A 57671-nucleotide genomic window follows, 5' to 3' on the forward strand; every position below is an offset into this window, starting at 1 on the left:
ATCACCCACCAACTCGTGCAACCACCACGCCCCGTCCACCTTCGGCCGCAACACCCGCGACACCTGATCAGGGGTGAGACCGGTGAGCGTGCCGTCGTCCACGACGCCCGCCGTGTGCACGACCGCGGTGGGCCGGTACGTGGCCACGACTTCCGCCAACGCGTCCCGGTCGGCGACGTCGCACGCGACCAGGTGGGCGGTGGCGCCGAGGGCGGCCAGCTCGTCCCGCAGCTCCGCCGCGCCCGGCGCGTCCGGGCCGCGCCTGCCGAGCAGCACCAGCTCGCGGACGCCGTGCCGGGTCGCGAGGTGCCGGGCCAGCACCGCGCCCAGCGCGCCGGTCGCACCGGTGACGAGCACCGGGCCGCTGCCCCACCGCACGGCCACGTCGGCGGACGGGGTGCGGGCCAGGCGCGGCACCAGGACCTCGCCGCCACGCACGGCCACCTCCGGCTCGCCGAGCCGCAGCGCGGCGTCCAGCAGGTCCTCGCCGTTCTCGTCGACCGCGGCGAGCACGAACCGGCCGGGCTGCTCCGCCTGCGCGGTCCGCACCAGACCGCGCACGGCGGCGTGCGCCACGCCGTCCCGGATGACGATCGCCACCCGGCCTTCGGCTCCGCGCAACACCTCGAGCACGTGGTGCACGGCCTGTCGCGGGTCGAGGTCGGGCACCCGGTGCACGGCCGGCCCGTGTGCCGGGCCAGGCCCCGTCCCGACCGGCACCGCGCGCCAGGTCAGGGCGTGCAGGCCGGAGCGCGGCCCGCCCCGGCCCAGCGGTCGCAGCGCCAGTTCCGCCACGGTCAGCACCGGGTTGCCGGCGGCGTCCGCGACGACCACCGACACCGCCGAGCCGTGCCGGGTGAGCCTGGCGCGGGCCGCCGGCGCGGTGGAGTGCACGGTGACGCCGCTCCACGCGAACGGCAGCACCGGTTCCGCGGCGTCGTCCGCGACACCGGGCAGCAGCACGTGCAGCGCCGCGTCCAGGACCGCCGGGTGCACCAGGAAACCACCGCCCGCCAGCGGTTCCAGCTCGGCGAAGAGGTCGTCTCCCGCGCGGTGCAACGCCGTGAGCCGCCGGAAGGCCGGGCCGTAGTGGTAGCCGTGGTCGGCCAGCCGGTCGTACGCGCCGGTCAGGTCGACCTCCTCGGCGTGCGCGGGCCGCTCCAGCGGCGTGGCGGCGGGGTGTTCGGCGGTCAGCACCCCGGACGCGTGCAGCTCCCACGGCGCGGAGTCGTCGGGCCGCGCGTGCACCGCCACCGGGCGGCGGCCGTCCTCCTCCGGGCCCACGGTGACCTGGAGCAGCGCCGTGCCCAGCACCAGCGGCGCGGCGAGCGTCAGCTCCGCCAGGTGCGGGTGGCCGGTCCGCGCGCCCGCCGCCAGCGCGAGTTCGGCGAACGCCGTGCCGGGCAGCAGCACCTCGTCACGCACCCGGTGGTCGGCGAGCCAGTCGCCGCCGGACACGCGTCCGGTGAGCACGACCGTGTCGCCGCCCGCCAGCTCCACCACCGCGCCGAGCAGGGGGTGCCGCGCGTCGCCCAGGCCGAGCGCGCCGGCGGACCGGGCGGCACGCGGGGCGTCCAGCCAGAACCGGCGGCCCTGGAAGCGGTAGGTCGGCAGCTCCACCGGTCGGGCGTCGCCGAAGTCCCACGTGACGGCCACGCCCCTGGTGTGCAGGACGCCCAGCGCGGTGAGCGCCGTCTCCAGCTCGGGTCGGCCGGAGCGCAGCACCGCGACGGCCGAGCCGGGTTCGGCGGTGAGGCACTGGCGGGCCAGGGCGGTCAGCACGCCGTCCGGGCCCAGTTCCACGAACTCGGTGGCGCCCAGCCGTTCCAGGGTGCGCACGCCGTCCAGGAACCGCACCGCCTCGCGGATGTGCCGGACCCAGTAGTCCGGCGACCGCAGCTGCTCCGCGGTGGCGGGTTCACCGGTCACGTCGGAGATCACCGTGATGGCGGGTTCCCGGAACGCCACACCCGCCAGGTCGGCGCGGAACCGGTCGAGCACCTCGTCCATGTGCGGCGAGTGGAACGCGTGGCTCACCGGCAGCCGCCGGGTGCGCCGACCACGCGCGGACCACTCGGCGATCGCCCGCGCCACCGCCGGTTCGTCACCGGAGACGACGGTGGAGCGCGGCGCGTTGACGGCCGCGACGGCGAGCACGCCGCGCAGGCTCTCCCGCACCTCCTCCTCGGTCGCCTCGATGGCGGCCATCGCGCCGTCGTCACGCGCCGACTGCATGGCCCGACCGCGGGCGGCGACCAGCGTGCAGGCGTCGGCCAGGTCGAACACGCCCGCGACGTGCGCGGCGGCCACCTCGCCCACGGAGTGCCCGAGCAGGAGGTCCGGCCGCACGCCGTGGTGTTCCACGAACCGGTACAGCGCCACCTCGACGGCGAACAACGCGGCCTGCGTGAAGGCGGTCTGGTCCAGCAGCGCCGAGTCCGCGGTGTCCGCCTCGGCGAACAGGACCGCCTTGAGCGGGCGGTCCAGCACCGGGTCCAGGTGCTCGCACACCTCGTCCAGCGCGGCCCGGAACACCGGCGACCGCCGGTAGAGGTCGCGGCCCGTGCCGACGCGCTGGCTGCCCTGGCCGGTGAACAGGAACGCGGTGCGGCCCCGACCGGAGCCGTCGCCGATCACCGGGTCCAGCAGCCCGTCCCGGCCCAGCACCACCGCGCGGCGCTCCAGGCGGGCGCGGCGGGCCAGCGTCCAGCCCACGTCGGCCGGGTCCGGGTCGTGCTCGCCCAGGTGGGCGTGCAGGGCGGCGGCCTGGGCACGCAGGGCGTCGTCGTCACGCGCGGAGAGCACCCACGGCACGACGTCCGGTGTCACGCGGTCGGCCTGCTCCGGTTCGGGGCCCTGCTCCAGGATCACGTGCGCGTTGGTGCCGCTGATGCCGAACGACGAGACCGCGGCACGACGGGGCCGGTCGGCGGTCCACTCGCGGGGTTCGGTGAGCAGTTCCACCGCGCCCGACGACCAGTCCACGTGGCTGGTGGGTTCCTCGGCGTGCAGGGTGCGCGGCATCACGCCGTGCCGCATCGCCTGCACCACCTTGATGATCCCGCCCACACCCGCCGCCGCCTGCGCGTGCCCGATGTTCGACTTGAGCGAGCCCAGCCACAGCGGTCGCACGCGGTCCTGCCCGTAGGTGGCGAGCAGGGCCTGCGCCTCGATCGGGTCGCCGAGCCGGGTCCCCGTGCCGTGCGCCTCCACCAGGTCGACGTCCGCCGTGGTGAGACGGGCCGAGGCCAGCGCGGCGCGGATCACCCGTTCCTGCGACGGGCCGTTCGGCGCGGTGAGCCCGTTGGACGCGCCATCGGAGTTCACCGCCGAACCACGCAGCACCGCCAGCACCCGGTGGCCGCGCTCGCGCGCGTCGGACAGCCGTTCCACCAGCAGCAGGCCCACGCCCTCGGACCAACCCGTGCCGTCCGCGCCGTCGGCGAACGACTTGCAGCGCCCGTCGGCGGACAGGCCGCGCTGCCGCGAGAACTCCACGAACGTGCCGGGACCCGCCATGACCGTGACCCCGCCCGCCAGCGCCAGGTCGCACTCGCCCTGCCGCAACGCGTTCGCGGCCAGGTGCAACGCCACCAACGACGACGAGCACGCCGTGTCGACGGTGATCGCCGGGCCCTCCAGCCCGTAGGTGTAGGCCAGGCGACCGGAGACGACGCTGGAGGTGTTGCCCGCCAGCAGGAAGCCCTCCACCTCGTCCGGCGTGGCGGGCAGCCGCGAGGCGTAGTCGTCGTACATCACGCCGGTGAACACACCGGTCCGGCTGCCACGCAGCGCGGCGGGGTCGATGCCCGCGTCCTCGAACGTCTCCCACGCGGTTTCCAGCAGCAGCCGCTGCTGCGGGTCGGTGGCCAGCGCCTCGCGTGGCGACATGCCGAAGAAGTCCGCGTCGAACAGGTCCGCGTCGTGTAGGAACCCACCGGACTTCGCGTACGTCGTGCCCAGCCGCTCCGGGTCCGGGTCGTACAGGGCGTCGACGTCCCAGCCGCGGTTGGTCGGGAAACCGGTGATGGCGTCCCGACCTTCGGCCACCAGCCGCCACAGGTCCTCCGGCGACCGCACACCGCCCGGGTACCGGCACGCCATGCCGACGATCGCGATCGGCTCGTCGGCACGCGTGGTGGCCCGCACCTCCGCCTTCCGGGCGCCCGCCGCCAGGAACGCGGCCAGCGCGACCGGCGTCGGGTGGTCGAACACCAGCGTGGTGGGCAGCTTCCGGCCGGTCGCGGCGATCAGCCGGTTGCGCAGGTCCACGCCCGCCAGCGAGTCGAAGCCCTGGTCGCGGAACGCCTTCTCCGGGTCGACGGCGGTGGCGTCGACGTGCCCGAGCGCCGCCGCGGCCAGCGACCGCACCAGGTCCAGCGCGGTGTCGCCGGTGAGCCCGGCGACGGGTTTGGCGGTCCGCCGCCGCACCAGGCCGCGCAACGGGGCGGGCACCACGTCACCGTCCACCTTGGACGGTTCCAGCGCGGCGGGCACGAGCAACGCCGCGTCACCCGCCAGCGCCCGGTCGAGCAGGGCCAGCCCGCGTGCCGGGTCCAGCGGCGCCACCCCGGCCCGCGCCCAGCGGGCCAGGTCGGTGGCCCCGAGCCCGTCGCCCATGCCCGCGCCCCACAGGCCCCACGCCAGCGAGGTCGCCGGGAGGCCACGCGCGTGGCGGTGGGCGGCCAACGCGTCCAGGTAGGCGTTGGCGGCGGCGTAGTTGGCCTGGCCCGCCGTGCCGAGGATGCCGGAGATCGAGGAGAACAACACGAACGCCCGCACGTCGCCGACCAGCTCGTGCAGGTGGCGTGCCGCGAGCGCCTTGGGCGCGAGCACCCGGTCCACCTGCTCGCCGGTCAACGCCGTCGTGGTGGCGTCGTCCAGCACGCCCGCGGCGTGGATCACGGCGGACAGCCGCTCGCCCGCGAGGAGTTCCGCCAGGGCCGCGCGGTCGGCCACGTCGACGGCGACGACCCGCGCGCCGAGTTCGTCGGCCAGCTCGCGGGCGCCCGGCGCGTCCAGGCCGCGCCTGCCGACCAGCAGCAGGTCCCGCACGCCGTGGTGCTCGTGCAGGTGCCGCGCGACCAGCGCGCCGAGGCCGCCCGTGCCGCCGGTGATCAGCACCGTGCCGTCGAGCCGGGTGGGCTCCCCGAGGTCCACGCGGACCAGCCGGGGCACGACGAAACCGCCGTCCCGCACCGCGACCTGCGGTTCGCCGGTCGCGACCGCGGCGGGCACGGCCGACTCGTCGGCGGCGTCCACCACGACCACGCGGTCCGGGTGCTCCGACTGCACGGTCCGCACCAGGCCCCACACGGCGGCGTTCGCCAGGTCGTCCACCGGCTCACCGGGCCGGGCCGCGACCGCGTGGCGGGTGTGGAACACCAGCCGGTCACCGTCGTCGTGCTCCTCGGCCAGCCAGTCCTTGATCAGCCCGAGCGCGCGGCGCACGGCCACGCCCGGGTCGTCGGTGTCGGCGGGCGGCACCACGACCAGGTCGCCGAGCGGCTCGCCGCCGGGCACACCGGTCCACTCGACGGTGAACGTGGAACTGCCCGCGACGCCGTCCTTGGCGACCGACCGCAGCGTGATGCCGTCGATCCGGCCCAGCGGCGCACCCGCGCCGTCCGCCACGTCCACCGCGAACGTGTCCGCGCCGGCCGGTGTGACGCGGACGCGCAACGCCGTGACGCCGGGCGCGGCCAGTTCCACGCCGCTCCACGCGAACGGCAGCCGGATGTGACCGGGTGCGGCGGGGACCATCACCAGCGGGTGCAGCACCGCGTCCAGCAACGCCGGGTGCACCACGAACTCCTCGGCGGGCGCGGGCACCGACACCTCGGCGTAGGTGGTGTCGCCGTCCCGCCACAGGCGGCGCAGGCCCCGGAACGGCTCGCCGTAGTCGTAGCCCAGCGCGGCGAGCCGGTCGTAGGCGTCGTCCAGCGGCTCCTCCGGCACGTCCGGCGGCCACGGGAACGCTTCGGCGGGTGTGGCTGCCGCGGCGAGCGTGCCGGACGCGTGCCGCTGCCACGCGTCCCGCCGCGAGTGCACGGTGAACCGGCCGTCCCGCACGGCGACCTGCACCTGCACGACGCCGTCCGCGGGCACCACCAGCGGCGCCTCCAGCGCCAGGTCCTCCACGCGCGGCAGGCCGACCCGCTCCCCCGCCGCGAGCGCCAGCTCCAGGAACGCCGTGCCGGGCACCAGGACCGCGCCGTTGACGACGTGCCCGGCCAGCCACGGCTGCGCGGTCAGCGACACCTCGCCGGACAGCACGACCTCGTCCCGGTCGGCCAGCTCCACCGCCGTGGTCACCAGGCCGGCGGTGCCGGTGGCCCGCGACGTGAGCCAGTACCGGTCCCGGCGGAACGGGTAGGTGGGCACGTCGGCCCGCTCCGCGCCCGGCACGAACGACGCCACGTCCAGCGGCGCGCCGTGGGCGTGCGCGTGGGCCATGCCCCGCACCGCCGTGGTCGCCTCCGGCTTGCCCGCCCGGCCGAGGGCGACCGCCACGGCGCCGGCGGCCTGCGCGAGCGGCGCGAGGACGGCGTCCGGGCCGATCTCCACGAACACCTTCGCGCCCGCCTGCTCCAAGCCGCGCACGGCGTCCAGGAACCGCACGGTGGCGCGGATCTGGCGCACCCAGTGCTCGGCGTCGGCTTCGAGGACTTCGCCGGTCACCGTGGAGATGACGGGGACGCGGGCGGCGTGGTGGGTGACGGTCGCCGCGACCGCGCGGAACTCGTCGAGCACGTCGTCCATGTGCGGCGAGTGGAACGCATGGCTCACCCGGAGCCGACGCGTGCGGTCGAACCGGGCGGCGAACGCCGTGACGGCGTCCTCGTCACCCGCCAGCACCACCGAGTCGGGGCTGTTCACGGCCGCCAGCGCGACACCCGCCGGCAGGTCGCCGAGGTCCTCCTCGGCCGCCTGGACGGCGATCATCACGCCACCGGACCGCGCCCGGTGCATCAGCCGGCCGCGGGCGGCGACCAGCTTCGCCGCGTCGTCCAGGGTGAGCACGCCCGCCACGTGCGCGGCGACCAGCTCGCCGACGGAGTGTCCCGCCAGCAGGTCCGGCACCAGGCCGTGGTGCTCGGCGAGCCGGTGCAGGGCGGTCTCGTACGCGAACAACGCGGGCTGCGTGTAGCGGGTCTCGTGCAACCGGGTGTCGTCGCCGAACACCAGGTCCTCCAGCGGCACGTCCAGGTGGGGCGCGAACGCGGCCACCGCGGCGTCGAACGCCTCGGCGAACACGGGGTACGCCGCGTGCAGCTCGCGCCCCATGCCGGCGTGCTGCGCGCCCTGGCCGGTGAACAGGAACGCCGTGCGACCGCCGGGTGCGGCGCGACCGGTCAGCGGCGCGGCCAGGAAGTCGTCGGGTTCGACGCCGACGACCACGGCCCGGTGGTCGAACCGGGTGCGCTCGGCGAGCGCGCGGGCGACCTCCGCGACGTCGGCGCGACCACGCACGCCCTCCCAGTGGGCGATCGCGGAGCCGGGGTCGTGGCCGCTGAACACCCACGGGACCGGCGTGGTCACCGGGGTCTCCGCCGGCTCGTGCGCGTCGCCCTGCTCCAGCACCAGGTGCGCGTTGGTGCCGCTGATGCCGAACGACGAGATGCCCGCCCGGCGCGGGCGGCCGTGCTCGGGCCACGCGCGGGCCTCGGTGAGGAGTTCCACCCGGCCCGCGGACCAGTCGACCCGCGGGGTGGGCTCGGCGACGTGCAGCGTGCGCGGCAGCACGCCGTGCCGCATCGCCTCCACCAGCTTGATCACACCGCCCACGCCCGCCGCCGCCTGCGCGTGGCCGATGTTCGACTTGAGCGAGCCCAGCCACAGCGGCCGGTCGCGGTCCCGGCCGTAGGCGGCGATGATCGCCTCGGCCTCGATCGGGTCGCCCAGCGACGTGCCGGTGCCGTGCGCCTCGACCGCGTCCACGTCCGCGGGCGCCAGGCCGGCGTCCGCGAGCGCCTGCCGGATGACCCGCTGCTGGGACCCGCCGTTCGGCGCGGTGAGCCCGTTGGACGCGCCGTCGGAGTTGATCGCGCTGCCCCGGATCGTCGCGAGCACGCGGTGGCCGTTGCGCCGCGCGTCGGAGAGCCGTTCCAGGACCAGGAGGCCGACGCCCTCCGCCCACACCGTGCCGTCCGCGTCGGCGGAGAACGACTTGCAGCGCGCGTCGGCAGCCAGGCCGTGCTGGCGGGAGAACTCCAGGAACATGCCCGGCGTGGCCATCACCGCGACACCGCCCGCGATGGCCGTGCTCGACTCGCCGCTGCGCAGCGACCGCACCGCCAGGTGCAGCGCGACCAGCGACGAGGAGCACGCCGTGTCGACGGTGAGCGCCGGACCGACCAGCCCGAGCTGGTAGGCGATGCGGCCGGACATGACGCTCGGCGTCGCACCCGTCAGCACGTGGCCCTCGGCCTGCTCGGACGCCTCGTGCATCCGCGGCCCGTAGTCACCCGCCGTGCCGCCGACGAACACGCCGGTCCGGCTGCCGCGCAACGACTCCGGGTCGATGCCCGCCCGTTCCACCGCCTCCCAGGCGGTGTGCAGCAGGAGGCGTTGCTGGGGGTCCATGGCGAGCGCTTCGCGGGGCGAGACGCCGAAGAAGGCCGGGTCGAACTCGGCCGCGCCGGCCAGGAAACCCCCCTCACGCACGTAGCTCGCGCCCGAGCGGTCCGGGTCGGGGTGGTACAGGTCGGCGGGCCAGCCCCGGTCCGCGGGGAACGGCCCGACGGCGTCCCGCTCGTCGACCACGAGCCGCCACAGGTCGTCCGGCGACGCCACGCCGCCCGGGAACCGGCACGCCATGCCCACGATCGCGATCGGCTCGTCCCCACCGGTGTCCACCACGGGCTCCTCGGTGGTGTCGGCGGCCTTGAGGAAGTCGACGACCGCGTTCGGCGTGGGGTGCTCGAACAGCAGGCCGGTCGGCAGCACGCGCCCGGTGGCGGTGGCCAGGTTCTCCCGCAGCTCGACGCCCATCAGGGAGTCGAAGCCGAGGTCGCGGAACGGGCGACGCGGGTCCACCGCACCCGGTTCCGCGCCCAGCACGGCGGCCACGTGGGCGGTGACCAGCTCCGCGACGTCCCGGGCGGGCTGACCGGCCGCCGCGGCCGGCCGCTCGTCCAGCCAGTGCCGTTCGCGCTGGAACGCGTAGGTGGGCAGCTTCACGCGACGTCCCCGGAACGCCGTCCAGTCCACCGCGACGCCACGCGCGTGCACGGCGGCGAACGCGGTGACGGCGGTGGTCGGCTCGTCGTGGTCCTTGCGCATCAACGGGAACGCGCGGACACCGGCGTCGGCGGCGAGCGCGGAGAGCACCCCGTCCGGTCCGGCCTCGACCAGCGTGGTGACGTCGAGGCGACGCAGCGCGTCGTGGAAGCGCACGGGTTCGCGGACCTGCCGGACCCAGTATTCGGGGTCGGTCAGGTCGGCGTCGGGCGTGACCGAGGAGACCACGGGTACGCGTGGCGCGTGGAACTCCAGCCCGCGCACGACGGCGCGGAACTCGTCCAGCATCGGGTCCATCAGGGGCGAGTGGAAGGCATGGCTCACCGCGAGCCGCTTCGTCCGGTACCCGTTGGCGCGCAACGCTCCGGCGTACTCGACCACGGCTTCTTCCAACCCGGACAACACGACGGCACGCGGCCCGTTGACGGCGGCGAGCGCGACACCGGCGGGGAGTTCGAGTTCGGCCTCCGCCGCCTCGACCGCGACCATCGCGCCACCGGCGGGCAACGCCCGCATCAGCCTGCCGCGCGCGGCGACCAGGGTGCACGCGTCGGGCAGCGACAGGACGCCCGCGACGTGCGCGGCGGCGATCTCGCCGATCGAGTGGCCGACCAGCACCGAGGGCGTGAGGCCCCACGACTCGGCGAGCCGGTGCGCGGCCACCTCGACGGCGAACAGGGCGGGCTGGGTCCACCCGGTGTCGTCCAGCCCCCGGCCGGTGGCGACGACGTCCCGGAGTCGGGGGTCGAACCGGGCGATCACCTCGTCGAACGCCCGCGCGTAGGCGGGGAACGCCTGGTGGAGGGCGAGACCCATGCCGGGGCGCTGCGCGCCTTGGCCGGTGAAGAGCACTCCCAGCGAGCCGTCGGCGACCGTGCCGCGGACGACGTCGGCGGCCGGCTCACCGGCGGCGAGCGCGGCCAGACCCGCGTCGAGGGAGGCCCGGTCGTGCGCGACGACGACGGCCCGGTGCTCGAAGGCGGTGCGCGTGGTGGCCGAGGACCAGGCCAGGTCCCGCAGTGCGCCGGGCACACCGCGCAACCGCTCCGCCTGCCCCCGCAAAGCCTCCGCACTGCGGCCCGACAGCGGAACCGGCACCACCTCGGCACCACGCACCGGCTCGGGACCCCGCACCGCCGCCGCACCACGCACCGGCCCCACTTCGGGGCTCGGCACCGCTCCGCCGCTCGACACCGCCCTGTGGTTCAGCACCCCTCCGCCGCTCGGCACCGCCCCGGCGTCCCGCACGACCCCGGCACCGCTCTCACCCGAGTCCGCCGACGCCTTCTCCGCCGGCTCGCCGTGGGCGCTCGCGGCCCGACCGGCGGGCACCGCGCCCGCGACCACCGACGGCTCGGCCACGACCAGGTGGCAGTTGGTCCCACCCATGCCGAACGAGCTGACCCCCGCCACCAGCGGCCGGTCGTCGTGCGGCCACCCCGACAGTCCCGTGTGGACGGACAGGTTGTGCTCGTCCAGCCGCACCGCCGGGTTGGGCGTGGCGAAGTTCAGGCTCGCCGGGAGTTCCCGGTGCCGGATCGCGAGCAACGCCTTCAGCAACCCCGTGACACCCGCCGCGCCCTCCAGGTGCCCGACGTTCGTCTTCACCGAACCCACCGCCAACGGCTCGGCACGCCCGCCGAACACGGCGCCCAGGCCCGCCGCCTCGACCGGGTCGCCGACCGGCGTGCCGGTGCCGTGCAGCTCCACGTACTGCACCGCCTCCGGCCCGATCCCGGCCCGCCGCTGCGCCGCGCGCACCACGGCGGCCTGGGATTCCGGACCGGGGACGGTGAGGCCGGGTGTCGCGCCGTCGTTGTTGACCGCGCTGCCCAGCAGCACCCCGTACACGTCGTCGCCGTCCGCCAACGCCACGCGCAACGGCTTCAGCACCAACACCACCGCGCCCTCGCCACGCACGTAGCCGTTGGCCCGCGCGTCGAACGTGTAGCACCGGCCGTCCGGCGACAACCCGCCGAACTTGTCCGCGCCCAACGCCCCTTCGGCGAGGATGTTCAGGTTCACGCCCGCCGCGAGAGCCAACGGCGACTCGCCGGAGCGCACGCTCTCCGCCGCGAGGTGCACGGCGACCAACGACGAGGACTGCGCGGTGTCCACGACGACGCTCGGCCCGCGCAGGTCCAACGCGTACGACACCCGGTTGGCGATGATCCCCCGGTGCGTGCCGGTGTTGGTGTGCTGGGTGATCTTCCCCCGCCCCAGCACCAGACCCGCGTAGTCGTCGCGCAACGCGCCCACGAACACCGACGTCGCCGTGCCGGCGAGCGCGCCCGGCACGATGCCCGCGTCCTCCAGCGCCGCCCACGCGAGTTCCAGCACCAGGCGTTGCTGCGGGTCGGTCGCCGCGGCCTCGCGGGGCGAGATGCCGAAGAAGCCGGCGTCGAAATCGCCCACGGCGTCCAGGAACGCGCCGAACCGCGTGCCGCGCACCGCGCGCGTGGCCGGTGCCAACGCCTCCCAGCGATCGCCCGGCAGCTCCGTCACGGCGTCGCGGCCCTCGCGCAGCAGGCGCCAGAACGCCGCCGGGTCCGCCGCGCCCGGCAGCTCGCACGAGACGCCGACCACCGCGACCGCGTCGTCCAGGTTCCTCATCGACCAGCCCTCCGCAGGTGGGTGCCTTCGGATCCGTTCCTACCCAGTGATTCCGCGGGACCAGTCACGAACCGGTCGTCGCGCGTTCCACCGACAGCCGGATTACCGGTCCGTGACCGCGCTCTGGTTAGCGTCGGCCGCGTTACCCGCTCGACCCGGAGAAGAGGATCGCGGCCATGACGACGAACTTCGCGCTGCCCGAGGAAGCGACCGAGATGACCGCCCTGTACGTCCGCGCGATGAACTCGGGCGACGTCGAGGCGGTGCTGTCGCTCTACACCGAGGACGCGGTGTCCGTGTGGGACCCGGAGAAGCCGATCAGCGGCGAGGAGCACGAGCGCGCGGTGCGCGAGTTCATGGCGCAGAAGCCCGTGATGCGTGCCGAGGTCAAGGAGTCCTACGTGACCGGCGACACGACGCTGCTGGTGGTCGACTGGTCGTTCGACGTCCCCGGTTCGGAAACGCTCACCGGCACCGGCCTGGACGTGTTGCGGCGCGGCGAGGACGGCAAGTGGCGGTACGCGATCGACAACCCGTTCGGCGACAACTGACATGGCGCTCGAACTGGCCGAGGCCCACCTGCGGGGCCTGCTGTCCCAGCTCGGGCTGGACGCCGAGTACGTGCGCGGCTCGGGTGACGTGCTGTGGTGGCGCACCGCGTCCGGCGAGGAAGTCGAGGTGGTCGACTTCGTCGGCGGCTACGGTTCGCTGGTGCTCGGCCACCACCACCCCGGGATCGTGGCGCGGGCGCGGGAGCTGCTGGACCACGAGGTGCCGGTGCACGCGCAGTTCTCCTACCACCCGTACGCCAACGACCTGGCCGCCGCGCTGAACCGCGTGCTGTGGCGGGAGTTCGACGTCACCGAACCCTATTCGGCGATCTTCGCCAACACCGGCGCGGAAGCCGTCGAGGTGGCGTTGAAGCACGCCGAGATGGACCGCGGTGCCCGCGTGGCGGCGTTGCGCGAGGAGATCGAGGCGCACCTGGCGTCCGCGCCGGCCGACGTGGCGGCACGCGTGCGCGAGCACAACGAGGGCCGCTTCGACACGCCCCCGGTGTTCCTCACCCTGGAGGGCTCGTTCCACGGCAAGCTCGCGGGCAGCGTGCAGCTCACCCACAACGCGGGCTACCGCGTGCCGTTCCGGGCGCTGGCCGCGCAGGCGCGGTTCGTGGCGGGCGGCGAGGTCGCGAAGGCCGTCGAGGCGGAGCGGGTGACCGTGCTGGACGTCGAGGCGGGTCGGGTCGTCGAGCGCGACCTGCCCGTGGTGGCGGCGTTCTTCGTGGAACCGGTGCAGGGCGAGGGCGGCATCCGCGTGCTGGACGAGGCCGTGGCGCGGGACATCCGGGCGGCGGCCGACGCACACGGCTTCCCGGTCGTGGTGGACGAGGTGCAGAGCGGTTTCGGGCGGACGGGCGCGTTCTACGCGGCGTCGCACATCGGGCTGCTGGGTGACTACGTCGTGCTGGCCAAGGCGCTGGGCGGCGGTCTGGCGAAGGCGTCGGTGCTGCTGGTCCGGCAGTCCCGGTACCTGCCGGACTTCGAGCTGCTGCACAGCTCCACGTTCGCGAAGGACGCGTTCTCCTGCCACATCGGCACTCGCGTCGTGGAGCTGCTGGAGGCGGACGGGGGCGCGGCGTACCAGCGGGCCGCCGAGCGCGGCGCGGCCCTGGAGGCGGCGTTGAGGTCTCTCCGGGAGGAGTTCCCGGAGGTCGTCGCGGACGTCCGCGGGCGCGGCCTGATGCTGGGCCTGGAGTTCGCCGACCAGACCGAAGGCACGGGGCAGTTGGCCGAGTTCGCCCGCCAGGGCCTGCTCGGCTACGTGCTGTCCGGCTACCTGCTCAACGCCCACCGCGTGCGCGTGTTCCCGACCGCCAGCGCGTCGCACACGCTGCGGTTCGAACCGTCCATCGGCATCTCGGACGACCAGATCGCCCAGCTCGTCACCGGCCTGCGTGCCGTGTGCACGGCGCTGCGCGACAAGGACGATTCCCCCTTCCTGCCAGGCTGACCCCCGCTGACAGGACACGAGCCCCGCCGACCACCCCCCGTCGGCGGGGCTCTCGTGGTTCGAATCCCTTGCCCCGGAATCAGCGGAGAACCGCGTCGCCCGGGATTCGGGACGACGCGGTTCTCCTGGTCCGGCGGTTGTTCTCGTCACCTGTCACAGGGGCACGTTGCCGTGCTTCCGGGCCGGTGGGCGGCGGCGTTTGTCGCGGAGCATCGCGAGGCCCCTGGCGATTGCCGAGCGGGTTTCCGCCGGGTCGATCACGTCGTCCACCAGGCCGCGCTCGGCGGCGTAGTACGGGTGCATCAGCTCGTCGGCGTACTGCGCGACCAGCACGGCCCGCAGCTCGGCCGGGTCGGGCGCGGCGGCGAGCTGCTTGCGGTGCACGACGTTCACGGCGGCTTCCGCGCCCATCACCGCGATTTCGTTCGTCGGCCACGCAAGCGACAGGTCGCAGCCGATGGACCGGGAGTCCATCACGATGTACGCCCCGCCGTACGCCTTGCGCAGGATCACCTGCACGCGCGGCACGGACGCCTCGCAGTACGCGTACAGCAGCTTGGCCCCGTGGCGGATCGCACCGCCGTGCTCCTGCTCCGTGCCGGGCAGGAAGCCGGGCACGTCGACCAGCGTCACCAGCGGGATGCCGAACGCGTCGCAGAACCGGACGAACCGGGCCGCCTTCTGGGACGCGGACGTGTCCAGCACGCCCGCCAGCACCAGCGGCTGGTTGCCGACGACGCCCACCACCTCGCCCGCGATCCGGGCCAGCGCGCACACCACGTTGCCCGCCCAGCCCTCGTGCACCTCCAGGAACTCGCCGTCGTCCACCAGCTCGCCGATCACGGCCCGCATGTCGTACGGCTGGTTCGGCTCCACCGGCACGAGGTCGGCCAACGCGGGCCGCAGGTCGTCGCCCGGACCGCGATCCGCCGCCGCCGGCGGCGGCTCCAGGTTGTTGCCGGGCAACAGGGACAGCAGGTAGCGCACGTCGGCGAAGCAGCTCTCCTCGTCGTCGTGCACGAACGACGCCACGCCCGACCGGCCACCGTGCACGTCGGCGCCGCCCAGTTGGTCGTGGGTGACGCGTTCGCCGGACACGGCCCGCACCACGTCCGGCCCCGTCAGGTACATCTGCGCGGTGTCGCGGACCATGAACGTGAAGTCGGCCAACGCCGGCGAGTAGGCCGCGCCACCCGCGCACGGGCCGAGCACCACCGCTATCTGCGGGATGACGCCGGACGCCTCGACCTGGCGGCGGAAGATGCCGCCGTAGCCGTCGAGCGCCAGGACGCCCTCCTGGATGCGCGCGCCGCCGCTGTCGTTGAGGGCGACGACCGGCGATCCGGTGTCCAGCGCGAGGTCCAGCACCTTGTGGATCTTGGCGGCGTGTGCCGCGCCGAGCGAGCCGCCCGCGATGGTGAAGTCCTGGGCGTAGACGAACACGCGCCTGCCCTCGACGGTTCCCGAGCCCGCGACGACACCGTCCGTGGCCGCGCCCGTGGAACCCTTGCGGTGCAGGTCGATCTCGACGAACGACCCCTCGTCCAGCAGCAGGTCCAGGCGTTCCCGCGCGGTGCGCTTGCCCAGCCGGTGCTGCCGCTCCACGGCCGCTTGGTCGCCCAGCGCGACCCGGCTGGTCAGCTCGTCGCGGCGGTCGCGCAACGCGCGCATGGTGCGCCGCGGCGGCGCCGCGGGCCGCACGCCCATCTCGGAGATGCTCATCGTCGCCCTTCGCTCGTGTCGACCTGCCCGTACGCGCCGTCGAAGAACAGCAACCCCGCCGCGTCCGCGCCACGCCCGGAACCCAGCACCCGGCCGATGAACACGGAGTGGTCGCCCGCCTCGTGCGCGGCCGTGAGCGCGCATTCCAGCCACGCCAGCGCACCGCTCAGCACGGGTGCGCCGGTGCGTGGTCCGGGCGTCCAGTCGACGGCGTCGAACTGGGCGCGCCCGACCGGTCTGGAGCGGCTCGCGAAGTGCCGGGCGTGCTCCTCCTGGTCGGCGCGCAGCACGGAGGTGGCGAAGTGCCCGGCGTCGGTGATCGCCCGGTGCATGGTGGCGGTGCGGGACACGCAGCACAGCACCAGCGGCGGGTCCAGGGAGACGGAGCTGAAGGCGTTCGCGGTCATGCCGTGCATGTGCTCGCCGCCGACGGTCAGCACGACCACCCCGGTGGCGAAGCGGGCGAGGGTGGAGCGCATCTCGGTCGGGGTCACCCCGGTCAGCTCGGGGGCCAGGTCCATCGCACACGTCCTTCCCGCGGCGGGCGCGGACCGCGCGTCCACGCGGCCCGCGCGGGCCGGCTCAGCCCTGGATGTCCTCGACGGAGTCGGCGACCGGGCGGTCGACGGCCATGACCCAGCGGCCGTCCTCGCCACGCACCAGCACGTCGGTGCACTTGCCGAGGATGCGCTGCTCGCGGCCGTCCTCCAGCGTCACCTGGAGGTCGTACTCGACGATGATCAGCGAGGTGTCGCCGGTGGTGTAGTAGGACTTGACCCTCGACTTGAGCCGCGGGCGGGTCGCGAGCAACGCCGTGATGGCCTCGGTGCGCGACCGGCCGGACAACGGCTTGCCGGTCAGGTTGGAGATCGAGTCGTCCCGGTACAGGCTGTCGAAGATGGCGCCCTGCCCCGAGTTGAACGCCGCCAGGAACACGTCGTTCTGCACTTCCGGGTCGTCCGTGAGTTCCAGGTTCTGCAAGTCGATCTGCGCGGTCATGGAGCGGGTCCTCGCTTTCCTGCGATTCGGCAGTGCCCGCGTTTCACGCTATAGGCCGGTGATCGCGCTCTTCTCATCGTGGAATAACCGGGCGCTCATCGCCGACTCAGCCCGGTTTTTCCGCTGCCGCAAGGCATCGCGGGCAGCACGCCCCGGCCACGAGGCGCACCGGCACACCTCTGAGCGCACCGGGACCGACCCGACCCGCACCCGCCACAGCCTCCGACAACCAGCCCACGGGCACGCCCGCCACACCCGCCAAGCACACCGACCCCGCCCGCACAGCCGACCCGCACCCGCCGCAGCCTCCGACAACCAGCCGCGAGCACATCGCCCCACACCGCCGCGCCCGACCACCCCCGAACACGCCGCGGCCCGGACCACCGATCGGTGGTCCGGGCCGCGGTGCGGTTCCGGTTACCCGGAGACGACGACCAGGCCGCCGTCCACGACCAGCTCCTGCCCGGTGGTGAAGGTGGCGTCGAAGCCGAGGTACAGCACGGCCGCCGCGACCTCCTCCGGCGTGCCGTGCCGCTTCATCGGCGTGATCTGGTCGCCCACCTCGGAGAACTCCTGGCGCTCCTGCGCCGAGGCGTCCACACCCATGCTCGGGGTGTCGATGAAGCCGGGGCTGACCGCGTTCACCCGGATGTTGCGGCCGACCAGCTCGGCGGCGAACACCTGCGCGAACGACCGCACGGCGGACTTCGCGCCCGCGTACACGCTCATGCCGGCCGAGCCGCCGACGTTCGCGATGGACGTCGTGAACACGATCGCGCCACCGTCGCGCACCAGCGGCGCGAGCACCTGGGTGGTGAAGAACGCGCCCTTGGTGTTGACCGCGAACGTCCGGTCGTAGGTCTCCTCGGTGACCACGTCGAACGGCTCCAGCTTGGCGTAGCCCGCGTTGACGTGGACCAGGTCCACCTCGCCCAGCTTGTCCTTGACCTGCTCGCCCAGCGCACGCACGTCGGCGAGGTCGGCCACGTCGCACGCGACGACGTGGGCCCGCTCGCCCAGCTCCTGCCGGGCGGCCTCCAGGTTCTTCCCGTCCCGTCCGGTGAGCAGGACCTCGGCCCCGCCAGCCAGCAGCGCCTTCGCCACGGCGAGGCCCATGCCGTGCGTACCCCCGGAGATGACTGCCTTCTTACCGGCAAACCGGCTCACGAGACTCCCTCTCTTCGTCCTTGCCACACCCTCGGTCCGCACCGGAGTCGGACCGTCGCCGACGGTAGTGCCGACGCCTCTCCATCGGCTCTCGACGCGCTCTCACCTCAGCGGAGGAGCTGCCACGCCTGCTCGGCGGCCCGCAGGCCGGATTCGATGGCGCCGTCCACGAAGGCGCCGTTCCAGCCGGTCGCGATGTCGCCGGTGGCGAACGCCAGCCTGCCGTGCGGCTGCTGGATGGCGGGCAGCTGGGCGATGAGCTGGTCGGGTCCGCGCATACCCCAGGCGCCCTGCGCGTACGGGTCGCGCCCCCAGGCGCCGACCACGTGGTCCACCAGCCTGACGTCCGGCGCGATGCCCCGCAACGCGGCCTCCACCTGCGCGCGGTCGCCGATGTCGAGCGCCGGGTCCTCGCTGAACCCGACCGACAGCACGTCCCCGTTCGCGAGCCGGCGCTGCGGCAGCACCAGCGAGACCGGGTCGCCGGGCTTGCCGGTGGCGTACACGCGCCCGCTGTCGCCGCTGGTGCGGAACCAGAACTTGACCACGTTGGGCACGCCGAGGCCGAACCGCGCGGCGGCGGTGTGCACGGCGGGCAGGCCCGCGGTGAAGCGGATCGAGCGCCAGACGTTGGCCGGCACGGCCACCACGACCGCCCTGGCGGTGAACCGGCGGCCGTCCTTGGCGGTGACCTCGACCAGGCGGCCGTTGTCGGTGATGGTCGCGACGGGCGTACGAAGCCGCAGGTCCGGCGCGGCGTCCCCGAGGATGCGGTTCAGCAGCGCGATCATGCCGCCCTCGGGCCGCAACGCGGTCTGGGCGTCCCACCCGGCCTGCGTGTGGCCGCCCAGCGCCCACCACTGGGCCATGCTGGTCAGGCCGCGGGTGCCGCCGTCACCACCGGAGTAGGAGTCGGTGACGCCCTCCAGCCACAGCCGGTCCTGGGTGGACAGCCCGAGCTGGTCAACGCGGTCGCGCAGCGACAGCCGGTCGACGCGGGCGATCAGGTCGCGGGCGTGCAGCGGCTCGAACGGGCGCGGGAAGTAGTCCCGCGTGCCCTCGAACAGCCTGTTCATGAGCACGCCCATGTGCTCGTTGGCGGCCATGAACTCGAACCGCCGGGGTCCGCTGGTGGTCGGGTAGTAGGACACGTCCGGGAACGCGTCGGGGTCGCCGATCAGCGGGATGCCGTAGCGGCGCAGCTCGGCCATCACCAGCGGCTGCGTGTCGGCGAACCACTGGCCGCCCAGTTCCACCAGCTCGCCCGCGAACGTGGTGGTCCACGTGCGACCCCCGATCCGGTCACGGGCCTCCAGCACCACGGAGCGCACCCCCTTGGCACGCAGCGCGCGGGCCGCGGTGAGCCCCGCGAACCCGGCGCCGACGACGACCACGTCGACCGGGTTGGGCCGGGCGGCGGCCGAGCCGGCGACGGCGGTGGTCGCGATACCGGCAGCGCCGAGCGCCTTGAGCAGGGTGCGTCGTCCGATCGCACCGGGTCGGGGCATGTCCTGTCTGTTCATCTCATCTCGTTCGTCCAGTCCGCGGCGGGCGGAATTTCGGTTGGGGCTGGGCAGAACGCGGTAGGGGGAGTGCGCGTTCGGGCGAGCGCGCCCCGGTCGGGGCGCGCTCGTGTGTGTCCTTCGTCGTCGCGCGGGGGTGCGCGGTGGGGGGATCAGAGGAAGGGCGTCTCCGGGTCGAGCCCGAGCAGCACGCGGCCCTGCACCTCCAGGTTGGTGCTCGCGAGCAGCAGCGCGTGCTGCGAGAAGCCCTCGATGTCGCGGAAGAACCGCTGCATCGGCACGGACTTCTGGAGCACGGACGCGCCGGACGCGCCGTACAGGATCTCCACGGCCTCCTTGGCGAGCTGGATCGCGAACGCGGTCTCACCCCGGAGCACGGCCCGCTCCTCCGGCGTCAGCTCGCCGCCCTCGTCGGCGCGGCCCTGGAGCAGCCGCCACCAGCCCTCGGCGAGGCCCTCCGCCGCGGCGATCTTGTTGGCGGCGGTGGCGACCTGGACCTGGGTCAGCGGGTGCTGCCGCTGGTCGGTCCAGGACGTGTAGGTGATGGGGCGGCCCGGGATGCGCTTGAGGAACAGGTCCAGCGCGCCCCGCGCGATGCCGACGCACGCCATGGCGCACTCGGTGAACACCACCGGGAACAGGCCGTAGCGGCGGCTCGGGTCCAGGTGCGCGCGGCCCGGCGTGGTGTCGGTCAACGCGTGCTCGAACGTGACCACGCGGTGCGCGGGCACGAACACGTCGTCCAAAGTGGACGAAGCGCTGCCGGTTCCCGCGGCGGCGAAGGTGTCCCAGTCGTCCGCGATGGTGAACTCGCTCATCGGGACGAGGGCCATGACCTCCTCCTCGGTGCCGTCGGCGTGGTGCAGGACGGACGCCGCCATGTTCCAGTCCGCGCCCCGGCAGCCGGAGTTGAACCGCCACGTGCCGCTGAGCCGGTAGCCGCCGTCGACGGGGGTCAGCACACCGGACGGCGTGAAGCCGCCGGAGATGCGCGCCGACGGGCCGGCGCCGAACACCTCGTCCTGCGCCTGGTCGGGGAACAACGTCACCAGCCACGTGTTGGACACCCACACCATCGTGACCCAGCCCGTCGAGCCGCAGCCCGACGCGACCTCGGCGACCAGCTTCGCGGCCTCGCCCAGCGGCAGGTCCAGACCGCCGTACCGCTTCGGCGCGGCGGCACGCAGCACACCGGACTTCTCCAGCAGCCGCACGTTCTCGTCGACGATCCACCGCTGGTCCTCGGACGCCCGCCCGTTCTCCCGCAGGGTCGGCACGATGTCGCGCGCGGCCTCCAGCACGGCGGTGAACTCGCTCGTGGTCATTGCTCCTCCTGGATCAGTTCTGCTCCGCGCTCGCCGATGGCCACGGCGTGCGCGTGCGTGTGACCGCGGGGGACGTGGGGGATCACCGAGGCGTCGACCACCCGCAGTCCTTCGACGCCCCGGACTTTCAACCGCGGGTCGACCGCGGCGTCCGGCCCGCGGCCCACCCGGCAGGTGCCGACGGGGTGGAACACGGTCTCCGCGTGGGACCGGACGAACCCGCCCAGCCCCTCGTCGTCCGCCGGCCACGGTTCGAGCGGGCCGGACACCGCCGACCGCAGCGCCGGCGCGGCCACGACCTCCTCCGCGAACCGCACACCGCGCACCAGCGCGGCGACGTCCGCCGGGTCGGCCAGGTAGCCGGGGTCGAGCCGCGGCGGCGTCGCCGGGTCGGCGTCCACCAGGTCGACCCGGCCCCGGCTGCGTGGTTGCAGCAGCACCACGCCGAGCGTGCGGCCCGGCAGCGGCGCGCCGTCCGCGCCGAACAACGCGGGCACCCAGATCAGCTCCAGGTCCGGCGGCCCGGCGCCGCCGTCGGCGCGGAAGAACGCCACCGCCTCCGCGAGGTTCGAGCTGAACGGCCCGGTGCGGTCCCGCTCGTACGCGTGCCGCGCGGCGGGACCGAGGTCGGTGAACCGGGTGGCGGGTTCGGCGGCACGCAGCGGCAGGTCCACCACGAGGTGGTCGTGCAGCCCCGCGCCGACCGCGGGCAGCGCGACGCGTGGTTCGACGCCCGCGGCGGCCAGCCGGTCCGGGTCGCCGATCCCGGACAGCATCAGCAGGTGCGGCGACCCGACCGCGCCCGCGCACAGCACGACCTCGCGGCGCGCGGTGAGCACGCCGTCGGCGAGCCGCACACCCGTGGCGCGGTTGCCGGACAGGACGACCCGGTGCACCCGCGTGCCGGTGATCACGGTCAGGTTCGGCCGGTCCAGCGCCGGGCGCAGGTAGCCGTCCGCCGCGCTCCACCGCCGCCCGTCGAGCTGGGTGAGCGGCGTCAGGGTCGCGCCCGCGTCCGGCGAGCCGCCCAGGCCGCCCGCCACCGGCTTGAGCCCGACCTCCGCGCACGCCTCGACGAACGCGTGGGAACTCGGGTCCGGGTCGCGTGGCGGCGAGATCCACAGCGGGCCCGCGTCGCCGTGCGTCCACCCGTCCGCCGGGTCGCCCGCCCAGCGCTCGACCCGCCGGAAGTACGGGCCGAACCGCTCGGACGTCCACAGCGGACCCGCGTCCCAGGTGTCGACGTCGCCGACCGGGCCGGGCACCCACATCTGGAAGTTGATCGTGGAGGAGCCGCCCAGCGCCCGGCCGCGCGGCCACGTCACCGACCGGCCCGCGAGCCCGTCCTGCGGCGTGGTCGCCAGGTCCCAGTCCAGTTCGCCGCCGAACAGCTCGGCGGTGGCGAGCGGTACCGCGACGTCCGGGTGGTCGTCCGCGCCGCCCGCCTCGACCAGGGCGACGCGCACCGACGGGTCCTCCGACAGGCGGGCGGCGACCACGCAGCCCGCCGAGCCGGCGCCGACCACGACGTAGTCGAATTCCATCAGCCCAACCTCACCGGCAGGCGCGCGTGGCCGTTGGAGATGAACGAGCCCAGCGGGCGCAGCTCCTCCGGCGGCACGGCCGCGGTCATGCGCGGGAACCGCGTGAACAACGCGGGCAGGCCGATCGCGGCCTCCAGCCGGGCCAGCGGAGCACCGAGGCAGTGGTGCGCGCCGTGCCCGAAGGCCACGTGCTCGCGCCGCGTCACGCGGTCCGGGTCGAACCGGTCGGCGTCCGCGCCGTGCACCGCCGGGTCCCGCCCGGCCGCGCCGAACGCGATGACGATCGGCTCGCCACGCGCGATGACCACGTCGCCGAGGTCGATGTCCTCCACCGCGTACCGCATGGGCAGGTTGGCGAACGGCGCCTCCAGCCGCAGCGACTCCTCGACCACGTCCTCCCACGGCAGCTCGCCGGAGACGACCCGCGCGCGGTGCCCGGGGTGGGCGAGCAGCAGCGTGATCGTCTGGTCGAGCAGGTTCACCGTGGTCTCGTGGCCCGCGGTGAACATCAGCAGCACGGTGTCGACCAGCTCGATCTCGGACAACGCGTCGCCGTCGTCCGCGCGGGCCTGGATGAGGCCGGTGGTGACGTCGTCGCCGGGCCGCGTGCGCTTGATCGCGACCAGCTCGTGCAGCAGCCGGTACAGCTCCTCGCCGTTGCGCCGCGCCTGTTCCGCCGACACGGCGGTGTCCATGATCGCGTGCACGCCGTGCAGCAGGTCGTCGCGGATCTCGCCGGGTATGCCCAGCAGCTCCGAGATGACCTCCACCGGCAGCGGGTAGGCGAACTCGGCCCGCAGGTCCACCACCGCGCCGGCCGGGTGCTCGGCGAGCCGGTCCAGCAGCTGCTCGGTGACGGCCACGACGCGGGGTCGCATGGCGGCCGTGCGGCGGGCCGTGAACGCCTTGGCCACCAGCTTGCGCAGCCGGGTGTGCTCCGCGCCGTAGGCGGTGATCATGTTCCGGTCGGCGACCCACACGGCCAGCGGCCACGTGCGCGCCAGCTCGCTGTCGCCGCCTCCCCACGCGGGCCAGTGCCGGTAGGTGTCGCGCGACACCCGCGGGTCGGTGAGCAACTGCTTCACCAGCCCCTGGTCGGTCACCCACCAGGCGAGCACGCCGTCCGGCAGCGCCACCTTCGCGGCCCGACCCAGCGCACGCAGGCGCGCGCCCTCGCCGTGGATGTCACGGCCCTCGATGTCGATGACGGGTGGACTGATCTGGTGCGTCACAGCGGAACTCCTCAGCCGGGTGCGCCGTCAGCGGGCGAGCTTCGCCGAGTCCTGGTCGCGCACGACCTGCGCCACGTCGCGCAGCGCCGCCGCGAACGCGTCGATCTGCTCGTCGGTGATGAAGATCGACGGCTCGAACCGCAGCGTGTTCGGGTTGGACGCGGTGGAGAAGATGCGGATGCGCTTCTCGTGCAACAGGTATCCGGCCAGCGCGAAGGCGAACACGTGGTGCTCGGACCACTCGCGGAACAGCTCGTCGGCCGAACCGCTCTGGTCGTGGAACTGCACGCCGAGCATCAGGCCCTGGCCACGCACCTCCAGCAGCACGTCCGGGAACTCCGCGACCACGGCCTCGATGGCGGACCTGGCCCGCGCGCCGCGCTCGGCCGCGCGGCGGTAGGCGGCGCCGTCGTCGGCCTCCAGCATCTCCAGCACCTTCAGCGCGACCCGGCTGGAGAAGCCGTCCTTGCCGAACGTGGAGGTGTGCAGCAGCTCGAACTCCTTGCGGTACCGGCTTTCCCGGACCAGCACGACACCGGTCTTCACGATGCCGCCGCCCAGGCTCTTGGCCAGCACGACGTAGTCGGGGCGCAGTCCGGAGTGCACCGAGGCGAGGAAGCTGCCCGACCGGCCCATGCCGCTCTGGATCTCGTCGGCGACCAGCGGCACGCCCACCGCGTCGCACACCTCGCGCAGCTTGCGCGCGGTGTCGGCGGTCAGCGGCTTGATGCCCGCCTCGCCCATGATCGGCTCGGCGAAGAACGCCGCGAACACCGGGAAGTCGCGCTCCACCAGCTCCACCGCGCCGGCCCGCACCTCGACGTCGAGCAGCGCGACCCGCTCCTCCTCCACGATCTTCGCCGCGAGGTCGACCCGGTCGGCGGGCACGAACCGCGCCTGCGCGGCCAGCGCCTTGAACGGCGTGCGGAAGTCGGCGTTGTAGGTGAGCTGGATGCTGCTGACGAGCTTGCCGTGGAAACCGCCCTCCAGGGCGAGGAACAGCGGCTGCCGCGCGGCGGTCACCGCGTTGCGGCGGCGCACCTCCTCGGCGAGCGCGTCGAACGTGTCGACGCCCAGCGCCGCCAGCGCGGCGGCGGACGGCGCGGCGCCGCCCGCGACCGCCTCGGCCGCCGTCGCGAGGTTCGCCTCGATGCCGTCGAGGAGTTCCGCGACCTTCATGCCGCGGTCCATCTCGGCGTGCTTGATCGCGATCTCCACGGCCTCCGCGCCGGAGTTGCCGAACAACCCGTAGAACTTCTCCTCGGTGCCCAGCTCCCGCCGCAGGATCCGGTTGAGGGCGGCGGCGACGTCGATGCCGAACGAGTAGCCGGAGAACTGCGCGTGCACCGGCACCTGCTCGTCCAGCAGCTGCTTGGCGTGCGCGACGATCTCCGGGTTGTGGTGCCCGAGGATCAGCGAGCCGAACCCGCTGGCGAGGTCGAGCACGCCGATCTCGCCGCCCGCGCCGTCGTCGTGGTAGAGCGTGTCGCCCTCGGCGCGGACGTACTTCACGGCCAGCCCGAACCCGTCCAGCAGCTCGATCAGGTGGGAGTCCGCGAATTCGGGCGCACCAGGAGAAAGACTCATGAGGTCCTCGACTTCCGTACGGCGGGAAATCGCGCTCCGGGGTTTCGGCGCGCTGGGTGCAGATATATCCCAGGGCACCCTCCGCCGTGGTCATCGGCGGTTCACGGGCACGCCGAAGAATGGCCGGTGAGCGACCGATTACCGATCAGTGGAAATGCGCGGGAAAAGCCTCGTCCGGTTGCGGCGGGTAACTCGCGGTCACCGTTCGGTGAGCGCGTGGGCGCGTACCGGGTCGAGCGCGCGGCCCCGCGTGAAGTGCGCCTCGTACGCGTCGCCGAGCGCGGACCGCAGCACCGCCCCGATCCGCTCCACGTCGCCGCGCTCGGCGGGCGGCAGCGGCGCGCCGACCGCCTCCCGCGCGGCGGTCGCCGCGCCCAGCAGCCGCGCCGCCTCGGTCGACCGGCCCGCGATGGCCAGCGCGCCCGCCAACCCCTCCAGCGCGAGCGCCACGGACCGCGGGTCGCCGGTGGCCTTCGCCGCCGCGTAACCCTCCTGGTGCAGGGCGAGCGCGGTCTCGGCGTCACCGCGCTGCTCGGCGACGAAACCCAGCTCGGCCAGGATCAACGCCTCGCCCGCGTCGCCGTCGAGCTGGCGGCACCAGTCGAGCCAGCGCCGCAGGTGCGCCTCCGCCGCGTCGAGCCTGCCCTGCCGCCGCGCGCCGAGCCCCAAGCCGACCTCGGCGAACTGCTCGCCGAACGTGAAGCTCTGCTCCGCGGCCAACCGCATGGCGCGCTCGTGCAGCTCGCGGGCCTGGCCGTGGTCGCCGTCCAGCAACGCGATGCGGGCCAGCCCGGACAGCTTCGTGGACACCTCCGACCACAGGCCGAGCGTCTCGGCGATGCGCAACCCGTCGCGGTGCAACCGCACCGCGTGCTCGTAGTCGCCACGCACCTCGGCGAGCTGCGCGAGCGCGTCGGTCGCGAGGAGCCGGCCCCAGCCGTCGCCGACGTCCTGGAACAGGGCCGCGCTCTCCTCGCCGCACTGCCGCGTGGTGGCCAGGTCGCCACGCAGCACGGCCTGCGTGGCGAGCGCCGCCAGCGCCGCCGCCGTGCCCCACCGGTCGCCCAGCGCGCGGAACTCCGCCAGCGCCCGGTCGATGCGCTTCTCGCTGCTGTCCTGGTCGCCGAACCCGATCCGGGCGAAACCCAGGAACCAGCGCGCGGTGGCCCGCCCGACCGGTTCGGCGATCTCGTCGGCCAGCGCGTCGTAGTGCTCCAGCGGGTACCCCGCCTCGCCCGCGCGCAACTGGAAACCGGCCCGCCAGGCGAGGGCCTTCGCCCGCTCCGAGGGGTCCGCCTGGCCGGACACGTGCAGCGCCAGCGCGAACGAGCGGTTGGCCTCGCCGAGCCGCCCGCGCAGGAACCAGTACCAGGCCAGGCGGTTCACGATGCGCAACGCGAGGTCCGCGCGGCCCTGGCCCGCCGCCGTGTCCAGCGCGACCCGCAGGTTCGCCGCCTCCAGGTCCGTCAGCTCCAGCCAGCGCCGCTGGTCGGGACCACGCAGGTGGGACAACGCGCGGGCGGCGAACTCCGCGTGGTGCGCGGCGTGCCGGGCCCGCACCGCGTCCGCCTCGCCCGCCTCGCGCAACCGCTCCGCGCAGTACGCGGCCACCGACTCGGGCAGCCGGTACCGCCGCACGCCGCCCACGTCGGCGACACCCACCAGGCTGCGGTCCACCAGCCGCGCCACCAGGTCCAGCACGTCGGCGTGCGCCACGCCGCCACCCGCGCACACCTCCTCGGCCGCGTGCAGCGGGCACCCGCCGCTGAACACCGACAGCCGCCGCAACACCACCCGCTCGGGCTCGCCGAGCAGGTCCCAGCTCCAGTCGATCGCCGCGCGCAGCGTCTGCTGCCGGGCGGGCGCGCCGCGCTTGCCCTGGGTGAGCAGCGCGAACCGGTTCTCCAGGCGTGCGGCGACCTCGTGCACGCCCAGGGCGCGCACCCGGGTCGCGGCCAGCTCCAGCGCGAACGGGATGCCGTCCAGCCGGCGGCAGATCGAGCGCACCGCGTCGGCGGTCGAACCGTCCAGCGCGAAGTCCGGCGCGGCGGCGGTGGCGCGGGCGACGAACAGCTCCACCGCCGTGGACGGCCCGTCGTCGTCGGGCAGGGTCAGCGGCGGCACCGTCCACAGCCGCTCACCCGTGATGCCCAGCGGTTCCTGGCTGGTGGCCAGCACCCGCACGCCGGGCGCGGCCATCAGCAGCAGCTCCGCCACGTCCGCGACCCTGGCCACCACGTGCTCGCAGTTGTCCAGCACCAGCAGCAGCTGCTTGGTGCGCAGCGCGTCCGCGAGCCGGGTCGCGAGCGACACCGGCTTCGCGCCGCTCACCTCGTCCCGCACGCCGAGCACGGTCGCCACCAGGTCCACCACGCCCGCCTCGGACTCCAGCGTCGCCAGCTCCGCGAGCCACACCCCGTCCGGGTGCTGGTCGGCGACCTCCGCCGCGGCGGCCAGCGCGAGCCGCGTCTTGCCGACGCCGCCGATGCCGTTCAACGTCACCAGCCTGCTCGCGTCCAGCAGCGCCCGCACCTGCCCGATCGCCGCGTCCCGCCCGATCAGCGGGGTCAGCGCGGCGGGCAGGTTGGTCAGCGGGCGGGCCGCCGTGGTGATCGGCGTCGGGGTCGGCGCGAGGTGCGGGTCGCGCTCCAAGATCGCCTGCCGCAACGCCACCAGCTCCGCGCTCGGCTCCAGCCCCAGCTGCTCGGCCAGCGCCACCCGCAGGCGGTCGAAATCGGCCAGCGCCTCGCTCTGCCTGCCCGCGCCGTACAACGCACGCATGTGCGCGGCACGCAGCCGCTCCCGCAACGGGTGCCGGGCGAGCAGGTCGCCCAGCTCGCCCACCAGCAGCCGGTGCTCGCCCAGCCCGAGCATCACCTCGGCCCGGTCCTCCAGCGCGGTGAGCCGCTGCTCCTCCAGCCGCGCCACGACCGGGCGGGCGAACTCGGCGTCGGCGAAATCGGCCAGCGCCGGGCCGCGCCACAACGCCAGCGCGTCACCGAGCAGCGCCGCCCGCGCCCGCAGGTCCGCCGTGCCGTGGGACGCGGCGAGCAGCGCGGCGAACCGGCGCGCGTCCACGTCGTCGTCCCGCACGGCCAGCAGGTAACCCGGCGGGCGCGACACCACCAGCTCACCCGCGCCCGGTTCGGCGTCCTCCAGCGCCCGCCGCAGCTGCCACACCTTCGTGTGCAGCGCGCCGGTCGGGTTGCCCGGCGGCGAGTCGCCCCACAGGTCGTCCCCCAACCGGTCCGCCGAGACCGCCTCGCCCTCGTGCGCCAGCAGGTCCGCCAGCAGGGCGCGGGCCTTCGCGCCCGGCACCGGGACGACGCGGTCGTCCGCGGTCCAGACCGTGAGCGGACCCAGGATCCCGAAGCGCACGACGCAACCATATCGCCTGGACAGGCACCCTGAGGGCGTTGGCGAGCCCTCCTCGGCGGTACACCGAGAGCGCGTCGAGAGCCGATCGGGAGCGTGCTCGGCGAGGGTGTGGTGCGCAGTGCAGAGGAGGATGCGGATGACGGCGCACCACCGCGCCCCCGTGACGGTCATCGGGCTGGGGGCGATGGGTTCCGCGCTGACGCGGGCGCTCGTGGCCGCGGGACACCCCACGACGGTGTGGCACCGGCTGCCCGGCCCGGTCGACGAGCCGGTCGCGACGGGCGCCGTGCACGCCGCCACCCTGGTCGAGGCGGTCTCGGCGAGCCCGCTGGTCGTGGTGTGCGTGATGGACCACCGGGCGATGCGGGAGATCGTGAACTCGCTCGGCGACGCGCCCGCGGACCGGGTCGTCGTGAACCTCACCCCGGGTTCCGCCGAGGAGGCCCGGCAGACCGCGGAGTGGGTGGCCGCGCGTGGCGTCGCCTACCTGGACGGCGCGTTGCTCACCCCGCCCGCCGAGGTCGGCGGTGAGCAGGCGCTCGCCTTCTACGCCGGCCCCAAGCAGGTCTACCGGGAGCACGAGGCGACGTTGGCCGCGCTCGGCGGTTCCGCCACCTACCTCGGCGAGGACGTGGGGCTGCCCGCGTTGTACGAGGTGGCGTTGTGCGGCGTGCTGTGGAGCGCGTGGGCCGGGCTGCTGCACGCGCTGGCGCTGGTGTCGGCCGAACGCGTCGCCACCGCCGACTTCCTGCCGCACGCGACCCGCTGGCTGGAGCAGGTGGTCGCGCCGTGCGTGCCCGGCCTGACCGCCGACGTCGAGCGGCGCGACTACCCGGGCACCACGCTCGGGCGGGAGGCCGTGGCGATCGAGCGGCTGGTGGCGGCGAGCCGCGCGCGCGGCGTGGACGAGGGCCTGCCCGGCTACTTGCTCGCGCGGACCGAGCAGGCGATCCGGCACGGCCACGCGGGCGACGGGTTCGCGAGCCTCATCGAGGTGCTGCGGTCGCCGGCCGCCGAGTGAACTTCGCAACTGGGGAAAGGGAAGAGCATGGAGCGCACAGACCGCGCGGGCGCCCGGGAGTGGCTCGGGCTGGCCGTCCTCGCGCTGCCGACGCTGCTGCTGTCGGTGGACGCGACCGTCCTGTACCTGGCGCTGCCGCACCTGGGCGCCGACCTGCGCCCCACCGGCGCCGAGACGCTGTGGATCATCGACATCTACGGCTTCATGATCGCGGGCTTCCTGATCACCATGGGCACGCTCGGTGACCGGATCGGTCGCCGGCGGCTGCTCGTGGTGGGCGCGCTCGCGTTCGGCGCGGCGTCCGTGGCCGCCGCCTACGCGAGCGACCCGGCGGTGTTGATCGCGGCGCGGGCGCTGCTCGGCGTGGCGGGCGCGACGCTGATGCCGTCCACGCTCGCGCTGATCACCAACATGTTCCACGACGCCACGCAGCGCGGCGTGGCGATCGGCGTGTGGGCGGCGTGCTTCTCGGCCGGGGTGGCGGCGGGTCCGCTGATCGGCGGCGCGTTGCTGGAGCTGTTCTGGTGGGGTTCGGTGTTCCTGCTCGCCGTGCCGGTGATGGTGGTGCTGCTGGTCGCCGCGCCGCTGCTGCTGCCCGAGTCGCGCGACCCCGCGCCGGGCAGGCTCGACCTGGCGAGCGTCGCCCTGTCGCTGGCGGCGATCCTGCCGGTGATCTACGGCCTGAAGGCGGTCGCGGCCGACGGCGTCGGTCTCGTCGCCGCGGCGGCGATCGCGGTCGGGCTCGGGTTCGGCGCGTGGTTCGTGCGGCGGCAGCGGTCGCTGCCCGACCCGCTGCTGGACGTCCGGCTGTTCACGCGGCCCGCGTTCGCCGGCGCGCTGCTGGCGCTGCTGGTCGGCCTCGCGGTGGTGGGCGCGGTGTATCTGTTCGTCACCCAGTACCTCCAAATGGTCGCGGGCCTCTCACCGCTGGCGGCGGGGTTGTGGCTGCTGCCCTCGGCGGTGGCGATGATCGTCTCGTCGATGGTCGCGCCCGTGGTGGCCCGCCGGGTCGCGCCGGGTGTGCTGGTGGCCGTCGCGCTCGGCATCTCGGCCGTCGGGTACCTGCTGCTCGCGTTCGTGTCGGGGCCCGACGGGTTGGCGCTGGTGGTGACCGGTCTGGTGGTGGTGTACGCCGGTATCGGGCCGATGATGGCGCTGGGCACCGACCTGGTGGTGGGCGCCGCGCCCGCGGAGCGCGCGGGTTCGGCGGCGGCCATGTCGGAGACCAGCATGGAGTTCGGGTTGGCGCTGGGGGTGGCGGTGCTGGGCAGCGTGGGCACGGCCGTGTACCGGTCGGAATTGCCGCCGGGCACGCCGGCGGACGCCGTGGAATCGCTCGCCGGCGCGTTGGCCGTCGGCGGCGCGGATGTGGTCGCCGCGGCGCGGTCGGCGTTCACCAGCGGGTTGACCGCGGTGGGGGTGGTGAGCGCCGTCGCCACGGTGCTGGTCGCTTTCGCGACGTTGTTCCTGGTGCGCGTTCCCGCAGCGGGCACCGAAGAAATCACGCCGGCGGAAGGGCGGACATCTCGGGCATAACCGGCCGCTCACCCGGTTGGGCGATGAACCGCACTTCGCGGGCCGGCAGCCTCGTCGGCGGGTGCGCCGATCGGCCGCCGAGGGCACGGCCGCCGAGGATTGGACACCGAGCGTTGGACGTCGGGGAACCACGCGCCGAGGGATCGGCCGCACACCGCCCCGACCCGATTCGCCACTGATTCCGGTGGATTCGCGGATGTGCCGCCGGCGAGCCCCGGCGGCGCTCCGCCAGAACTGGGGGAGAGAAGATGGAGTTCCGATTACTGGGCCCGTTGGAAGTGCTGCACGAGGGCCGTCCCGTGGCCCTGGGCGGCATCAAGCAGCGCGCCACGCTCGGGTTCCTGTTGCTCAAGGCGAACCAGGTGGTGCCGACCAGTCGGCTGCTGGGTGCGCTGTGGCCGGGTGAGGACCCGCCCGCGTCGGCGCGCAAGATGCTCCAGAACGCCGTGTGGAGCCTGCGGGCGGCGTTGTCGGTGACCGAGGGGCCGGGTGCGCCCAAGCTGTCCACGCAGGCGCCCGGCTACGTGCTCCAGGTGGACCAGGAGCAGGTCGACCTGTTCCGGTTCCACCAGCGCGCCGAGCGCGGGCGGGCCGAGCGGTCCACACCGGAACTCGCGGCGAAGCTGCTGCGGGAGGCGCTCGGCACGTGGCGCGGCGCGGCGCTCGCCGACCTGGTGGAGAGCGGGATCTCCTGGCCGGAGCTGGCGGTGGTGGAGAACGCGCGGCTGGACGCGATGGAGGACTACTTCGACGCGGAGCTGGCGTGCGGCAGGCACCGGTCGGTGCTGGGCGTGCTGGAGGCGATGGTCGAGGCCGAGCGGTTGCGCGAGCGGTCCTGCGGCCAGCTGATGCTGGCCCTGTACCGGTGCGGGCGGCACGCGGACGCGCTCACCGTCTACAGCAGGCTGCGCACGTCCCTGGTGGAGGACCTGGGCCTGGAGCCGGGGCCCGGGTTGCAGAAGCTCCAGCACGCGATCCTCACCCACGACCCGGCGCTCGCGGTCGCGCCGGCGCGGGAGGAGGCCGAGGTGCCGCGGTTGCGGTCGGTGGAGCCCATCCCCGTGCCGCGGGCGGGCGTGCGGCGGCGGCACCTGACGGTGGCGCTGGTGCGGGTCCGGCCGGCGACGGGTGACGCCGATCCGGCCGAAGTGGACCACGCGCTCGCGGCGGTGACCGCGATGGTGCGGTCCGGCATAGAGGAGCTGGGCGGCACCGTCGCCACGTCCATCGGGTCGGCGTCGCTGGCGTTGTTCGGCGGCCCGTTCGCGCGGGGCGGCGACGAGGAGCGGGCCGTGCGGGCGGCGTTGGCGTTGCGGGACTGCTTCGCCGACGGCATCGGCCGCAGCCTCGTGGTGCGCATCGCGGTCGTGACCGGCGAGGCGCTGGTGCTGACCGAGCCGGGCGCGCCGCCCACCGTCACCGGGACCCTGGTGGACGAGTGCCAGCACGTGCTGTCGGCCGTGCCGGAGGGTGCGGTGTGGATCTGCTCGCGGACCCGTGAGCTGACCGGTGGCGCGTTCCACGGGGCGGAGGCGGTGAACGGGGCGTGGGAGATCTCCGGCGCCGCCGGGCAGGTCGACGAGCACGACAGCGAACTCGCCGTCGTGCGCGGGTTCCTGGACCGCGCGCTGCGCCGCGACACGCCGCACCTGGTGACGTTGCTGGGTGAGGCGGACGCGTTCCTGGAGCGGTTCGGCGGGTTGGTCGACGGGCCGCGGCTGGTGTGCGGTCGGGTCGTGGCGGGCGATCCGCTGCGCGTGGTGACCGACGTGCTGGCCGGGTACTGCGGTGTGCGGCCGGACGACGTGGGCGGGTTGCGCGGCAAGCTGGGCGCCGCGCTGCGCGCCATCGGGCCCGCCGAGGCGGACGACCTGCTGCCGAGGCTGGCGCCGGACACGCGGGCCGACCACGCCGACGTGGCCGGCGCGTGGCGGCGGTTCCTGGAGCTGGCGGCCCAGGACCGGCCGTTGGTCGTGGTGCTGCGGGACGTGCACCTGGCCGGCGAGGAGGTGTTGGACGCCGTGGAGACCCTGGCCGACTCGTCCCGGCCGGTGCCGTTGCTGGTCGTGGTGGCGGCGAAGCCGGCGTTGCTCGACCGGAGGCCGAGCTGGGGTGGCGGCAAGCCGCACGCCGCGTCGATCACCCTGGATCCCCCGCGGGACGGGACGGCGGACCGCCTGCGCCGCCTGGTGCTGTCCACGGCGGACCGGGGCGCGTTGTTCGGCGCGGAGGAAGGCGAACCGGCCGGCAGATGGCCCACCCGTGAGCCCGCGCGGCGGAAGTCGTTGTGGCGAGACGAATCCTGGCGGCCGAGGGTGGTGAAACTGCCGAAGCTCTCCGCCGGGGCCAACCGAGCCTGACCCCCGGTGGACCGGACGCGCGCCCGCCGCCCGCGTACCGGTCCACCCCAATGCCCGGCACCCCGCCCACACCGCACTCCTCAGACCACTCCACCCGTCCCCCTCGGCCCGGCACGCCTCCCCCGCACGTCGCCCCCGCGCCTCCCCCGCGCCTCCCCCGCGCGCCTCCCCCGCGCGCCTCCCCCGCGCGCCTCCCCCGCGCGCCTCCCCCGCGCGTCGCCCCCGGCACGTCGCCGGGACTGCCCCGGCACACCGCGCCACCTCCTCGGCTCGCACTCCGCACAGGCATCGGCCGTCCACGCCCCGCCACTCCCCCCGCCACTCCCCCCGCCGGCCGCCCCCACCGGCACCCGGCCCGTTCGCGCTTGGCGCGCCACCCGCGCCCCGCCCCCGCGCGTCGCCCTGTCGCTCGCCGGCTTCGAGCCCTCGCCGCGGCAGGCCGCGCCGTCCGTCCCCGCGCCCCGCACCGGGCACCTCGCAAGCGCGGTGGCAGGGTCTTCCGCAGTTCGTCGCCGCACGCACCCGAACACCGGGCCTCGTTCGGCGACCCATAGTTGACACTGACTAGTCAGACATGGATAGTCAGTAATGACTACAGGAGGACGAGGGATGGCGGGCAAGCGCAAGGTCGGCAACCTGCTGGCGCTGGCCGTGCTGAGCTACCTGGTGCGGCAGCCGGCGCACCCCTACGAGTTGAGCCGGATGCTGCGCGAGCACGGCGACGACCGCAGCATCAAGTTCACCCACGGCTCGCTCTACATGGTGGTCGGCCAGCTCGCGAAGGCCGGTTTCATCACCGAGCACGAGACCTCGCGCGACGGCCAACGGCCCGAGCGCACCGTCTACGCGCTCACCCCGGCCGGTCGGGCGGAGTTGCGGGACTGGATGCGTGAACTGGTCGCCGAACCCCGGCACGAGTACCCGCACTTCGTGGCGGCGCTGTCGTTGATCGGCGCGCTGCACCCGGACGAGGTGGTGGGCCTGCTCCACGACCGGCTCACCCGGCTCGCCCGGCAACGCGTCGAGATCCGGGACCTGCTCGACGGCACCGACGTCCACCCGCTCTTCCTGGTCGAAGAGGAGTACCGACTGGCCCTGCTCGACGCCGAGACGGCGTTCGTGCGCGGCTTCATCGACCGGATCGAGGACCCGGCGACCGGCTGGGGGCCGCTGTGGGCCGGGTTCCACGAACCACAGGAGGGGACATGAGAGCACTGGTGATCGGCGGCGGCATCGGGGGGCCGGTGGCCGCGATGGCGTTGCGGCAGGCGGGGATCGAGGCGGTCGTGCACGAGGCGTACGACCGCACCGCGGAAGGGGTCGGCGGCGCGTTGAGCATCGCGCCGAACGGGCTCGCGGCGCTCGCGGTCGTCGGGCTGGACGACGCGGTGCGCGCGATCGGCTCGCCCATCACGTCCATGGCGATGCGCAGTTGGACCGGCAAGACGCTCGGTGCCTTCCGCAGCGACCCGCCGCAGCTGATGGTGTGGCGTGCCGACCTGTACCGGGTGCTGCACGAGGAGGCCGCGCGGCGCGGCGTGGAAACGCTGCTGGGCAAGCGTTTCGTGGGCGCGCGGTCGACCGGTGGCGGCGTGGTGGCCGAGTTCGCGGACGGCACGGCGGCGACCGGTGACGTGCTGATCGGCGCGGACGGCATCAGGTCCGCCGTGCGGGGCGTCATCGACCCCGCCGCGCCACGACCCCGGCACGCGGGTCTGCTCGGCTTCGGCGCACGCGTCGAGCACAGCGGGCTGCCGTCCACCGGGGGCCGGATGGACCTGGTGTTCGGCAAGCGCGCGTTCTTCGGCTACCAGGTGCTGGACGACTCGTCCGGCGGCTGGTTCGCGAACCTCCCGCACCGCACCCCGATGACCGCCGCCGAGGCGCGGGCCACCGACTCGCGGGAGTGGCTGCGGGTGTTGCGCGAGGCGTTCGCCGGTGACCGCGTGCCGGCCCTGGCCATGATCGACCGGGTGGCGCCGGAGGACCTGGTGGTGACCGGGTCGCTGGAGGACATCCCGTCCGTGCCGGTGTGGAGCCGGGACCGGGTGGTGTTGATCGGCGACGCGGCGCACGCCACGTCGCCGAGTTCCGGGCAGGGCGCCTCGCTCGCGGTGGAGAGCGCCGTCGAGTTGGCGAAGTGCTTGCGGGACTTGCCTTATCCGGAGGCGTTCGCCGCGTACGAGCGGCTGCGGCGCGCGCGGGTGGAGCGGATCATCGCCATGGCGGCCCGCACCAACCAGGACAAGGCGGCCGGCCCCGTCGCCCGCGTCTTCCGCGACCTGCTGATGCCGGTGGCGATGAAGTTCGCCAAGCCGGACCGCTTCACGTGGCAGTTCGAGCACCGCATCGACTGGGACGCGCCGGTCGCCGCGTAACGCCCCCTCACCTCTCGGCCGGCGCGGGTGGCCGGTCCGGGGCCGGGTCGGTCAGGGCCGCCCGGGTGGTGGTCCTGGTCGCCGACAGGAGGCCGAGGAGGCTGCGCCGGTCCTCGGTGAACCGGGCCAGCAGGCCGATCGCGAGCGCGGCCAGGAGCAGCAACCCGGTGTGCCCGGACAACGCCAGCCACAGGACCGGCAGCCACCAGAGCACGAACCGCACCAGCACCGACCAGCGCCTCGCCGGTCCGCCGCGGGTGCGTTGCAGGGCCAGGTTGAAGACGAACTGACCCGGCGTGGCCCGGTCGGCGCGCACCGTGGGCAGCACGAGGGTGTAGCCGGTCGTCACGGCCACCGCGAGGGCGGTGGTGAAGCGCCCGTCCGTCGTCCACGCCCGCGTTGTCGCACCGGCCAGCGCGAGCACGGCCAGCACCGTGAACCGGGTCAGCTCGATCACCAGCAGGTCACCCGCGAACGCCAGCCCGCGGCGGATCAGGCCCGGTGGCGCGGTGTCCGCCACCGGCGCGGCCGTCGCGGGCGGGAGCACGCGGGTCAGCGGCTTGGACAGCAGCCAGCCCACGAGCGCGCCCGCGGTGTTGGTCATGACGTCGTCCACGTCGGCCAGCCGGTACGGGCACGGGTAGAGGCCGAACAACGCCGTGCCCTGCGTGACCTCGACCGCGACCGACGTCAGCAGACCGATCCCGACCGCCGCGAGCAGTGGTTCGCGGAAGCGGTACCCGGCCAGGAAACCCAGTGGCAGGAACAGGACCACGTTCAACGCCAGCTGCCACACCGCCGGGCCGCCGTCGCGCGCGACGTCGTTCAGCGATTCGAGCGGTTGGAGCTGCCAGTAGTCCAGCAGCCGCCGCTTGGTGCAGAAGTCGCTGTCCACCACCGGCAACGGGAACAGGGTGAACGCCACCAGCCCGCACCCGTACAGCACACCCGCCGCCGCCACGAACGCCGACCAGCCGCGCAGCCTGCCGAACCGCCGGTACTGGACGTGCACCCACGGCAGCACCGCGAGCGGCACCACCAGCGCGAACAGCACTAACGCGATGATCGACTCAGTCAGTCGCACCGACATGGACACGGCCGTCAGACCACCACCCGACGACGACGACCCACGGCGAGGGCCGCCCCGGCGGCCACCACGAGCACCACCACGACCACCACCGGCCACCACGGCATGGAGGTGCGCTCGGCCACCGGGTCGGTCGGGACCAGCGGATCGGAACTCGGCGAGCACACCACCGCCCACGACTCGCCGCCCTGGTGGGCGCACGCGGGACTCGCCGGCCGGCCTCCGCCACCCGCGGGAGGCTCGACCACCACCCGCGCACCGGAACCGCCCCCCTCCACCGGATCGGCCGCCAACCACGCGGTACCTGCCGGTGGCCGGCTGTCCTGTTCGGCGGCGGGCGGCTCGTGCACAGCGGGGGTCGGCCCGGCGGCATGTGCGTGATCGGGAGAGGTCAACGGATCTCCTGTCACCGCGGTGCCCCCGTCTCAGGAATCCGGCTCGACGGACCCCGCCACCACCGACACTCCACAACGGACAGTCGTGTGCCGCGCAGGGGTCGGCGCACCGGTGGCGCACCTCTCGCGGCGACCGACCGCCGACCGGGAGGAGTGCGAGCGGCAGGGCGGGATTCCCCCCGGCCGAACAGCGGGGGTGGCGGGTGGTCGCGGGCGCGCCGACCGGACAACAGGGCGGACGACGGCGAACCGTGGGCGAGCGGGGACGGGTGGGGTGCCGGTGTCGTCGGGGAGGACATCGTGCTCCTTCGGGGACGGAGGTGCGTTCGAGATCAAGCTAGGCCGCACCACCGACAATCCATTCGACAGCCCCGGAGAGGTTCACCTGAAGGAGTGGCATCGGACCGCGTGGTCCCTTGTGGACAGCGGACCGCGCGGCCACCGGGGGTTTCCCGGACGGCCGCGCGGCGCGTCGTGGCTAGCGGACGTTCTGCACGCGGGTCTGCGGCTTCTCCTCCTCCGCCTTCTCCACGCCCGTGCGGATCCGGTGCCCCGGCATGATGAGGTCCGGGTTGGTCAGGTGCTCGGGGTTGAGCGCGACCAACGCGGGCCACCCGCCGGGGATGTTCCGCGCCGCGGCGATGGTCGTCAGCGTGTCGCCTTCCTGGATGGTGTAGTCACCGACCGGGTTGTCGGTCGACGGCGGCGGTGGCGGTGGCAGCGGTGCGACGGGCGCCGTGTGGACGACGCGGCTCTGGACACGGGTGCCGCTGCCCGGACGGGGTGGGCTGGGCGGTCGGACGGAGCCCCCACCACGCGCGCAGTTGGGCCACGCGCCGGGCCCCTGGCTCTCCAGCACGTTCTCCGCGACCCGGATCTGTTCTTCACGTGTGGCCTCGTGCGGCATCCCTTCGCCGCCGTTCGCACGCCAGGTGCCCGGGGCGAACTGAAGGCCGCCGTAGTAGCCGTTCCCGGTGCTGATGGACCAGTCGCCGCCCGACTCGCAACGGGCGACCGCGTCCCAGTCCAGCCCCGGCTCCGCGGTCGCCGCGCCGCTCGCCACGCCGAGCAGGCACGCGGTCGCGGCGGTGAGCACCGCCGCACGTCCGATGATGTGGTCCCTGCCGTGTTCGGTGTTGCCTCCGTGATAGCCCATCAGGTTTCCCGCCCGCCGCCGCACCGCGCCGTGACCCGGCCCGCGTGCGCGGACCGGCGGCCCCTGTCCGACGGCCGCGTCCTTCCGTGAGGTGACGCCTGGTCCGGCAGGCCGGCGGACAGAGCAGGTGCCCGACCTCCCGTTGGTGCTCGCGCCCGGTCTCGAACCGGTCACGAGCGGACCATAGGAAGGGAATGGCGGAACGGCGCGCTGAACACCGGGGAAGTCCACTCGAAACGGTGATCTCCTCAAGGCGCACGACTTCCGCGGTCCGGCCACGTCGAACGGGGTGCGGGCAACCCGGACCGCCGCGGTCGCCGCCGCTCGATCAACCACTCGATCGGTTCCTGATCGGCCGGGCCGGGTTTAGCCGACCCGTCACTCCCCGCGGCGGGACAGGCGCGACGGCCACCAGATCCGGCGGCCGATGTCCACCGCCAGCGCGGGCACCAGCAGCGACCGGACGACGAAGGTGTCCAGCAGCACGCCGAACGCCACGATGAACGCGATCTGCGCCAGGAACAGGATCGGCAGCACGGCCAGCGCCGAGAACGTGGCCGCCAGCACCACACCCGCCGACGTGATCACGCCACCGGTGACGGTCAGCCCGCGCAGCACGCCTTCACGCGCGCCCAGTTCACGCGTCTCCTCGCGGACACGGGTCATCAGGAAGATGTTGTAGTCGATGCCCAGGGCCACCAGGAACACGAACCCGAACAACGGCACCACGGGATCCGCGCCGGGGAAGTCGAAGATGCCGTTGAAGACCAGCGCCGACACGCCCATCGTCGCGCCGAACGACAGCACGACGGTGGCGATCAGCAGCAGCGGCGCGAGCAGGGACCTCAGCAGCAGCGCCAGCACGAGGAAGATCACCACCAGCACGATCGGGATGATCACCGCCCGGTCCCGCTCGGACGTGCGCTGCGTGTCGAGCTGGGTGGCGGTCGGGCCGCCGACGAGCGCGTCCGCGTCCGGCACGGCCCGCACGGCGGTCCGCAGGCGCTCCACGGTGGCGACGGCGGCCTCCGAGTCCGCCGCGTCGGCCAGCACCACGTCGATCCGCGCGAGGCCGTCCGCCTCGCCCCGGCGCTCCACAGTGGACGTCCCGGGCACCGCGGCGGCCCGCGCCACGGCGTCGGCCTGCGGCGCGCGGGCCAGGACGACGGCGGGCGAGCCGCTGCCGCCGGGGAAGTGCCGGGACAGCAGCCGCTGGCCCGCGACGGAGTCCACCTCGCCGAGGAACACGTCCGACGCGGCCGTCCCGGACGCCTTGAGCTGCGGCACGAACGCCACGCCGACCAGCAGCACCAGGGCCGTCACCACCCAGGTCGCGCGTGGTCGGGCGGCGATCAGCCGCGCCACCCGACCCCACCCGCCGCTCGCCTCCGGGTGCGGCGAGCCGAGCGCGGGGCGACGCGGCCAGAACGCGGCGCGGCCCAGCAGGACCAGCACGGCGGGCAGGAACGTGAGGGACGCCAGCAGCGCCGCGCCGATGCCGATGGCGGCGACGGGGCCGAGGCCCTTGTTCGAGTTCAGGTCGCTGAACAGCAGGCACAGCACGCCGAGCACGACGGTGCCCGCGCTCGCGGTGATCGGTTCGACGGTGCCGCGCCACGCCAGGCGCATGGCCTCGAACCGGTCCCCGGTGTCGCGCAGCTGCTCGCGGTACCGGGACACCAGCAGCAGGGCGTAGTCGGTGGCCGCGCCGAACACCAGGATGGACAGGATGCCCTGGCTCTGGCCGTTGAGGTCGATCACCTGGCGGTCGGCCAGCAGGTACACGGCGAGGCTGGCCGTGCCCAGCGCGAACACGCCCGACAGCAGCACGACCAGCGGCAGCAGCGGGCTGCGGTAGACCAGGACCAGGATGACCGCCACGACCGCGCCCGCGACCAGCAGCAGGATGCCGTCGATGCCGCCGAACGCGGCCTTGAGGTCGGCGACCTGCGCGGCGGGCCCGGTGACCAGGGCGGTAAGGCCGGCCGGCGGGTCGGCGAGGCGCTCACGCAGCAGGACCACCTCGGCGGCGGGGTCGGCGGCGTCCACCGCGACGACGACCTGCGCGGCCTGGTCGTCCTGGCGCGACGGGAGGACCGGTGACGCCTGGCCGGGGTAGTCGATGCCGGCCAGCCACGCCCGGTCGGCGTCCGTCATGCCGGATTCGCGCTCGGCGACGACGATGGCGGGGAGGCTGCGCTGGTCGCCGAACGACCGCAGCCGCTCGGCCACCTCGGTGGCCTCGGCGGAGGCGGGCAGGAACGCGGTGTTGTCGTTGACGGCGACCTGGCTCAGCTTCCCGGTGTACGGGCCGGCGAACCCGCCCAGGGCCAACCAGGCGACCGCGATCAGGGCGGGGAGGATCAGGCGGGCGCGCACGGGAGAATGACCTCCGGAGGGCTACGTTCTTCGATGATCTGATAGTTCGATCATCGAAATACTAACCGGAGGGCGGATGGTCGACAACGCGACACTGGTCCGGCTGCTGCGCCAGCTGCTGGTGGAGTCGGACCACTTCGTTGGGATGTTCGGCGACGCCCACGGGATGCACCGCACCGACCTCAACGCGCTCGCCCTGATCATGGACGCGCGGTGGCGCGGCGAACCCCTGTCACCGGGCAAGCTGGCCGAGGCGATGCACCTGAGCGCGTCGGCGACCACGTCCGTGCTGGACCGGCTGGAGGCGTCCGGCCACGTGGAACGCGCCCGCAGCACCCGCGACCGGCGCAAGGTCGAGCTGCGCATGTCGGACAAGGCCATGGAGTTCGGCAAGTTGTTCTTCGCGCCGCTGAGCACCGCCTACAGCGCGGCGTGGGAGGGGTTCACCGACGTCGAGCGGGACGCGATCGCGCGGTTCCTCGCCGCCAGCGTTCACGCGACCGTGGCGGTGCGCGGCGAGTTCGCCCAGCGGCGGGGCGGGACGACCCAAAGCCCGCCGCACCGCTGATCTGCGGACCGGGTGCGGGCGGACGTCCCTAGGGTCGGACGGACCGCGAGGACTCGGGGGTGGGCTGTGCGGGCACGGCGCTACTGGGCGTTCATCTCCTACTCCCGGGCGGACGCGGACCGCGCCGCGGCGGTGCACCGCCGGTTGGAGCGGTTCGTCGTCCCGCGCCGCGCCCGCGGCCTGGTGGACCCGCGCGGACCGGGCGCGCGGCGGGTCCGGCCGGTGTTCCGGGACGTGGACGAGATGGTCGCCGCCGGCCGGTTGACGCGGCGGTTGACCGACGCGATCGAGGACTCCGTCGCGATGGTGCTGGTGGCGTCACCGGCCTCGGCCGCCTCCCGGTACGTCGACCTGGAGGTCCGGCACTTCCTCGCCACGCACGGGGAGGACCGGTTGGTGATCCTGGCGGTGCACGACGGGACCGACCACCCGCCGCTGCCACCCGGCATGGCGGGGATCGAGGAACCGGTGTGGGTCGACCTGCGTGGTGGCGCGCGACTCGGGCAGCGGGACCTGGTCCGCGTCGCGGCGACGGTGGTCGGGGTCGCGTTCGACGAGCTGTGGCGCAGGCACGTGCGCCGGATGCGCAAGCTGGTCGCCCTGTGGTGCGCGGCGGCGGTGGTCGCGGCCACCGTGGTCGGATACTCCGCCTGGCAGGCCCGGACCGCCGCGGCACGCAGCCCGGAGCAGCAGCGCGCGCAGTTCCTGGAGTGGTACCAGCGGGACCGCTCGGTGCCCGAGGTGACCCGTCCCTTCGAGCTGGACGTCGTCCGGGTCGACGACCTGGACAACGACGGGCTGATGGACTTCTTCGTGGTCAACCGGACGCCCGAGTTCTGCGGGTCCGGCGGTTGCCTGCTGGAGGTGTTCCTGACCACCGCGCCCGGCCGGTACGCGCCGGTCCTCCAGCAGTTGGGCGGTTCGGACCCGCGGGTCCGCCCCGCGGCGAACGGCGCCAAGGAGATCATCACCGTCGACAACTTCGTCAGCCGCGAACCCCTCTACTCCGTGCACGCGCTGCGAGGTCAGGCGTTCGCGCTCGACCACTACGAGTTCTGCGACGGCGTCATCTTCGAGATGTGCCAGCCGACGGTCATCTCCCCCGTCTCCGCTCCGGGCCGGGTGGCCGGCGGCACGGCGTTCCGGGAACGACCCGACCCGTCCGGGAGGGAGGTGACGGTGGGCGCCGGGCAGACCGTGGACGGCGGGTCGTGGGACCCCACCGTGATCGGCGCGGTCGAGGGCGTCGAGTGGTACCTGGCGGAGATATGGAAGGGCTACTGCGGTTTCGTGCCGAAGAACGCCGTCGGGCGCTGAGCCCCGCCGTCCCCAGTGGACACGGCGGGGTGACGGGGCCGCCACATCCGGTGAATCCGCGGCCGGCCGGTTTCAACCCCGGCGGGCCGGGGTAACCACGCGGAGCGTCAAAGAGGCGGCGCGGTGCGTCGGTCGGGTGGAAGAGGGCGGTTGAGGATGGATCTGGATTTCGACGACGTCGCGGCGAGGTCGCTCCGGGAGTACGTCCGACGCGTCACCGCGGCGCTGGGGTTGAACGGTGAGTCCTCGTACGTGGACACCGGGTCACCGTTGAGCGCGTACCTCGCCCTGGACGGCCACCTGCCCGAACGGCCCGGCCGTGACGTCGCGCTGCTCTGGGACGAGCTGCACGGGTGGTCCGCCGCCGTGGAGACGGACGGCGGGACCGACCTGGTCCCGCACGCGCGCCTCGAAGGCGACATCCAGCCGCCGCCGCACGTCGTGGCGGCCTGGGCGCGGTCGGTGCTCGGGGCCGAACGCAGCGCCGCCGCGTGACCCGGGGCACCCGGCCGAGAACCGGGTGCTGTCGACGCGAACACGCGTTCCCGACCGGCTGACCCGGTTGCCGCGGCATCCCGCTCGCTGATCCGCCAACGGGGTCGACCCGCGCACGAATCGCGCTGCCGCGTGCGACGGTGGAGCGAGCGTCGCCACACGCGATCGACCGGCGGTGCGGGCCGCGCCGTACGACCGCAGCACCGCGGCCCCGATCTCGGCCTGATCGAGGAAGAGCACGTCACGCACTACGAATCCTCGTGGACCCCGGCGAGACGTGGTGGGAGCGGCTGGACGCCCAGATCGACCTGACCACCCTGGGCACCGGCTACGTCCAGGAGGCCCACGAGCGGTTCGAGGCCGTGCAGGACGCGCTCATGGGCGGTGAAGCGCCGCCGAGCGAGCGGGTCGTCGACCTGCACCGCGCGGAGCGCACCGCGCCCACCCACCCGCACCCCGGTGCGGAATCCACCACCGCGAACCTGGCGGCGGGGCCGGTGGCCACCCTGTTCGACCGCGTCAAGGACGCCGTGCGGGCGGCCGTCCCCGACGACCGGAGGTGACGGTTCACAGGCGCAGCCAGCCCACGAGTTGGGCGATGACGAACGCCACCACCAGCAGGGTCGCCACGCCGATCGCGATGAACGTGATGATCGGCGCCTTGCGCGACGGCATCGGTTGCGGGTGGGACAGGCCGGACGTCTGACCGGAGTCGGGAGGGGTGTCGCCCGGCGCGACACCACCGCCCGGCTCCAGACCCGGCGTGCGGGCCGGGTCCGGGTCGGGCGGCGTGTCGCGCGGCTCGGGTGTGGTCATGCGTCCCGAGTACCCGGCACGGGACGGCGGACACCTCCCCCGATCGGGAACGCGCCCCACCGGACGGGCCGCCCGGCCGGTGGTCACCACGAGCCGGGCGAACAGCCGGCGCGAGATGCGCTGATGCCCCCGGATCACGCGGCGGTGCGCACCCGGGCGCGAACCCCTCCTTCGTTCCCGCCGGGTCAGCCGCTCGGCGAAGCGGCTCGCGTCAACGCGGACACGCCCTCAGCCGAACTGGGCGGCGAACATGCCGGGCTCGTAGGAGCCGCCCTTCTGGTGCACGATCACGGCGAGCCGGTTGGCGGCGTTGATCATGGCCACCACGCACACCATGGCGGCGAGCTGGTCGTCGTCGTAGTGCTCCCGGGCCGCGGCCCACGTCGCGTCGGACACACCGGTGCCGAGGTCGGCGAGCCGGGTGCCCTCCTCGGTGAACGCCAGCGCGGCGCGCTCCGCCGCGGTGAACACGGTGGTCTCCCGCCAGGCGGCGACCAGGTGGAGCCGGACCGCGCTCTCCCCCGCCGCCGCGGCGTCCTTGGTGTGCATGTCGATGCACCAACCGCAGCCGTTGATCTGACTGGCGCGCAACGCCATCAGCTCCTGCGTCGACCTGGGCAGCGGCGACTGCTGGATCACCCCGGCGGCGTTGGCGAACCGCTTGAAGAACTTGGCGGCGATCGGGTTGTCGAACATGTCGAACCTGGCTTCCACGGCTTCGTCCTCACTCGTGTTGTCCTGTTGAACGACCACAAGATGCCGACGCCCCAACCGCTGTGACAGCTCGTGACACGTGCCACACACCGGTCACAAAAGGGCGGTCGCCGGCATCTGGTGGGCGACACAGGCCGAGCAGAAGAGGAGCCGTCCATGGCCGGCACGTCCCGCACCGCACCCGCCGACAGCCGACCGGACCCCGCCACCGAGGCGTTCCTCGCGCACCGCAACCTCCTCTTCACCGTCGCCTACGAGATGCTCGGCTCGGCGGCGGACGCGGAGGACGTGCTCCAGGAGACCTGGCTGCGGTGGGTGGGCGTCGACCTCGACGCGGTGCGCGACCAGCGGGCGTACCTGGTCCGCGTCACCACCCGCCAGGCGCTCGGCAGGCTGCGCGTGCTCGGCCGCCGCAAGGAGTCCTACGTCGGGTCGTGGCTGCCCGAGCCGCTGCTGACCGCGCCCGACGTGGCCGAGGACGTCGAGCTGGCCGACAGCGTGTCCATGGCGATGCTGCTGGTGCTGGAAACCCTGGCGCCGACCGAGCGCGCGGTGTTCGTGCTGCGCGAGGTCTTCGACCTGCCCTACGAGGAGATCGCCGAAGCCGTCGACAAGAGCCCGGCCGCGGTGCGCCAGATCGCCCACCGGGCACGCGCGCACGTCGCCGCCCGCCGACCACGCGGCCCGGTCTCGCCGACCACGACGCGCGACGCGCTCCGGGCGTTCCAACGGGCGACCGAGACCGGCGACCTGCGTGGCCTGCTCGACGTCCTCGCGCCCGACGTCGTGCTCCTCGGCGACGGCGGCGGGATCAGGCAGACCATCCCGCGGCCGGTCGTGGGCGCCGACCGGGTGGCCCGCCTGCTGATCGCCGGGATGGGACGGCTCCCGGCCGACTCGGTGCTGCGGCTCGCCGAGGTCAACGGCCACCCGGCACTGGTCCTGCGACTGGACGGCGGGCTCGACTCCGTCATCGCGGTGCACGTCGAGGACGGCCTCATCACCGGCCTCTACGCCGTGCGCAACCCCGACAAGCTCTCGCACATGGGGCGGGAGGTCGCGTTGCGCCGCTGAGGAATCAGGCGCTGGGAATCAGGGGTCGGGAATCAGGCGCCGGTGATGATGGCGTCGAGGTTGGCGCGCGTGGCCTCCAGGTCGCCGATGGCCGTGTCGATCCGGCGGCGTTGCGCCAGCAACCCGTCGACCAGCTCCGGGCAGTCGGGCTTGAGCAGGCCGTCGTCGTCGACGATGCACGGCAACACGGTCACGATCTGAGCGGTGCTCAGACCGGCGGCCAGCAGGACCTTGATCCGCCGCACCGCCGCCACGTCCTCCTCGCGGTACACGCGATAACCGCTCGGGCGTCGCTCAGGGGTCAGCAGGCCCTGCTCCTCGTAGTACCGCAGCGCGCGCTCGCTGACACCCGCGCGCCGCGCCAGTTCCCCGATCCGCATCGCCGCTCCCGAGTTGACCCTCACGCCGACGTCAACGTTTAGCTTAGCCGGCATGACCGCAGTGACCGTCCTCGGACTCGGCCCCATGGGACACGCCCTGGCCGCCGCGCTCGCCGCCGAGCACCACGTGACCGTGTGGAACCGCACCCCCGGGAAGGAGAACGACCTCGCCGCCACCACCGCCGGCACCGCCGCCGAAGCCGTCGCCGCGAGCCCGCTCGTGATCGCCTGCGTGCGGGATTACGCGGCGGTGCGGTCGGTTCTCGACGCCGAGGCGTTGAAAGGCCGCACCCTGGTGAACTTCAGCGGCGGCACGCCGCAGGAGGCCCGCGCCATGGCGGCGTGGGCGGCGGACCGCGGCATCGACTACGTCGACGGCGTGATCGTGGCGACGCCGGACGCCATCGGCAGCGCCGGGGCCACGTTCTTCTACAGCGGGCCGCGTGACGCGTACGAGGCGCACCGGCCCGCACTGGCCGCGCTCGGCGGGAACGCCCACCACGTCGGCGAGGACCCGGGCCGGGCCGCCGGTTTCGACGCGTCCCTGCAAGACCTGCTCTGGACCGCGATGAGCGGTGTGGTGCACGCGTTCGCGCTCGCCACCGCCGAGAACATCGGCGCGGCGGACCTCGTCGGGCACATGAAGGCGTTGCTCGCCTTCTTCCCGGACATGATCGACCACATCGCCGAGCAGGTCGCCGCCGACAGCTTCCCGGGCGACCTGCTGACGATCGACGCGGCGGCGGCGACCATGGACCACGTGCTGCGGACGATCCGGTCCAACGACCTGGACAACGGCGTGCTGAGCGCAGCGCGGGCCGAGGCGCGACGCGCGATCGACGCCGGGCACGGAGGGGCGGGCTACGCCCGGCTCGCCGCGCTCTGAACGCCTGCGCCACAACGGAAAACGGCGGTGGGAGCGGCATGTCCGCCCCCACCGCCGGCCGCGCCTAGTTGACCACGCAGCGCACGTTCGCCTGGTTCATCGGCTTCTCGGGGGTGTCGATCTGCCCGTCCACGTCGACGTCGACGTGGTTGCGCCAGGAGATCGGCCGATCAGTGGAGTTGCACCTCGCGCGGGCCACGGTCCGCTGCCCGCTCCCGGTGTACGGCTTCAACTTCTTCTTCTCCGAGCACGCCTTCTGCCGCCACGTGGCATCGGTGTAATACTCGTAGAGGCAGTTGTAGACGTGCGCGGTGTTGGCGGTGCAGTTGCCCTTCTTCCACCAACCGTGACCCGAGACGTCGCCGCCCGAGTAGTGCGGGTTGTCCCGACCGCTCTCCGGCGTGCACCCGATGGCGGCCGGTTCGGCCGAATCCGGTCGCACACCGGCCACGCGGTCGGCGTCCTCGCCGACCGGGAGCCCGCCCGGTTCGGAGATCACCTGGCCGTTGAGGTCCAGGTAGACCGCGTTGGCCGGATCGGCAGGCGCGAGCCCCGGTTCGGCGCTCTCCCGCGTCGCGCCCGCCGCGCCATTCGGTGCCGCCGCGGCCAGAGCGGGCGCAGCGGAGATCGACAACGTGAACGCGGCGAGCACCACCAGGGCGCCACGCCCCCCGAAAACAATGGGTTTCATCGCACATCCCCCGTTTCCCCCGGATTTGTGACAGCGGTCACTCTGCTCCCGCGTTGCTCCGCCGTCAAGACCCGGTACACCCGTTCAGAGCAACCGGCGATCCGAGGATGATCGTCCGTTCAGCCGGCACCGACAACGCCGAACGGCCGCCGGGCTCAGGAGTACGCGGGGGGCGTCTCGCCGGGCGAGGCCGGGACGACGTCGAGCCCCGGTTCGCGCACGAGAGCGTCGACGGCGGCCCGGCTCGCGCCGATCCCGGCCCAGTGCGGGTCGACGTCGGCGGTGAAGCACCAGCTCCGGTCGGCGGGCCAGGCGAACGCGGGCGGCGGGCAGGGCTCCGCCGTGCCGAGCGCCTCCGCCCAGCCGTCGAAATCACGCAATGCGCCGCGCAGCAAGGCGTACTGCCGGTGCGGCAGCTCCACCCGGGCGGCACCGGCCGGCAGCCGCACGTCCGAGTAGCCGTCCCAGACGCAGAAGTAGCACTCCTCCGGTGTGCCGGTGAACCGGGAGAGCAGGCGCAGCGCGTGCCGCGCCTGGACGAGGTCGGGCAGGTGGTCGTCCGGCAGGTCGACATCCGCTTCGGCCTGACCGGGTCGGACCGGGTCGGGGATGAAGCGCAACCGGGCGTGTGCTTCGAAACCCGTCGGGCCGAAGGTGATCAACCGCGGCCACGGCGTGCGGGATCGGACGAGCCAGTCCGCGGCGGACGTGTCCACGCAGTAGCCGAGTCCCATGCGGCCAGATTACGCAGCATTTCCCGCGCATTGGCGGCGGTTCTGTTCCGTCACGCTTTCGAGGCGGGACGGTTGGGGCAGGGCCGGGGCGGGTATGTCGAACGGGCGTTCGAGGAAAGGAGACAACCGTGGACCGCACACCCGAGAAGGACCCGGAGGACTGGACGACCGGCGACGAGCCCATGACCGGGCCGCAGGAGTCCTACCTGCACACCCTGGCGCAGGAGGCCGGTGAGCAGGTGCCCGACGGCCTCACCAAGGTGGAGGCGTCGCAGCTGATCGACCGGCTCCAGCAGAAAACCGGTCGCGGCACGTGAACCGTCACGGCCCGAAGAACCCGGCGAGGGCGTCGGCCAGCGCTTCGGGGGCTTCCTCCGCCACGTGGTGCCCCGAGTCGATGCCGTGGCCGCGCACGTCGTCCGCCCAGTCGCGCCAGATCGCCAGCGGGTCGCCGTAGAGGTCTTCCAGGTCGTCGCGCAACGACCACAGGACGAGGGTCGGGCAGCGCAGCCGCACGCCCGCCGCCCGGTCCGCCTCCTCGTCCCACCGGTCGACGGTCAGCCCGGCCCGGTAGTCCTCCAGCATCGCCCGCACGACGTCCGGGTTCCCCGTGGCGGCGCGGAACTCCGCGTGGTTCTCGGGCCCCATGCGGTCCGGGTCGCCGCGGTACCAGCTCACCGGGTCGGCGTTGATCACGCGTTCCGGCGTGCCCGGCTGGGCGAAGAAGAACCAGTGCCACCACCGCGTGGCGAACTCCGGGGTGATGCGTGCCAGGTGTTCGCTGATCGGCAGGCAGTCCAGCACCGCCACCCGCTCGACCGCGTCGGGGTGGTCCAGCGCCAGCCGCAACGCGACCGCACCGCCGCGGTCGTGCCCGGCGAGCCGGAACCTGTGGTGCCCCAACGCCTTCATCACGGCGACGAGATCACTCGCGACGGCCCGCTTGGCGTGGGCGCGGTGGTCCGCCGTGGGCGCGGGACCCCGCGACCGCCCGTAGCCGCGCAGGTCCGGGCACACCACCGTGAACCCGCGCGCCACCAGCAGCGGCGCCACGCGGTGCCAGGTGGCGGACGTCCTCGGGTGGCCGTGCGCCAGCAGCACCGGCGGTCCCCCTCCCCCGTGCCGCACGAAAATCGTTGCCTCGCCGACGGAAATCCGCTCTTCCTCGAATCCCTCGAACACCGTTCGAGCCTCACACACCGGTGCGGGCCGCGCGACTCGGCGCGGCCCGCACCGCCCCCGGTCAGTCCACCCACTCGTAGGGCGAGTTGACGCTGCCGCCGACCCAGCCGCCGTTGTTGTCGTGCTCGACGGTCGCCACCGCCCGGTAGTAACCCGCGCCGCACGACGCGGAGCCGCCGTAGTCCAGGATCTTCTTGGGGCCGTAGGGACCGCCCAGCTCACCACCGGTCCAGCCGAACGCGCCGTACGCCCAGTCCGAGCCCCGGCAGTGCGACCACCCGCTGTCGGTCCACACCTGGACGTCGACGCGGGCCCGGCCCTGCCCGGTCGCCGGCCGGGTGCACGCGCCGTTGAGGTCGCGGCTGTACAGGTAGGCGTCGGCGTAACCGAGGTTGCCGGAGAAGACGCCCGGCGACCAGTGGTCGATCGTGGCCACGCCCACCACGCAGTGGATGAACCCGCTGTTCACCACCTTCGGGCCGGACCCGGACATCGCCGAGGCGGGTTGCCCGGCCACCAGCACCAGACCGCCGAGCAGCAACCCGCACAACGCCGTGTGGAGCGATCGTCGCCACCAGGACATGGTTGTCCCACATTCGAATCGCGGACGACACGCGCCGGTCGGGATGCCGGAGAACCGGCACGTCGGATGCCTTTCGAGGCTATGTCGGAGCGGCGTTCGCGGTACCGCGCGTCGGCCGACGCGGACCTGGGTGAGAACACCCACGCCGGTCGACCGGGCCAGACCCGTGACGGCGCGGGAACGCCGTTGCGCCACGACATCGCGCTCACGTAGCGTCCGCGAGGTGCGCACCGACCTCCGCCGCGAGCTGACGCGGGCCATCAAGGGCAAGGACCGGATCGCCGTGTCGGCGTTGCGATCCGCCCTCGCGGCCATCGAGAACTCCGAGGCGGTGCCCGACGACTCCCCGGCGAGCGGTTCGGTCGGCGTGGGCTCCACCGAGGTCGAACGCCGGCAGCTCACCGACGAGGACGTGCACGCGATCGTCACGGCGGAGGTGCGGCAGCGGATCACCGCGGCCGAGGAGTACGACCGGTTGGCGCGGGCGGACGTCGCCGAACGCCTGCGCGCGGAAGCCGACGTGCTGCGGCGGCACCTGGAGCGCTGACCCCCGGCGGCGACCGTCCGACGTGGTCGGCGCGCCGCCGTCAGAGGTTGGCGTGGATGGTGCGCACGGTCTGCTCGGCCTGCTCGTCACGCAGGTCGAAGGCCGAGCCGTCGGCGAACTCCAGGCGCAGGAACCACTCCGGGCGCACGTGGCGGCCCAGCGGGACCGGGGTGAAGGCCCGCACCACCGACCGCGGCGCCTCCCACCACGTGACCAGGGGCGGCACGTCGCGGGACTGACCCAGGGCGCGCACGCGGCCGAGCAGGCCGCCCGCGGCCGGTTCCGGCGCGACGGCCACCTCGCCCTCGACCACCAGGCCGACGCGCCGGTCGGTGACCAGCAGCCAGCACTCGTCGCGGCCCGCGGTGAACAGGTCGGCGCAGCGCACCGCGGCCTGGTCCGGGTGCTGGGCGTGCGCCCAGCCCCAGATCGCCGGGTCGTGGGCCCATTCGTCGTTGTGCACGCGGTTCTCGGACACGGCACGCGTCGGCAGCGGCCACGCCGGTTCGGGCGCCGCCGGGCTGGGCACGTCGTGCACGACCCGGTGCGGCGCGGTGCGGACCGCGCCGACGGTGCTGCCGACGTGGCCCCGACCGCCGGCCACCCACGCCAGCCGCTCGCCCTCGCCCAGCCAGTGCCGCTGGGCGATCCCGGCCAGTTTCTCCCTGCTCTTGGGCACGGTGCTCCTATCGACCGCTCGCCAGCGCCACCAGCCGCGGCAGGTCCTCCGCGCGCGCGGCGACGACGTCCACGCCCGACCCGTCCACGAACGACACCCGCAGCACGTGCGCCTGCCGGGGCACGGCGCCGCTGGGCAGCTTGCGCTCGGCCGCGCCCACCCCGCTGATCTCCGCCCGGGGCACCTCGACCACCGGCAGCACGTCGGCGGTGGGCACCGGTTCGGCGGGCGGGTACGGGTCGCGGTCGGCGAACACGTCGCGGGCGAACCCGCCGACGCGGTCCAGCAACGACTTCTCCGGTCCGGGTTCGGACTCGGCTTCCGGCGCGTCCCGCAGCCAGGCCAGGCGGTGCGGTGTGAGCACCAGCCAGGCCAGCGGCACGCCGCGGACCTGGAGCGCGGCCCGCGCCGCGATGGAGTCCGGCGACGGGCCGAAGACCACGACGTCCGGGCGCTGCCGGGCGTCGACGTGGTCGTCCGCCAACGCGCCCGCCACGCCGGCGGCGACGTTGGCCACGCCCCACAACGCCCTGCCCGCGAACCCCGGTGCCGGTTTGCCCGACCACTCCAGGCCCCGCACGTCGAACCGGGTCGCGCTGCCGCCCGCGTCGGCGCACAGCAGGACCGGCTCGTCGGGACGGGCCCAGCCCGCCCGGATCGCGGCCACGCCGCGCAGGCGCGTGCCGGTCACCAGGAGAAGCCCTTCTCCTGCGCCTCGCGGCGCTCCTGCTCCGACGGCGGGTTCCGCGCGGCGTCGTAGGCGGCGTCGGCGCCGAACTTGATGCCGCCGTCGACGGCCGCGTCCACACCGGCGCTGAACGCCGCGCCGCCGACGCGGGTCTGCCCGCCGAGCATCCCGGTCAGCACGGTCTGGCTGATGTTGCCTGCCAGCGCGCCCTCGCCGGTGACGCCCTGCATGAAGCGGTTGGCCGTGGTCGACGCGAGCGTCGTGTCGTCGGCCCGCGTCACGATGTTCACCAGCGGGTTGGCCCCGAGGCGGCGGCCCGCGTACTGCTGGGCCATGTTGCCGCCGCGCAGGCCGTTCATGCGCTGGATGACCTGCCGCAACGGACCACGCAGCCGGGTCAGCAGCTCCTCCAGCCGCTTGACGATCTTGAACAGCTCCATCTGGAGCTTCGAGACGCGCATGGTGATCCGCATACCGGTGCTGCCCACCTGCACCGTGGTGGTCATCCCGGCCGCGGCCACCGAACCGCCCGCCGTGATCCACGACGCGGCCAGCGCCGCCAGCCACTGCACGATCAGGCCGATGATCAGCTCGGTGATGAGCTGGACCACGAACTCGACGAACATGTCGAACAGGTCGGCGATCATGTCGAGGGTCTGCTTCAACCCCCGGACGTCCTCCGCGAGCGCACGCACACCACCGCTGAACTCGGTGACCTGGTTGCGGAACGCGTCGCCGGCAGCGCCCTCCCACACCGCGCGGGTCGCCTCGCCGCGCTTGACCTCGGCGTCGGCGACCTCGTCCAACCAGGAGGCGACCTGCGCCCAGCCGTCGCCCGTCGCCCGCATCTGCTCGGGGTCGCCGATGGCGAATTCCGCCAGCTCCACCAGCGGGCTGAGCACGATCGAGACGAGGAAGCCCAGGCCGTTGTCCAACAACGCCTGACCGGGGCTCGCGATCGTCTCCAGCAGCTCCAGCCGCCCCGACACGCCCGCCGCGGCCATCTCCGGCGGGCTGGTGGCGTCGGCGAGGTCCTGCAACGCGCCGACGGCCGAGCTGCCGCGCCCCGCCGCCTGCTCGAACCAGTTCTTCTGGTCGCCGCCGTTGAGGTCGGCGAAGGAACCCGGACCGTCGTTCACCGGCCACCACCCAGTCCGTCACCGAGCTGGGTCAACGCCTGCGAGACGCCGTCGTCCACGCCCTGGTACACCTCGAAGCTCTGCCGCAGCTGGTCACCGGTCTGCTCCAGGAACCCGGCGGCGTCGGTCGCGAGCTGCCGGCACTCGTCCAGGCTGGAGAAGTACCCGCTGCTCAACCCGACCAGGTCCCCGATGGGGCCGAAGCACTGGTCGTCCACCCTCGCCTGCTCCAGCAGGTCCGCGAGCTGCCCGAACTTGCCGGCCAGGCTCTCGCTGCCACCGGCGAAGGCCGTCAACGCCTCCGGCACGATCCTGAAAGTCATCCCGCCCCCGTCACGTCAGGTAGGAACTCGGTGGTTCCTCGTCGTCCGGTTGGACCGGCGGACGCGGGACCTGGTTCCCGCGCGCCGGACCCGGCGGCGGGTAGGCGGACGGCTGCGGGTAGGCGGACGGCTGCGGGTGGCCCGGCGGCTGCGCGTGGCCGGGTGCCTGCGGGTACGCGGGCGGCTGGTGGGTCCCGGGCCGCGGGTGGGCGGGCGGCGGAGCCGGTGGTCCGGGCGGCGGCGCGGCGGTCGGTGCGAGCGGTTCCACGCCGGAAGCGGCCATGCCCTGCTTGAACTGCTCCAACCGGTCACCCAGCAGCGGCGCCACGGCGGCGTCGAGCTGCTGCGCCGCGTTCTGCGTCGCCAGCCGGATCGCGTCGAGGATCTCCTGCTGCAAGGCCACGTGGGACCGCGCCATCGCGGCCGGCGACAGCTGCAACCCCAGCACCGCGCCCGATGGCGCGGCGGTGACCGTGACGGAGCCGTCCCGGCTGCGCCCGACGCCACGCAGATCCTTGACCACCTCTTGGAGCTGACCGGCCTTCGCCGCCTGCTCCTGGAACGACTTCATCATCTCCTGAAGCCGTCGTTGCCGGTCGACCACGACACCCCCGCAACGCTCTTGCCGAACCAAACCGCTCCCACCGTACGGGACGGGTGGACCGGGGCCGACCACCCGGTCCCTCCACACCGGATTCGCGGGGCACGTCGGCCGGAAATCGAGGAGCGGTGTCCCGGGGCCGCCCATAGCATGACCCGATGCGCGGGTTCCGCCCGTCGGGCCGGCGCGGACGGCGACCCCGCCCCCGCGCGGCGGATGGAGGCGGATGAGCATGGTGTCGCACGTCGCCGACGGGCACGACCTGATCCGCGTGCGCGGCGCGCGGGAGAACAACCTCAAGGGCATCAGCGTCGAGATACCCAAGCGCAGGCTGACCGTCTTCACCGGCGTCTCCGGCGCGGGCAAGAGTTCGCTGGTGTTCGCCACGATCGCCGCCGAGTCGCTGCGGCTGGTCGACGAGGCACGCGCCGCGCCGACGCCCGCCCGGCCCGAGGTCGACGCCCTGGAGGGGTTGACCGCCGCGATCGTGGTGGACCAGCGGCGGATGGACGCCGACCCGCGCTCCACGGTCGGCACCGCCACCAACGCCGACGCGGTGCTGCGCGTCCTCTTCAGCCGGCTCGGGCAGCCGCACGTCGGTCCGCCGCAGGCGTTCTCCCCCACCGCGCCCGCGGTCCGGGCGAGCGGCGCGTGCCCGCACTGCGAGGGCCGGGGCACGGTGTCCGTCATCGACCCGACGCAGCTCTACGACGACGCCAAGGCGATCTCCGAGGGCGCGATCACCATCCCCGGCTGGAAGGCGGACAGCTTCTGGACGGTCCGGGTCTACGCCGAGTCGGGTTTCATCGACCCGGACAAGCCGATCCGCCGGTACACCAGGCAGGAGCTGCACGACTTCCTGCACCGGGAGCCGACCAGGGTGACCGTGGACGGCGTCGCCCTCACCTACGAGGGCCTGGTGCCGAAGGTGCGCAAGTCGTTGCTGGCCAAGGACCCGGAGGCGATGCCACCGCACATCCGGGCGTTCGTGGAGCGCGCGGTGACCTTCGCGCCCTGCCCGGCGTGCGGCGGCACGCGGCTCGGCGCGGCGGCCCGGTCCGCGCGGATCAACGGCGCGAACATCGCCGAGCTGAGCGCGATGCAGGTCAGCGACCTCGCCGAGTGGGTGCGGGACCTGGTCGCGCCCTCGGCGACCCCGCTGCTCGCGGCGCTGCGGCGGACCCTCGACTCGTTCACCGAGATCGGGCTGGGCTACCTCTCGCTCGACCGGCCCGCGGGCACGCTGTCGGGCGGCGAGGCCCAGCGCGTCAAGATGGTGCGCCACCTCGGTTCCACGCTCACCGACGTCACCTACGTGTTCGACGAGCCCACCACGGGCCTGCACCCGCACGACGTCCAGCGCGTGAACAGGTTGCTGCTCCGGTTACGGGACAAGGGGAACACGGTTCTCGTGGTGGAGCACGAGCCCGAGACGATCGCGATCGCGGACCACGTCGTGGACCTCGGTCCCGGCGCGGGCGCGGCCGGTGGCGAGGTCTGCTTCACGGGTGGCGTCGAGGGCCTGCGGGCCAGCGGCACCACCACCGGCCGCCACCTCGGCCACCGCACCCCGCTCAAGGGCCGGGTGCGTGCACCCAGGGGTGCGCTGGAGATCCGCGGCGCGTCGAAGCACAACCTGCGTGGTGTCGACGTCGACGTCCCGCTGGGTGTGCTGGTCGTCGTCACGGGTGTCGCGGGTGCCGGCAAGAGTTCCCTGATCCGCGGTTCGATCCCGGCGGAGCGGGGCGTGGTGGCGGTGGACCAGACGCCCATCCGCGGTCCGCGGCGCGGCAACCCGGCCACGTACACCGGGCTGCTCGACCCGATCCGCAAGGCGTTCGCCAGGGCCAACGGCGTGAAACCCGCGTTGTTCGGCGCTTCGGGGGCGTGTCCGGCCTGTCAAGGCGCGGGCGTCCACGCCGACCCGGCGATCGCGGTCGTCTGCGAGGAGTGCGACGGCAGGCGGTTCCGGGCGTCGGTGCTGGCGCACCGCCTGGGCGGGCACGACATCGGCGAGGTGCTGGCGATGTCGGTCGCCGAGGCCGAGGCGTTCTTCGGCGCGGGCGGGGCACGCACACCCGCGGCGCACGCGATCCTCCGCCGGCTCACCGAGGCCGGCCTGGGCCACCTCGCTCTCGACCGGCCGCTGACCACGCTGTCCGGCGGCGAGCGGCAGCGGCTCAAGCTGGCCACGCGCATGGCCGACGACGGCGGTGTCTACGTGCTGGACGAACCGACCACGGGCCTGCACCTCGCCGACGTCGCCCGGCTGCTGGACCTGCTCGACCGGCTCGTGGACGACGGCAAGTCGGTCATCGTGATCGAGCACCACCAAGCCGTCGTCGCGCACGCCGACTGGGTCATCGACCTCGGCCCCGGCGCGGGTCACCACGGTGGCCGCGTCGTCTTCGAAGGCACCCCGACCGCCCTCGCCGCCGCCCGCTCCACGCTCACCGGCGAACACCTCGCCGACTACGCGCACCGGTGGATAAGGTGATCACATGGACGAAAGGCGGCTCCTCGGCTCGTCGTTCGGCAGCGCGGCCGCGGCGTACGCCGAGCACCGCCCGGACTACGCGCGAGCCGCGGCGCGCTGGGCGGTGGAGTTCGCGCCCGGCCCGCGGGTGCTGGACCTCGGTGCCGGCACCGGCAAGCTGACCGCCACGCTGGTCGCGCTGGGCGTCGACGTCGTCGCGGTGGAGCCCGACCCGGCGATGGTGGCCGAACTGCGGCACGCGCTGCCGGGGGTCCGCGCCCTGGCGGGCAGCGCCGAGGAGATACCGCTGCCCGACGCGTCCGTGGACGCCGTGCTGGCCGGCAACGCCCTGCACTGGTTCGACATGGCCGTCGCGGGTCCGGAGATCGCCCGGGTCCTCGCGCCCGGCGGCGTCCTGGCCGGCCTGTGGAACGTCCTGGACGACCGGGTCGACTGGGTCGCGGAACTGGAGCGGATCAGCGGGAGCGCGGCCATCGGCCCGCGTGACACGCTGCGTGAGTGGCGTGCGGCGACGGCGGACCTGCACCTCCCGGGCAGCGGACCCGCCCGGTTCGGCTCGCCGGAGCAGGCCGAGTTCCCGCACGGTCAGCGCCGGACCGCCGATTCCCTCGTCGCGACGCTCGCGACGCGGGCCGGGGTGCTGGTCATGCCGGCCGGGGACCGGGAGGCCCTGCTCGGCGGTGTCCGCGCTTTCCTCGCGGGCAGGCCGGAAACCGGCCGCGGCGAGTTCACCCTGCCGATGCTGACCGGCGTGCTGCGCGCCCGGCGGCGTTGAGGCCGCCGGACCTCACAGCGCGGGCACCACCATCGGCGTACCCGTCACGGGATCGGGGACGACGACGCTCGGCAGCTCGAAGACCTCCTTCATCAGCACCGAGTCCACCACGTCGGACGGCTTGCCCTCGGCGACGACCCGCCCGTCCTTCATCGCCACCAGGTGATCGGCGTAGCGGGACGCCTGGTTGATGTCGTGCAGCACGGCGACCACCGTGCGACCCCGGTCGCGCAGTCCCGCCAGCAGGGACAGCAGCTGGTACTGGTGGGTGATGTCGAGGAACGAGGTCGGCTCGTCGAGCAGCAGGTGGGAGGTGTCCTGGGCGAG

General features: G+C 74.0%; 46 protein-coding genes (1 of these 46 running past the window's edge). 18 read left to right on the plus strand and 28 right to left on the minus strand.

The genetic code is table 11. From position 1 onward, the window contains the following. On the minus strand, positions 1–11856 hold an 11856-nt coding region (locus KZQ38_RS06105; RefSeq protein WP_257900940.1), incomplete at its 3' end, for a type I polyketide synthase. Positions 11857–12032: 176 nt separating this feature from the next. Between KZQ38_RS06105 and KZQ38_RS06115 the strand changes: the two genes are divergently transcribed. Both KZQ38_RS06115 and KZQ38_RS06120 read left to right on the plus strand, forming a co-directional pair. Beyond that, positions 12033–12407: a YybH family protein gene (locus KZQ38_RS06115; protein ID WP_219439460.1), complete on the plus strand. Its 375-nt coding sequence runs from the start codon at positions 12033–12035 to the stop codon at positions 12405–12407. A gap of 1 nt (position 12408) precedes the next feature. Beyond that, positions 12409–13866, plus strand: coding sequence for an aspartate aminotransferase family protein (locus KZQ38_RS06120; protein WP_219439462.1), 1458 nt, complete (start codon positions 12409–12411; stop codon positions 13864–13866). Between the two features lie 153 nt (positions 13867–14019). Here the strand turns inward: KZQ38_RS06120 and KZQ38_RS06125 are convergent, their stop codons facing one another. The 10 genes from KZQ38_RS06125 to KZQ38_RS06170 all read right to left on the minus strand — a co-directional run bounded on the left by KZQ38_RS06125 (position 14020) and on the right by KZQ38_RS06170 (position 28343). Beyond that, positions 14020–15588: an acyl-CoA carboxylase subunit beta gene (locus KZQ38_RS06125; RefSeq protein ID WP_257900941.1), complete on the minus strand. Its 1569-nt coding sequence runs from the start codon at positions 15586–15588 to the stop codon at positions 14020–14022. Next, positions 15585–16109: a flavin reductase family protein gene (locus KZQ38_RS06130; RefSeq protein ID WP_219439464.1), complete on the minus strand. Its 525-nt coding sequence runs from the start codon at positions 16107–16109 to the stop codon at positions 15585–15587. Before KZQ38_RS06130 ends, KZQ38_RS06125 begins: the two co-directional genes overlap by 4 nt. A gap of 61 nt (positions 16110–16170) precedes the next feature. Then, on the minus strand, positions 16171–16587 hold the full coding sequence (locus KZQ38_RS06135) for a YybH family protein (protein WP_219439466.1): 417 nt from the start codon (positions 16585–16587) through the stop codon (positions 16171–16173). A 417-nt stretch (positions 16588–17004) separates the two neighbouring features. Continuing rightward, entirely contained in the window at positions 17005–17754 is a 750-nt protein-coding gene (locus KZQ38_RS06140; RefSeq protein WP_219439468.1) for an SDR family oxidoreductase, read from the minus strand. A 107-nt stretch (positions 17755–17861) separates the two neighbouring features. Further along, positions 17862–19277: a flavin monoamine oxidase family protein gene (locus KZQ38_RS06145; RefSeq protein WP_257900942.1), complete on the minus strand. Its 1416-nt coding sequence runs from the start codon at positions 19275–19277 to the stop codon at positions 17862–17864. Positions 19278–19429: 152 nt separating this feature from the next. Continuing rightward, positions 19430–20602: an acyl-CoA dehydrogenase family protein gene (locus KZQ38_RS06150; RefSeq protein ID WP_219439470.1), complete on the minus strand. Its 1173-nt coding sequence runs from the start codon at positions 20600–20602 to the stop codon at positions 19430–19432. Continuing rightward, positions 20599–22146, minus strand: a complete 1548-nt coding sequence (locus tag KZQ38_RS06155; protein ID WP_219439472.1) for a GMC family oxidoreductase — start codon at positions 22144–22146, stop codon at positions 20599–20601. Before KZQ38_RS06155 ends, KZQ38_RS06150 begins: the two co-directional genes overlap by 4 nt. After that, a complete protein-coding gene (locus KZQ38_RS06160) occupies positions 22146–23378 on the minus strand; it encodes a cytochrome P450 family protein (protein ID WP_308258268.1) in 1233 nt (410 codons plus the stop codon). Before KZQ38_RS06160 ends, KZQ38_RS06155 begins: the two co-directional genes overlap by 1 nt. Before the next feature lie 27 nt (positions 23379–23405). Continuing rightward, complete coding sequence (locus KZQ38_RS06165) at positions 23406–24965, minus strand: aspartate aminotransferase family protein (protein WP_219439474.1); 1560 nt, start codon at positions 24963–24965, stop codon at positions 23406–23408. 198 nt (positions 24966–25163) lie between these two features. Further along, positions 25164–28343: an ATP-binding protein gene (locus KZQ38_RS06170; protein ID WP_219439476.1), complete on the minus strand. Its 3180-nt coding sequence runs from the start codon at positions 28341–28343 to the stop codon at positions 25164–25166. Between the two features lie 106 nt (positions 28344–28449). Here KZQ38_RS06170 and KZQ38_RS06175 point away from each other — a divergent pair, with 106 nt between their 5' ends. The 5 genes from KZQ38_RS06175 (at position 28450) to KZQ38_RS06195 (ending at position 35638) form a co-directional block, all read left to right on the plus strand. Then, positions 28450–29364, plus strand: a complete 915-nt coding sequence (locus KZQ38_RS06175; RefSeq protein WP_372452214.1) for an NAD(P)-dependent oxidoreductase — start codon at positions 28450–28452, stop codon at positions 29362–29364. Positions 29365–29391: 27 nt separating this feature from the next. After that, positions 29392–30900 carry an MFS transporter gene (locus KZQ38_RS06180; RefSeq protein WP_219439480.1) on the plus strand — a complete coding sequence of 503 codons (1509 nt, stop codon included), beginning with the start codon at positions 29392–29394 and terminating at the stop codon, positions 30898–30900. A 248-nt stretch (positions 30901–31148) separates the two neighbouring features. Further along, positions 31149–33260: an AfsR/SARP family transcriptional regulator gene (locus KZQ38_RS06185; protein WP_219439482.1), complete on the plus strand. Its 2112-nt coding sequence runs from the start codon at positions 31149–31151 to the stop codon at positions 33258–33260. 609 nt (positions 33261–33869) lie between these two features. Then, a complete protein-coding gene (locus KZQ38_RS06190) occupies positions 33870–34469 on the plus strand; it encodes a PadR family transcriptional regulator (RefSeq protein WP_219439484.1) in 600 nt (199 codons plus the stop codon). Then, positions 34466–35638 carry an FAD-dependent oxidoreductase gene (locus KZQ38_RS06195; RefSeq protein ID WP_219439486.1) on the plus strand — a complete coding sequence of 391 codons (1173 nt, stop codon included), beginning with the start codon at positions 34466–34468 and terminating at the stop codon, positions 35636–35638. The genes KZQ38_RS06190 and KZQ38_RS06195 overlap by 4 nt, the downstream gene beginning before the upstream one ends. 7 nt (positions 35639–35645) lie before the next feature. Here KZQ38_RS06195 and KZQ38_RS06200 read toward each other — a convergent pair whose 3' ends face one another. The 4 genes from KZQ38_RS06200 to KZQ38_RS06215 all read right to left on the minus strand — a co-directional run bounded on the left by KZQ38_RS06200 (position 35646) and on the right by KZQ38_RS06215 (position 40655). Next, positions 35646–36692, minus strand: a complete 1047-nt coding sequence (locus KZQ38_RS06200; protein WP_219439488.1) for a VanZ family protein — start codon at positions 36690–36692, stop codon at positions 35646–35648. Between the two features lie 47 nt (positions 36693–36739). Continuing rightward, the gene (locus KZQ38_RS06205; protein WP_219439490.1) at positions 36740–37120 is read right to left on the minus strand and encodes a hypothetical protein; all 381 of its coding nucleotides are present in this window, start codon (positions 37118–37120) and stop codon (positions 36740–36742) included. A 478-nt stretch (positions 37121–37598) separates the two neighbouring features. Next, positions 37599–38276, minus strand: a complete 678-nt coding sequence (locus tag KZQ38_RS36915; RefSeq protein ID WP_219439492.1) for a LysM peptidoglycan-binding domain-containing protein — start codon at positions 38274–38276, stop codon at positions 37599–37601. A 378-nt stretch (positions 38277–38654) separates the two neighbouring features. Continuing rightward, positions 38655–40655, minus strand: a complete 2001-nt coding sequence (locus tag KZQ38_RS06215; RefSeq protein WP_219439494.1) for an MMPL family transporter — start codon at positions 40653–40655, stop codon at positions 38655–38657. A 76-nt stretch (positions 40656–40731) separates the two neighbouring features. Between KZQ38_RS06215 and KZQ38_RS06220 the strand changes: the two genes are divergently transcribed. From KZQ38_RS06220 to KZQ38_RS06235, 4 genes are all read left to right on the plus strand, one after another. Then, positions 40732–41223 (plus strand): MarR family transcriptional regulator, encoded by a 492-nt coding sequence (locus KZQ38_RS06220; RefSeq protein WP_219439496.1) that lies wholly within the window; start codon positions 40732–40734, stop codon positions 41221–41223. Between the two features lie 66 nt (positions 41224–41289). Further along, complete coding sequence (locus KZQ38_RS06225; RefSeq protein WP_219439498.1) at positions 41290–42540, plus strand: toll/interleukin-1 receptor domain-containing protein; 1251 nt, start codon at positions 41290–41292, stop codon at positions 42538–42540. Between the two features lie 156 nt (positions 42541–42696). Beyond that, positions 42697–43035, plus strand: coding sequence for a DUF6292 family protein (locus tag KZQ38_RS06230; protein WP_219439500.1), 339 nt, complete (start codon positions 42697–42699; stop codon positions 43033–43035). Positions 43036–43295: 260 nt separating this feature from the next. Next, positions 43296–43598 (plus strand): hypothetical protein, encoded by a 303-nt coding sequence (locus KZQ38_RS06235; RefSeq protein ID WP_219439502.1) that lies wholly within the window; start codon positions 43296–43298, stop codon positions 43596–43598. Positions 43599–43602: 4 nt separating this feature from the next. Here the strand turns inward: KZQ38_RS06235 and KZQ38_RS06240 are convergent, their stop codons facing one another. Continuing rightward, a complete protein-coding gene (locus tag KZQ38_RS06240) occupies positions 43603–43851 on the minus strand; it encodes a DUF6480 family protein (RefSeq protein ID WP_219439504.1) in 249 nt (82 codons plus the stop codon). 228 nt (positions 43852–44079) lie between these two features. Further along, on the minus strand, positions 44080–44565 hold the full coding sequence (locus tag KZQ38_RS06245) for a carboxymuconolactone decarboxylase family protein (RefSeq protein WP_219439506.1): 486 nt from the start codon (positions 44563–44565) through the stop codon (positions 44080–44082). Between the two features lie 156 nt (positions 44566–44721). On the opposite strand from KZQ38_RS06245, the gene KZQ38_RS06250 reads away from it, so the two are divergent. Beyond that, on the plus strand, positions 44722–45639 hold the full coding sequence (locus KZQ38_RS06250; RefSeq protein WP_219439508.1) for an RNA polymerase sigma-70 factor: 918 nt from the start codon (positions 44722–44724) through the stop codon (positions 45637–45639). A gap of 32 nt (positions 45640–45671) precedes the next feature. On the opposite strand, the gene KZQ38_RS06255 is transcribed toward KZQ38_RS06250, so the two are convergent. Beyond that, on the minus strand, positions 45672–46019 hold the full coding sequence (locus KZQ38_RS06255; protein ID WP_219439510.1) for a MerR family transcriptional regulator: 348 nt from the start codon (positions 46017–46019) through the stop codon (positions 45672–45674). Between the two features lie 52 nt (positions 46020–46071). Here KZQ38_RS06255 and KZQ38_RS06260 point away from each other — a divergent pair, with 52 nt between their 5' ends. After that, the gene (locus tag KZQ38_RS06260) at positions 46072–46905 is read left to right on the plus strand and encodes an NAD(P)-dependent oxidoreductase (protein ID WP_219439512.1); all 834 of its coding nucleotides are present in this window, start codon (positions 46072–46074) and stop codon (positions 46903–46905) included. A gap of 64 nt (positions 46906–46969) precedes the next feature. Here the strand turns inward: KZQ38_RS06260 and KZQ38_RS06265 are convergent, their stop codons facing one another. Both KZQ38_RS06265 and KZQ38_RS06270 read right to left on the minus strand, forming a co-directional pair. Beyond that, a complete protein-coding gene (locus KZQ38_RS06265) occupies positions 46970–47596 on the minus strand; it encodes a hypothetical protein (RefSeq protein WP_219439514.1) in 627 nt (208 codons plus the stop codon). A 155-nt stretch (positions 47597–47751) separates the two neighbouring features. Beyond that, on the minus strand, positions 47752–48330 hold the full coding sequence (locus KZQ38_RS06270; protein ID WP_219439516.1) for a hypothetical protein: 579 nt from the start codon (positions 48328–48330) through the stop codon (positions 47752–47754). Positions 48331–48458: 128 nt separating this feature from the next. On the opposite strand from KZQ38_RS06270, the gene KZQ38_RS06275 reads away from it, so the two are divergent. Next, positions 48459–48647 carry a DUF3072 domain-containing protein gene (locus KZQ38_RS06275; protein ID WP_219439518.1) on the plus strand — a complete coding sequence of 63 codons (189 nt, stop codon included), beginning with the start codon at positions 48459–48461 and terminating at the stop codon, positions 48645–48647. Between the two features lie 4 nt (positions 48648–48651). On the opposite strand, the gene KZQ38_RS06280 is transcribed toward KZQ38_RS06275, so the two are convergent. Together KZQ38_RS06280 and KZQ38_RS06285 are read right to left on the minus strand one after the other, a co-directional pair. Then, a complete protein-coding gene (locus KZQ38_RS06280) occupies positions 48652–49512 on the minus strand; it encodes an alpha/beta fold hydrolase (RefSeq protein ID WP_219439520.1) in 861 nt (286 codons plus the stop codon). Positions 49513–49573: 61 nt separating this feature from the next. Further along, positions 49574–50095: a hypothetical protein gene (locus KZQ38_RS06285; protein ID WP_219439522.1), complete on the minus strand. Its 522-nt coding sequence runs from the start codon at positions 50093–50095 to the stop codon at positions 49574–49576. An 81-nt stretch (positions 50096–50176) separates the two neighbouring features. Between KZQ38_RS06285 and KZQ38_RS35880 the strand changes: the two genes are divergently transcribed. Together KZQ38_RS35880 and KZQ38_RS06290 are read left to right on the plus strand one after the other, a co-directional pair. After that, positions 50177–50308, plus strand: a complete 132-nt coding sequence (locus KZQ38_RS35880) for a hypothetical protein (protein ID WP_257900943.1) — start codon at positions 50177–50179, stop codon at positions 50306–50308. Positions 50309–50318: 10 nt separating this feature from the next. Beyond that, positions 50319–50642: a GatB/YqeY domain-containing protein gene (locus KZQ38_RS06290; RefSeq protein ID WP_219439524.1), complete on the plus strand. Its 324-nt coding sequence runs from the start codon at positions 50319–50321 to the stop codon at positions 50640–50642. A gap of 40 nt (positions 50643–50682) precedes the next feature. Here KZQ38_RS06290 and KZQ38_RS06295 read toward each other — a convergent pair whose 3' ends face one another. Genes KZQ38_RS06295 through KZQ38_RS06310 form a run of 5 tightly spaced genes read right to left on the minus strand, consistent with a single transcriptional unit; the run spans position 50683 to position 54045 of the window. Then, positions 50683–51321, minus strand: a complete 639-nt coding sequence (locus KZQ38_RS06295) for a hypothetical protein (protein ID WP_219439526.1) — start codon at positions 51319–51321, stop codon at positions 50683–50685. Positions 51322–51328: 7 nt separating this feature from the next. Continuing rightward, positions 51329–52012: a hypothetical protein gene (locus KZQ38_RS06300; RefSeq protein ID WP_219439528.1), complete on the minus strand. Its 684-nt coding sequence runs from the start codon at positions 52010–52012 to the stop codon at positions 51329–51331. Further along, positions 52009–53148, minus strand: coding sequence for a WXG100 family type VII secretion target (locus KZQ38_RS06305; RefSeq protein WP_257900944.1), 1140 nt, complete (start codon positions 53146–53148; stop codon positions 52009–52011). The genes KZQ38_RS06300 and KZQ38_RS06305 overlap by 4 nt, the downstream gene beginning before the upstream one ends. After that, positions 53145–53471, minus strand: a complete 327-nt coding sequence (locus KZQ38_RS35885) for a hypothetical protein (RefSeq protein ID WP_257900945.1) — start codon at positions 53469–53471, stop codon at positions 53145–53147. The genes KZQ38_RS06305 and KZQ38_RS35885 overlap by 4 nt, the downstream gene beginning before the upstream one ends. Before the next feature lie 10 nt (positions 53472–53481). After that, positions 53482–54045, minus strand: a complete 564-nt coding sequence (locus KZQ38_RS06310) for a YbaB/EbfC family nucleoid-associated protein (RefSeq protein ID WP_504739552.1) — start codon at positions 54043–54045, stop codon at positions 53482–53484. Between the two features lie 253 nt (positions 54046–54298). On the opposite strand from KZQ38_RS06310, the gene KZQ38_RS06315 reads away from it, so the two are divergent. Both KZQ38_RS06315 and KZQ38_RS06320 read left to right on the plus strand, forming a co-directional pair. Beyond that, on the plus strand, positions 54299–56569 hold the full coding sequence (locus KZQ38_RS06315) for an ATP-binding cassette domain-containing protein (RefSeq protein ID WP_219439532.1): 2271 nt from the start codon (positions 54299–54301) through the stop codon (positions 56567–56569). A 4-nt stretch (positions 56570–56573) separates the two neighbouring features. After that, positions 56574–57344 carry a class I SAM-dependent methyltransferase gene (locus KZQ38_RS06320; protein ID WP_219439535.1) on the plus strand — a complete coding sequence of 257 codons (771 nt, stop codon included), beginning with the start codon at positions 56574–56576 and terminating at the stop codon, positions 57342–57344. Between the two features lie 12 nt (positions 57345–57356). On the opposite strand, the gene KZQ38_RS06325 is transcribed toward KZQ38_RS06320, so the two are convergent. Continuing rightward, on the minus strand, positions 57357–57671 hold the final stretch of the coding sequence (locus KZQ38_RS06325) for an ABC transporter ATP-binding protein (RefSeq protein WP_219439537.1). 462 nt of this gene lie beyond the right edge of the window; the window shows 315 of its 777 coding nt (coding positions 463–777); its start codon lies beyond the right edge, outside the window; its stop codon occupies positions 57357–57359.

Origin of the sequence: Saccharothrix obliqua (assembly GCF_019375475.1) — a bacterium.
Classification (GTDB): Bacteria; Actinomycetota; Actinomycetes; order Mycobacteriales; family Pseudonocardiaceae; genus Actinosynnema; species Actinosynnema obliqua.

What these genes read in the sequence shown, in the direction of transcription:
- KZQ38_RS06310 (WP_504739552.1), bottom strand. Translation starts at nt 54,045, where the DNA reads ATGATGAAGTCGTTCCAGGAGCAGGCGGCGAAGGCCGGTCAGCTCCAA.
- KZQ38_RS06130 (WP_219439464.1), bottom strand. Translation starts at nt 16,109, where the DNA reads ATGGACCTGGCCCCCGAGCTGACCGGGGTGACCCCGACCGAGATGCGC.
- KZQ38_RS36915 (WP_219439492.1), bottom strand. Translation starts at nt 38,276, where the DNA reads ATGGGCTATCACGGAGGCAACACCGAACACGGCAGGGACCACATCATC.
- KZQ38_RS06150 (WP_219439470.1), bottom strand. Translation starts at nt 20,602, where the DNA reads ATGACCACGAGCGAGTTCACCGCCGTGCTGGAGGCCGCGCGCGACATC.
- KZQ38_RS06255 (WP_219439510.1), bottom strand. Translation starts at nt 46,019, where the DNA reads ATGCGGATCGGGGAACTGGCGCGGCGCGCGGGTGTCAGCGAGCGCGCG.
- KZQ38_RS06195 (WP_219439486.1), top strand. Translation starts at nt 34,466, where the DNA reads ATGAGAGCACTGGTGATCGGCGGCGGCATCGGGGGGCCGGTGGCCGCG.
- KZQ38_RS06155 (WP_219439472.1), bottom strand. Translation starts at nt 22,146, where the DNA reads ATGGAATTCGACTACGTCGTGGTCGGCGCCGGCTCGGCGGGCTGCGTG.
- KZQ38_RS06120 (WP_219439462.1), top strand. Translation starts at nt 12,409, where the DNA reads ATGGCGCTCGAACTGGCCGAGGCCCACCTGCGGGGCCTGCTGTCCCAG.
- KZQ38_RS35885 (WP_257900945.1), bottom strand. Translation starts at nt 53,471, where the DNA reads ATGACTTTCAGGATCGTGCCGGAGGCGTTGACGGCCTTCGCCGGTGGC.
- KZQ38_RS06185 (WP_219439482.1), top strand. Translation starts at nt 31,149, where the DNA reads ATGGAGTTCCGATTACTGGGCCCGTTGGAAGTGCTGCACGAGGGCCGT.
- KZQ38_RS06135 (WP_219439466.1), bottom strand. Translation starts at nt 16,587, where the DNA reads ATGACCGCGCAGATCGACTTGCAGAACCTGGAACTCACGGACGACCCG.
- KZQ38_RS06240 (WP_219439504.1), bottom strand. Translation starts at nt 43,851, where the DNA reads ATGACCACACCCGAGCCGCGCGACACGCCGCCCGACCCGGACCCGGCC.
- KZQ38_RS35880 (WP_257900943.1), top strand. Translation starts at nt 50,177, where the DNA reads ATGTCGGAGCGGCGTTCGCGGTACCGCGCGTCGGCCGACGCGGACCTG.
- KZQ38_RS06320 (WP_219439535.1), top strand. Translation starts at nt 56,574, where the DNA reads ATGGACGAAAGGCGGCTCCTCGGCTCGTCGTTCGGCAGCGCGGCCGCG.
- KZQ38_RS06315 (WP_219439532.1), top strand. Translation starts at nt 54,299, where the DNA reads ATGAGCATGGTGTCGCACGTCGCCGACGGGCACGACCTGATCCGCGTG.
- KZQ38_RS06145 (WP_257900942.1), bottom strand. Translation starts at nt 19,277, where the DNA reads ATGAACAGACAGGACATGCCCCGACCCGGTGCGATCGGACGACGCACC.
- KZQ38_RS06165 (WP_219439474.1), bottom strand. Translation starts at nt 24,965, where the DNA reads ATGAGTCTTTCTCCTGGTGCGCCCGAATTCGCGGACTCCCACCTGATC.
- KZQ38_RS06230 (WP_219439500.1), top strand. Translation starts at nt 42,697, where the DNA reads ATGGATCTGGATTTCGACGACGTCGCGGCGAGGTCGCTCCGGGAGTAC.
- KZQ38_RS06220 (WP_219439496.1), top strand. Translation starts at nt 40,732, where the DNA reads ATGGTCGACAACGCGACACTGGTCCGGCTGCTGCGCCAGCTGCTGGTG.
- KZQ38_RS06115 (WP_219439460.1), top strand. Translation starts at nt 12,033, where the DNA reads ATGACGACGAACTTCGCGCTGCCCGAGGAAGCGACCGAGATGACCGCC.
- KZQ38_RS06260 (WP_219439512.1), top strand. Translation starts at nt 46,072, where the DNA reads ATGACCGCAGTGACCGTCCTCGGACTCGGCCCCATGGGACACGCCCTG.
- KZQ38_RS06250 (WP_219439508.1), top strand. Translation starts at nt 44,722, where the DNA reads ATGGCCGGCACGTCCCGCACCGCACCCGCCGACAGCCGACCGGACCCC.
- KZQ38_RS06285 (WP_219439522.1), bottom strand. Translation starts at nt 50,095, where the DNA reads ATGTCCTGGTGGCGACGATCGCTCCACACGGCGTTGTGCGGGTTGCTG.
- KZQ38_RS06190 (WP_219439484.1), top strand. Translation starts at nt 33,870, where the DNA reads ATGGCGGGCAAGCGCAAGGTCGGCAACCTGCTGGCGCTGGCCGTGCTG.
- KZQ38_RS06270 (WP_219439516.1), bottom strand. Translation starts at nt 48,330, where the DNA reads ATGGGACTCGGCTACTGCGTGGACACGTCCGCCGCGGACTGGCTCGTC.
- KZQ38_RS06180 (WP_219439480.1), top strand. Translation starts at nt 29,392, where the DNA reads ATGGAGCGCACAGACCGCGCGGGCGCCCGGGAGTGGCTCGGGCTGGCC.
- KZQ38_RS06265 (WP_219439514.1), bottom strand. Translation starts at nt 47,596, where the DNA reads ATGAAACCCATTGTTTTCGGGGGGCGTGGCGCCCTGGTGGTGCTCGCC.
- KZQ38_RS06125 (WP_257900941.1), bottom strand. Translation starts at nt 15,588, where the DNA reads ATGAGCATCTCCGAGATGGGCGTGCGGCCCGCGGCGCCGCCGCGGCGC.